Annotated in this window: 48 protein-coding genes, 1 tRNA gene and 1 pseudogene (1 of these 50 running past the window's edge); 30 read left to right on the forward strand and 20 right to left on the reverse strand. The window is 70.3% G+C overall.

Annotated features, from left to right (window positions below; genetic code table 11):
• From AC3ETA_RS36455 to AC3ETA_RS36465, 3 genes are all read left to right on the forward strand, one after another.
• On the forward strand, positions 1-770 hold a 770-nt coding region (locus tag AC3ETA_RS36455; protein WP_432197174.1), incomplete at its 5' end, for an SGNH/GDSL hydrolase family protein.
• Positions 771-1,877: 1,107 nt separating this feature from the next.
• Entirely contained in the window at positions 1,878-2,789 is a 912-nt protein-coding gene (locus AC3ETA_RS36460) for a nucleotidyltransferase-like protein (RefSeq protein WP_432197175.1), read from the forward strand.
• A gap of 6 nt (positions 2,790-2,795) precedes the next feature.
• Complete coding sequence (locus AC3ETA_RS36465; protein ID WP_432197176.1) at positions 2,796-3,434, forward strand: Cap15 family cyclic dinucleotide receptor domain-containing protein; 639 nt, start codon at positions 2,796-2,798, stop codon at positions 3,432-3,434.
• A gap of 412 nt (positions 3,435-3,846) precedes the next feature.
• On the opposite strand, the gene AC3ETA_RS36470 is transcribed toward AC3ETA_RS36465, so the two are convergent.
• Together AC3ETA_RS36470 and AC3ETA_RS36475 are read right to left on the reverse strand one after the other, a co-directional pair.
• Entirely contained in the window at positions 3,847-5,523 is a 1,677-nt protein-coding gene (locus AC3ETA_RS36470) for a serine/threonine-protein kinase (RefSeq protein ID WP_432197177.1), read from the reverse strand.
• Positions 5,524-5,929: 406 nt separating this feature from the next.
• A complete protein-coding gene (locus tag AC3ETA_RS36475) occupies positions 5,930-7,492 on the reverse strand; it encodes a S1C family serine protease (RefSeq protein WP_432197178.1) in 1,563 nt (520 codons plus the stop codon).
• Between the two features lie 269 nt (positions 7,493-7,761).
• Between AC3ETA_RS36475 and AC3ETA_RS36480 the strand changes: the two genes are divergently transcribed.
• The 3 genes from AC3ETA_RS36480 (at position 7,762) to AC3ETA_RS36490 (ending at position 10,543) form a co-directional block, all read left to right on the forward strand.
• Positions 7,762-8,589 carry a glycerophosphodiester phosphodiesterase gene (locus AC3ETA_RS36480; RefSeq protein ID WP_432197179.1) on the forward strand — a complete coding sequence of 276 codons (828 nt, stop codon included), beginning with the start codon at positions 7,762-7,764 and terminating at the stop codon, positions 8,587-8,589.
• 188 nt (positions 8,590-8,777) lie between these two features.
• Positions 8,778-9,416 (forward strand): ATP-binding protein, encoded by a 639-nt coding sequence (locus AC3ETA_RS36485; protein ID WP_432197180.1) that lies wholly within the window; start codon positions 8,778-8,780, stop codon positions 9,414-9,416.
• Positions 9,417-9,577: 161 nt separating this feature from the next.
• Positions 9,578-10,543: a DUF5926 family protein gene (locus tag AC3ETA_RS36490; protein WP_432197181.1), complete on the forward strand. Its 966-nt coding sequence runs from the start codon at positions 9,578-9,580 to the stop codon at positions 10,541-10,543.
• Positions 10,544-10,786: 243 nt separating this feature from the next.
• On the opposite strand, the gene AC3ETA_RS36495 is transcribed toward AC3ETA_RS36490, so the two are convergent.
• Positions 10,787-11,455, reverse strand: coding sequence for a hypothetical protein (locus AC3ETA_RS36495; RefSeq protein ID WP_432197182.1), 669 nt, complete (start codon positions 11,453-11,455; stop codon positions 10,787-10,789).
• Positions 11,456-11,510: 55 nt separating this feature from the next.
• On the reverse strand, positions 11,511-12,170 hold the full coding sequence (locus tag AC3ETA_RS36500) for a bifunctional DNA primase/polymerase (RefSeq protein ID WP_432197183.1): 660 nt from the start codon (positions 12,168-12,170) through the stop codon (positions 11,511-11,513).
• 503 nt (positions 12,171-12,673) lie between these two features.
• On the opposite strand from AC3ETA_RS36500, the gene AC3ETA_RS36505 reads away from it, so the two are divergent.
• Together AC3ETA_RS36505 and AC3ETA_RS36510 are read left to right on the forward strand one after the other, a co-directional pair.
• Complete coding sequence (locus AC3ETA_RS36505) at positions 12,674-14,185, forward strand: PP2C family protein-serine/threonine phosphatase (protein ID WP_432197184.1); 1,512 nt, start codon at positions 12,674-12,676, stop codon at positions 14,183-14,185.
• Between the two features lie 168 nt (positions 14,186-14,353).
• On the forward strand, positions 14,354-15,838 hold the full coding sequence (locus AC3ETA_RS36510) for an aminopeptidase P family protein (protein ID WP_432197185.1): 1,485 nt from the start codon (positions 14,354-14,356) through the stop codon (positions 15,836-15,838).
• Positions 15,839-15,968: 130 nt separating this feature from the next.
• Here the strand turns inward: AC3ETA_RS36510 and AC3ETA_RS36515 are convergent, their stop codons facing one another.
• The 3 genes from AC3ETA_RS36515 to AC3ETA_RS36525 form a co-directional block, all read right to left on the reverse strand.
• The gene (locus tag AC3ETA_RS36515) at positions 15,969-16,796 is read right to left on the reverse strand and encodes a triphosphoribosyl-dephospho-CoA synthase (RefSeq protein ID WP_432197186.1); all 828 of its coding nucleotides are present in this window, start codon (positions 16,794-16,796) and stop codon (positions 15,969-15,971) included.
• Positions 16,797-16,807: 11 nt separating this feature from the next.
• Positions 16,808-17,737, reverse strand: coding sequence for an intradiol ring-cleavage dioxygenase (locus AC3ETA_RS36520; protein WP_432197187.1), 930 nt, complete (start codon positions 17,735-17,737; stop codon positions 16,808-16,810).
• Positions 17,738-17,840: 103 nt separating this feature from the next.
• Positions 17,841-18,290, reverse strand: a complete 450-nt coding sequence (locus AC3ETA_RS36525; RefSeq protein WP_432197188.1) for an ATP-binding protein — start codon at positions 18,288-18,290, stop codon at positions 17,841-17,843.
• 269 nt (positions 18,291-18,559) lie between these two features.
• On the opposite strand from AC3ETA_RS36525, the gene AC3ETA_RS36530 reads away from it, so the two are divergent.
• The 9 genes from AC3ETA_RS36530 (at position 18,560) to AC3ETA_RS36570 (ending at position 28,631) form a co-directional block, all read left to right on the forward strand.
• Positions 18,560-19,399, forward strand: coding sequence for a hypothetical protein (locus AC3ETA_RS36530; RefSeq protein ID WP_432197189.1), 840 nt, complete (start codon positions 18,560-18,562; stop codon positions 19,397-19,399).
• A 214-nt stretch (positions 19,400-19,613) separates the two neighbouring features.
• Positions 19,614-20,351 carry a YcnI family copper-binding membrane protein gene (locus tag AC3ETA_RS36535; protein ID WP_432197190.1) on the forward strand — a complete coding sequence of 246 codons (738 nt, stop codon included), beginning with the start codon at positions 19,614-19,616 and terminating at the stop codon, positions 20,349-20,351.
• A 113-nt stretch (positions 20,352-20,464) separates the two neighbouring features.
• Positions 20,465-21,118 (forward strand): SCO family protein, encoded by a 654-nt coding sequence (locus tag AC3ETA_RS36540; RefSeq protein WP_432197191.1) that lies wholly within the window; start codon positions 20,465-20,467, stop codon positions 21,116-21,118.
• Positions 21,115-21,561 (forward strand): copper chaperone PCu(A)C, encoded by a 447-nt coding sequence (locus AC3ETA_RS36545; protein ID WP_432197192.1) that lies wholly within the window; start codon positions 21,115-21,117, stop codon positions 21,559-21,561. Before AC3ETA_RS36540 ends, AC3ETA_RS36545 begins: the two co-directional genes overlap by 4 nt.
• A gap of 13 nt (positions 21,562-21,574) precedes the next feature.
• Complete coding sequence (locus tag AC3ETA_RS36550) at positions 21,575-23,551, forward strand: copper resistance CopC/CopD family protein (protein WP_432197193.1); 1,977 nt, start codon at positions 21,575-21,577, stop codon at positions 23,549-23,551.
• Positions 23,552-23,559: 8 nt separating this feature from the next.
• On the forward strand, positions 23,560-24,921 hold the full coding sequence (gene efeB, locus AC3ETA_RS36555) for an iron uptake transporter deferrochelatase/peroxidase subunit (protein WP_432197194.1): 1,362 nt from the start codon (positions 23,560-23,562) through the stop codon (positions 24,919-24,921).
• 117 nt (positions 24,922-25,038) lie between these two features.
• Positions 25,039-25,971, forward strand: a complete 933-nt coding sequence (gene pheA / locus AC3ETA_RS36560; protein ID WP_432197195.1) for a prephenate dehydratase — start codon at positions 25,039-25,041, stop codon at positions 25,969-25,971.
• A gap of 564 nt (positions 25,972-26,535) precedes the next feature.
• The gene (gene serS, locus AC3ETA_RS36565; protein WP_432197196.1) at positions 26,536-27,813 is read left to right on the forward strand and encodes a serine--tRNA ligase; all 1,278 of its coding nucleotides are present in this window, start codon (positions 26,536-26,538) and stop codon (positions 27,811-27,813) included.
• Entirely contained in the window at positions 27,810-28,631 is an 822-nt protein-coding gene (locus AC3ETA_RS36570; protein ID WP_432197197.1) for an HAD family hydrolase, read from the forward strand. The genes serS and AC3ETA_RS36570 overlap by 4 nt, the downstream gene beginning before the upstream one ends.
• A 111-nt stretch (positions 28,632-28,742) precedes the next feature.
• Here AC3ETA_RS36570 and AC3ETA_RS36575 read toward each other — a convergent pair.
• From AC3ETA_RS36575 to AC3ETA_RS36600, 6 genes are all read right to left on the reverse strand, one after another.
• Positions 28,743-28,829, reverse strand: a tRNA-Ser gene (locus AC3ETA_RS36575).
• A gap of 283 nt (positions 28,830-29,112) precedes the next feature.
• Positions 29,113-29,355, reverse strand: coding sequence for an SGM_3592 family protein (locus AC3ETA_RS36580; RefSeq protein WP_432197198.1), 243 nt, complete (start codon positions 29,353-29,355; stop codon positions 29,113-29,115).
• Between the two features lie 143 nt (positions 29,356-29,498).
• Positions 29,499-30,218 (reverse strand): ABC transporter permease, encoded by a 720-nt coding sequence (locus AC3ETA_RS36585; RefSeq protein WP_432197199.1) that lies wholly within the window; start codon positions 30,216-30,218, stop codon positions 29,499-29,501.
• Between the two features lie 10 nt (positions 30,219-30,228).
• Positions 30,229-31,140, reverse strand: coding sequence for an ABC transporter ATP-binding protein (locus AC3ETA_RS36590; protein WP_432197200.1), 912 nt, complete (start codon positions 31,138-31,140; stop codon positions 30,229-30,231).
• Positions 31,141-31,360: 220 nt separating this feature from the next.
• Positions 31,361-32,284 carry an ABC transporter permease gene (locus tag AC3ETA_RS36595; RefSeq protein ID WP_432197201.1) on the reverse strand — a complete coding sequence of 308 codons (924 nt, stop codon included), beginning with the start codon at positions 32,282-32,284 and terminating at the stop codon, positions 31,361-31,363.
• Positions 32,274-33,257, reverse strand: a complete 984-nt coding sequence (locus AC3ETA_RS36600) for an ABC transporter ATP-binding protein (RefSeq protein WP_432197231.1) — start codon at positions 33,255-33,257, stop codon at positions 32,274-32,276. Before AC3ETA_RS36600 ends, AC3ETA_RS36595 begins: the two co-directional genes overlap by 11 nt.
• A gap of 253 nt (positions 33,258-33,510) precedes the next feature.
• On the opposite strand from AC3ETA_RS36600, the gene AC3ETA_RS36605 reads away from it, so the two are divergent.
• From AC3ETA_RS36605 to AC3ETA_RS36635, 7 genes are all read left to right on the forward strand, one after another.
• Positions 33,511-34,362, forward strand: a complete 852-nt coding sequence (locus AC3ETA_RS36605) for a M24 family metallopeptidase (RefSeq protein WP_432197202.1) — start codon at positions 33,511-33,513, stop codon at positions 34,360-34,362.
• 8 nt (positions 34,363-34,370) lie between these two features.
• Positions 34,371-36,128: an SDR family oxidoreductase gene (locus AC3ETA_RS36610; protein ID WP_432197232.1), complete on the forward strand. Its 1,758-nt coding sequence runs from the start codon at positions 34,371-34,373 to the stop codon at positions 36,126-36,128.
• A gap of 485 nt (positions 36,129-36,613) precedes the next feature.
• Positions 36,614-37,546: a MerR family transcriptional regulator gene (locus tag AC3ETA_RS36615; protein ID WP_432197203.1), complete on the forward strand. Its 933-nt coding sequence runs from the start codon at positions 36,614-36,616 to the stop codon at positions 37,544-37,546.
• A gap of 122 nt (positions 37,547-37,668) precedes the next feature.
• A complete protein-coding gene (locus tag AC3ETA_RS36620; protein WP_432197204.1) occupies positions 37,669-38,217 on the forward strand; it encodes an RNA 2'-phosphotransferase in 549 nt (182 codons plus the stop codon).
• Between the two features lie 36 nt (positions 38,218-38,253).
• Positions 38,254-38,700, forward strand: a complete 447-nt coding sequence (locus tag AC3ETA_RS36625; protein WP_432197205.1) for a hypothetical protein — start codon at positions 38,254-38,256, stop codon at positions 38,698-38,700.
• Positions 38,701-38,741: 41 nt separating this feature from the next.
• On the forward strand, positions 38,742-39,644 hold the full coding sequence (locus AC3ETA_RS36630; RefSeq protein ID WP_432197206.1) for an LLM class flavin-dependent oxidoreductase: 903 nt from the start codon (positions 38,742-38,744) through the stop codon (positions 39,642-39,644).
• 130 nt (positions 39,645-39,774) lie between these two features.
• Positions 39,775-40,662, forward strand: coding sequence for an HAD hydrolase family protein (locus tag AC3ETA_RS36635; protein WP_432197207.1), 888 nt, complete (start codon positions 39,775-39,777; stop codon positions 40,660-40,662).
• Positions 40,663-40,773: 111 nt separating this feature from the next.
• On the opposite strand, the gene AC3ETA_RS36640 is transcribed toward AC3ETA_RS36635, so the two are convergent.
• The 4 genes from AC3ETA_RS36640 to AC3ETA_RS36655 all read right to left on the reverse strand — a co-directional run bounded on the left by AC3ETA_RS36640 (position 40,774) and on the right by AC3ETA_RS36655 (position 48,005).
• Entirely contained in the window at positions 40,774-41,838 is a 1,065-nt protein-coding gene (locus tag AC3ETA_RS36640) for a M23 family metallopeptidase (protein WP_432197208.1), read from the reverse strand.
• Positions 41,839-41,952: 114 nt separating this feature from the next.
• Positions 41,953-45,459 (reverse strand): thiol reductant ABC exporter subunit CydD, encoded by a 3,507-nt coding sequence (cydD, locus tag AC3ETA_RS36645; protein ID WP_432197209.1) that lies wholly within the window; start codon positions 45,457-45,459, stop codon positions 41,953-41,955.
• Between the two features lie 12 nt (positions 45,460-45,471).
• The gene (gene cydB / locus AC3ETA_RS36650) at positions 45,472-46,476 is read right to left on the reverse strand and encodes a cytochrome d ubiquinol oxidase subunit II (RefSeq protein ID WP_432197210.1); all 1,005 of its coding nucleotides are present in this window, start codon (positions 46,474-46,476) and stop codon (positions 45,472-45,474) included.
• Between the two features lie 20 nt (positions 46,477-46,496).
• Positions 46,497-48,005 (reverse strand): cytochrome ubiquinol oxidase subunit I, encoded by a 1,509-nt coding sequence (locus tag AC3ETA_RS36655; protein ID WP_432197211.1) that lies wholly within the window; start codon positions 48,003-48,005, stop codon positions 46,497-46,499.
• Positions 48,006-48,147: 142 nt separating this feature from the next.
• Between AC3ETA_RS36655 and AC3ETA_RS36660 the strand changes: the two genes are divergently transcribed.
• Positions 48,148-48,540 (forward strand): cyclophilin-like fold protein, encoded by a 393-nt coding sequence (locus tag AC3ETA_RS36660; RefSeq protein ID WP_432197212.1) that lies wholly within the window; start codon positions 48,148-48,150, stop codon positions 48,538-48,540.
• A 233-nt stretch (positions 48,541-48,773) separates the two neighbouring features.
• Here AC3ETA_RS36660 and hisC read toward each other — a convergent pair whose 3' ends face one another.
• Positions 48,774-49,853, reverse strand: a complete 1,080-nt coding sequence (hisC, locus tag AC3ETA_RS36665) for a histidinol-phosphate transaminase (RefSeq protein ID WP_432197213.1) — start codon at positions 49,851-49,853, stop codon at positions 48,774-48,776.
• Between the two features lie 452 nt (positions 49,854-50,305).
• On the opposite strand from hisC, the gene AC3ETA_RS36670 reads away from it, so the two are divergent.
• From AC3ETA_RS36670 to AC3ETA_RS36680, 3 genes are all read left to right on the forward strand, one after another.
• A complete protein-coding gene (locus AC3ETA_RS36670; protein ID WP_432197214.1) occupies positions 50,306-51,418 on the forward strand; it encodes a LacI family DNA-binding transcriptional regulator in 1,113 nt (370 codons plus the stop codon).
• Positions 51,419-51,681: 263 nt separating this feature from the next.
• A complete protein-coding gene (locus tag AC3ETA_RS36675; protein WP_432197215.1) occupies positions 51,682-52,755 on the forward strand; it encodes a metallophosphoesterase in 1,074 nt (357 codons plus the stop codon).
• A gap of 193 nt (positions 52,756-52,948) precedes the next feature.
• Positions 52,949-53,818, forward strand: coding sequence for a hypothetical protein (locus tag AC3ETA_RS36680; protein ID WP_432197216.1), 870 nt, complete (start codon positions 52,949-52,951; stop codon positions 53,816-53,818).
• A 113-nt stretch (positions 53,819-53,931) separates the two neighbouring features.
• On the opposite strand, the pseudogene AC3ETA_RS36685 reads toward AC3ETA_RS36680, so the two are convergent.
• A pseudogene (locus AC3ETA_RS36685) lies at positions 53,932-54,060 on the reverse strand (thiamine biosynthesis protein ThiC); the annotation flags it as partial.
• Between the two features lie 293 nt (positions 54,061-54,353).
• On the opposite strand from AC3ETA_RS36685, the gene AC3ETA_RS36690 reads away from it, so the two are divergent.
• Both AC3ETA_RS36690 and AC3ETA_RS36695 read left to right on the forward strand, forming a co-directional pair.
• Positions 54,354-55,565: an NAD(P)/FAD-dependent oxidoreductase gene (locus tag AC3ETA_RS36690; protein ID WP_432197217.1), complete on the forward strand. Its 1,212-nt coding sequence runs from the start codon at positions 54,354-54,356 to the stop codon at positions 55,563-55,565.
• A gap of 92 nt (positions 55,566-55,657) precedes the next feature.
• Complete coding sequence (locus tag AC3ETA_RS36695; RefSeq protein ID WP_432197218.1) at positions 55,658-56,554, forward strand: RNA polymerase sigma-70 factor; 897 nt, start codon at positions 55,658-55,660, stop codon at positions 56,552-56,554.
• 404 nt (positions 56,555-56,958) lie between these two features.
• On the opposite strand, the gene thiC is transcribed toward AC3ETA_RS36695, so the two are convergent.
• Positions 56,959-57,671, reverse strand: partial view of a phosphomethylpyrimidine synthase ThiC gene (thiC, locus tag AC3ETA_RS36700; RefSeq protein ID WP_432197219.1) — the final stretch only. 1,108 nt of this gene lie beyond the right edge of the window; only the last 713 of its 1,821 coding nucleotides appear in the window; the start codon falls outside the window, past its right edge; it ends in the stop codon at positions 56,959-56,961.

Genomic DNA, 57,671 nt, shown 5'->3' on the forward strand with positions numbered 1-57,671 from the left:
GGCCCCAGCCGGCTGACCTGCTCTTCGGCCCACCTATCGACGGCAAAGACCATGGCGGCTGGGTCACCAAGCCGCCGCAGATCGACGCGGTCGACGCCAATACCGACATCGTCACTGTCGGCATCGGCGGCAACGACTTCGGCTTCGGGGAAATCCTGAACAACTGCCTCGCTGTCGGTGCCGAGCAGACGCTGCCTGTCAAGTACTGCAAGACCTACTACGAGTCCGAGGAAGGGCAGCACTGGCTCAACGAGCGCTGGCAGATCCTCGAGGATGGCCTGCAGGCCACTGTGGCGGACATCCATTCCCGGGCTCCTGAGGCGAAGGTGTTCCTGCTCGGGTACCCCGCCATCGCGCCTTCCGTGTACGGCTGCTCGTACGGCAACTTCCACCAGCTCGGCACGGTCCGGCTGACCAACGACGCACCGTACCTCAACTCCCTGCAGCAGCAGCTGAACCAACGGATCTCAGATACGGCCGGCGACAACCAGGCCACGTACGTCGACACCTACACATCGAGTGAAGGGCACGGCGTCTGCGCCACCGGCTCCAACCGCTGGATGTACGGCGTCTTCTCGAATCTGGTCATGCCGCCCGGCGTGGACAAGCCCGCCGACCCGGCGCAGTACCAGTGCCCGGCCCGCGAACTGGTACCCGCGGGGCTCCCCAAGGGCGAGGCATGCACCTTCGTCCACCCCAACTACTACGGCGCGCTCAACCAGCGCAACCAGGCAGAAGCTGCGTTCCAGGCCGCCAACCTGACCCCGTAAACGACCGGCCTGCCGCCGTGCCAACCACTCGGCGCCGCTCCGCCAGGTCCTGCCATGTCAAGACTGGCCGTCGGGGATCGCGCGCAGCCAGTCCGGGGTCTCGACCACGTCGGGTGTGGCCTGGAAGTGGCTGCCCAGCTTGTCGAAGCGGGTCGCCAATCCTCGCCCATGCCTGCGCCTGCTGAAAACACGCTCGACCTGATTGCGGTCGCGGAATGCGGCGCGGTCGTAGTTCGGTGGCTTTCCACCGAAACGGCCGCGCCGCTACCGGTTGGCGATCTGGTCGTTGGGCTCCGCGATGACCGCGGTGCTGCCCCGCGGGAGAACGACCGCCTCCCAGGACATTTGAGAATTGCCCACCGCTTCACTGCCCGCCTCGTCCCTGAAGCCAGGCCGGCACCGGCAGCATTGGCCGGATGGCCGCCCACTCCGCGTCCGTCATGCCCGACGGATACCGGCGCACCCGATCGGGATGATCGGCCGCGTTGCCGTACACGCGCGCGAGGCAATCACACGACCGTGCAGGCGAGTTGAAGGGGGCGGGGCATGGACGCATACAAAAACGACAACAGGGCCTCCGGGAACCGCTCGGAATGGGATCGCACCCCCGAGCTACAGGAGGCCCCGCCTTCATGCGCCTACCGTCGGAAGATCACCCGACCAGGAACTCCGTTCGATCTGCATGGTCCAAGATCGGTTGAGAGACGGCTTCTTAAGCCACCAGAAGGACGCTACGGAAAAGTCAGGGCGCACGCCGCCACGACAGCAGCCGCAGGAAGAGACCCATTGCTCTGCTGCTGCGCCGCAGCAACTAGCAGGCCCGTCACGTTCGAGAGTGTGTCTCTTGCAGGAGGAATTCTCCGCCGATCTGCAAGAACTAGGCGGTCGCAACATGCCTGAGTGCCGCACCTACATCGAGCAACAACGACGCTTGACGTCGTGCTGCCCGCGAGGGATCTGGGCCGAGACAGGATCAGGGAGGGCCCACGCCCCACGGGGCGCTTGTTGCCCATCTCGGCCCGATTGTCAGTCCTTGGGCGTAGCCTGCGCGCGGGCCAGGAAGCTTATGTGCGCCAGGTCCAACTCCCAGTACTGGAGGAGGGGGACATGCAACTCTCGCCTGAGGAACGAATCGCCAAGCTAGCGCGTTGGAAGAACCCGCCGAGCGTGACGGAGGAGCAGCGCCTCGAGCGCGCACTTCGCATGGTCACCCGCGCGGTGCGTCAACATCCCCAGTTCGCTGGCCTCGGGCTTAACGTCGAGGCGAAGGGCTCCTGGGCGAACAACACGAACGTGAGTAGCGACAGCGACGTCGACATCAAAGTGGAGTTCACCCAGCGCGCCTACCAGGGCTCCTCAGCGAGCGGGATGGGCTTTTGGGAGCTGGCGCTGCCCCCCAACAGTTACAAGGGTCCCTGGACTCCTGAAGCATTCCGGCAGGAGCTTGCGGTAGCGCTGAAGGGGGTCTCCAGCGCTGTGGACGCAACACACAACGTCGCCTTCTATGTGCCGGATGTTCCCGGCAGCCGTCCCAGCACAGACGTGGTCCCGTGCTTCACGTACGTTCGCCAGGCCGGCTGGGGCCATCCCGCAGCCCAGGGCACAGTCGTCTTCACGAGAGACGGCAACCACATCGTCAACTGGTCCCACCAGCAGCTGATCAACGGTAGAGAGAAGAACAAGCGCACTGGTCACCGTTACAAGTTCGCTGTCCGCGCACTGAAGGCGATCGAGAACGATCTGGTGCGGCTCGGCAAGATCGAGGACCTCCCGTCCTACTTCATAGAGTGTTTGATCTACAACGTCCCGGACTCGGTACTCACACGTGGTTCCCTCGACACAGCCTTCGAGGGAGCCCTGGCCCACCTGCGCCAACAATTCAGCTTCTGGTGGGGAAACCCGGACGCGCTGGTCGAACCGAACGAGATCAAGAAGCTCTTCCAGAGCGGCCAGAAATGGAAGACGGACGACGGCCGTCGACTCCTCACTGCGGCATGGCACTACCTCAACTACGGTTGACCGTCGATGACTTCACCAGCCGGGTTCATACGCGGGGGCGCAACAGCTGCCTCCACCGTCTACTGCGTCCTGCTCTATCTACTGGGCCTACGCCCTGACCAAGACCTGAAGTACGCCTTCGCTTACGTACCTGCGGTCCTGGGCTACCTGGTTCTGGTCTTCGACAAGTGGGCCTGGCGTTGGCCCGGTATCCACAGGGCCACCGGGCATCCGCGCCTCGATGGCACTTGGCGCACGACGCTCACCCCAAGCGCCGAAAGCCACATCCCCGACGGCGGCAACCGGGGCCCCATCCGGGCCTATGTCACTGTTGAGCAGTCCTACTGGAGCCTGCACGCCACCCTGCGCACTGCAGAGAGCGGTTCCCGCTCCAGCAACGCGACCATCGACAAGACCGACGGATCAGGTGTCTCTGAACTGCACTTTCTCTACGAGAACATCCCCCAGGTTGCCCACCAGCAGCGCAGTCCTCGACACACCGGTGCCTGTCGGTTGAGTCTGGCAGGCAGGACCCCTCGGGCGCTTGCCGGCCGCTACTACACTGATCGTTTCACCGCTGGCGACATGGAACTAGTCCTGATCAGCAGGACTACCGACTACAGCACCTTCGCTGAGGCCGCAGTAGCAGACACCGTCACGCCCTGATCCCCATGGCACGCCATGGTGGATCGTGGTCCACGCCTGGTCCACACGCACTGATCTACACCGCGACAGTGCGGGATCGAGGTGAGACAGTCCCACGCGGAAGGGGGCCGCTCAGTGAAAGCCGCCTCTTCTGACCAGCGTGTTTTTGACCTGCGGATCGGGCGGGATCCTGGCCCACGAGAACGCTTTGGCGGCCTCACGTTTTTCAAGACCGTTCCCTTAGGCCGCTCGGGCAACCCACCTGTGCTCCGGCCCGCCGGGGGCGGAGCGGGTACAGAGTACCGGCCTTGTGCGGTGCGCGGGGTGCGTGGTCCGTGAGGGTGCGGTGGGCGGGGTCGTGGAGCGGTCGGGGCAGGGGTGCAGAGAGGCGCACTGAAGCCGGCCGGGACCGGGCCGGCCGCTCGACGCCGTGTCAGGGCTTTTCCGGGCTCACGCGGGCGCCGTTCGTCGCGTTCTCGAAGACCGGCCGGTACTCGTGCCACTGTGCGTTCGGCGCGGACAGGTAGATCACGTACTGCGTGCCGTCGTCGCTCGCGAAGGCCAGTTCCGCCGCCCGGAACTTGCGCGCCGTGCCGTCGAAGGTGAACTCCCAGTACCCGGCCGGCCGCCCGCGGAAGGTCGTCGACGCCATCCGCACCCGCTCGTAGCCGGGGTTGTCGCGACGGGTCTGCTCCTCCTCCGTCTCCCGCCAGTGCTGGACGGGATCGGTGCCCGCGAACTCGACGACGTTGACCCGGAGCCCCACCAGGCCGGTCGGGTCGAGGTACGCGAGCTCGCCGCCGGGCAGCGTCTTGGGCACCCAGCCGTCCGGCACGGGCACGGACAGGCCGCTGCCCACGTCCTCCAGGTGGTAGCCGGTGGGCACCGGCGGGGGTGTGGTGGGGCCCGAACTCGGTGCGCTCGCCGACGAAGTGGGCCTGTCGGCGCCGGAGCCGTGGTCGGAGGAACCTTCGGCGCCTTTGCCCTTCAGCCACCACAGCGTCCCGCCCGCCAGACACACGACGAGCGTCACCGCCAGGACCGACCACAGCACGATGCGACGACGCTTGCCCCTGTCCGACTCGCCGGTTCGCTCCGTTCGAACCGGCCGATCGGTGGATGCAGCGTCTGCGCCGCCTGTCATGTGCTGCGTCGGCTCGGTGCGAGTGCGCTCACGGAACGTCGGCTCATCGGCCCCCTCGCGCCGACCCGCCCCCTCGCTCCGACCCACCCCGTCCTGCCGACCGGCCGGCTCCCCCCGCCCCGCCGACTCGACGCCGCCCACCCGCCCGTCGGTCACGTCCGCCAGGCGCCGCTCGACCTCATGCACATCCATCCGCCGCCCCGGCTCCTTGACCAGCAGCCCCTCGATCACCGGGGCCAGCTCACCGGCGCCGCGCGGAGGATCGTAGGGGTCGGTGGCGATGGCGTACGCGGTCTCGATCGCGGTGGCCCGGCGGAAGGGGTCCCGTCCCTCGACCGCCTGGTAGAGGGTTGCGCCGAGGGCCCAGAGGTCGCTGGCGGGGCCCGTCTCGGGGTGCGCGCCCCTGAGCCGTTCGGGCGCCAGGTAGCGGATGGAGCCGATCAGTTCGCCCGGCTTGGTCAGCGAGGACGTCCCGGACTCCATGGCGATGCCGAAGTCGGTGAGGACGATGCGTCCGCCGTCGCCGAGGAGGACGTTGCCGGGTTTGACGTCCCGGTGCAGGACACCGGCCTCATGGGCGGCACGCAGGGCGGAGGCCATGGCGCGGCCGATCCGGGCCGCCTCGGCGGGCGGCAGGGGGCCGCGCTGCTTCAGGACGTCGCTGAGGGTGAGCGAGGGTATGTACTCCATGACGATGCACGGCAGACCCTCGTCGTCGAGCACGTCGTGCACCACGATCACGTTGGGGTGGGCGATCCGGGCGGCGCTGCGGGCCTCGCGGCGGGTGCGCTCGTAGAGGGTCCGCACCTCGTCGTCCTGAAGGTGCGGTGGGATGTGCAGCTTCTTCACGGCGACATGACGGCCCAGCAGCCGGTCCTCGGCCCGCCACACGGTGCCCATACCGCCGCTGCCCACCCGCTCCACCAGCAGATACCGGTCGGCGACGAGCCGCCCAAGATCGGACACCGCGAGACCGCCCCCTCATCCGTCTCCCGTTCGCGCACTGCTTCCCACTAGCGAACGGTCCAGGTCGAGAACGCACGATAGTCCATAAGGGTGCATGGACATGGTCAGCACATGCGCGGGCACGGCACGCGCCCAGGGCACGCGGCACCCGCCCCTGGCACCCGCCACGCGGCACGCGCCACCCGCCACGCGGCACGCGCCACCCGCCACGCGGCATGCGGCACCCGCCACCCGCCACGCGGCACCCGACGCCAGCACCTAGCACCTAGCACCTAGCACCCGCGTATCCGGGACCCGCTCGCGGGCGCGGCTCTCGTCGAAAGCCCGCCCACGCGCGCGTGCCCGTCGCGTCAGCCCACGCGCGCGTCGTCGTCGCGTCAGCTCAGGCGCGCCCGGCCGCAGACCGTCAGCTGTCGCCGGTGCGCGAGCCCAGGGTCAGGTCGACGGTGTGGGTCTTGCCGTCACGCTCGTAGGTGATCGTGACCTTGTCGCCGGGCTGGTGGGTCCAGATCTCGCCGATCAGGGTGGGGCCGGAGTCGATCACCGAGTCGTCGAGCTTGGTGATGACGTCGCCCGGCTTGAGACCCGCCTTGGCGGCGGGGCCGCCCGCCTCGACCGCGTCCGAGCCGCTGGCGCCCTGCTCGGTGATCTTGGCGCCGTCGCCGGTGTCCTCCAGGGAGACGGAGGCACCGATCTTGGCGTACACCGGCTTGCCCGTCTTGATCAGCTGCTGGGCGACGTACTTGGCCTGGTTGATCGGGATCGCGAAGCCGAGGCCGATCGAGCCGGACTGGCTGGTGCCGCCCATGCCGTTGGCGGCGGACTGGATCGCGGAGTTGATGCCGATGACGTTGCCCTGCGCGTCCAGCAGCGGGCCGCCGGAGTTGCCGGGGTTGATCGAGGCGTCCGTCTGCAGGGCGCTCATGTAGGAAGCGTTGCTGCCGGTGCCGTCGCTGGAGGCCACCGGGCGGTTCTTGGCGCTGATGATGCCCGTGGTGACCGTGTTGGACAGGCCGAAGGGGGCGCCGATGGCGATCGTCGAGTCGCCGACGGCGACCTTGTCGGAGTTGCCGAGCGTGAGCGGCTTGAGGTCCGACGGGGCGCTCTTGAGCTTGATGACGGCCACGTCGTAGCCCTGGGCGTGGCCGACGACCTCGGCGTCGTACCTCTTGCCGTTCGGGAACGTCGCCGTGAGCTTGCCGCCGTCGACCGCGTCGGCCACCACGTGGTTGTTGGTGACGATGTGGCCCTCGGTGTCGAAGACGAAGCCGGTGCCGGTGCCGCCCTCGCCGGCGCTGCTCTCGGCCTGGATGGTGACGGTGCTGGGCAGCGCCTTGGCGGCCACGCCCGCGACGGTGCCCGGGTCACGCTTGACCGAGCCGCCGCTGTCGGAGGCCGAGACGGTGGTCGAGGAGGTGTTGTCGTCGTTCTTGGCCAGGGTGTAGCCGAGGCCGCCGCCCAGACCGCCCGCGACCAGCGCGGCGATGAGGACCGCGGTGAGCAGACCACCACGTCCGCGCTTCGGCGCCGGTTGCTGGTAGGTGGCACCCCAGGCGGAGCCCCCACCGGCACCACCGGCACCGCTCGCACCACCCTCACCACCGGCACCACCGGCACCACCGGCACCGTACGGCGACGTGCCGGGCGGCGGCGGGGGCGGCCAGGAGGCGTCGGGCGCCGATCCCTGGGAGGCACCCCCGTAAGGGGTGGCCGGCGACTGGGATCCGTCGGCCGGCGGCTGCGCCCCGTTGGCGGCGGCCTGCGCGGCGTACGGATCCGAGCCGTACGGCTGTGTGCCGTTCGAGCTCGCAGGGGTGGTGTTCGGCACGGGCGGGAGCGGAGCCGTGGGCTCGGCGTCGGCGCGCGGAGCCGGGTGCTCCTGGGATGCCGGAGCAGCAGGAGCATCCGCCGGCACGGGGGGTGCGGACGGGGCCGGGGGGACCGCGGCGCCCTCGTTCTCGGTGCTCACAGCTTCTCTCCTATAGATCCACGGCTGGTGTTGTCGGTCGCACTCGGTCACGCCCGTTCACGCTTGTTCATGGCCGGTGCGCTTCAGCTGTGCATGTCTTTTTGTATGCGGTCAGCTTTTCCCACGGGCCGTCAGAGCACCATAAGCGGTGCCTGTGCGTCCGCGGCCACTCTTTATATAGGTCATCAGCGACTAAACGGGCGCAATCCCAGCGCTCCGGAAACTGCTCCGGTCGCACGACTACCCCGGTGCGGTGGCACCATGACGCGGTGACCCACGCACGGCAGCACCAGATCCAAGTCGTCGCCCATCGCGGAGCCTCCGAGGACGCTCCCGAGCACACCCTGGCCGCGTACAAGAAGGCGATCGAGGACGGTGCGGACGCCCTCGAGTGCGACGTACGCCTCACCGCGGACGGCCATCTCGTCTGTGTGCACGACCGCCGCGTCAACCGTACGTCCAACGGCCGCGGCGCGGTCTCGGCGCTGGAGCTCGCCGAGCTCGCCGCCCTCGACTTCGGGTCGCGCAAGAACCGGGACTCCTGGAAGAACCGAGCCGAGGAGCCCGACTGGGAGTTCCGGCCCGAGGACCCCGAGGACACCTCCGTACTGACCCTGGAGCGACTGCTGGAGCTCGTCGCCGACGCGGGCCGGCGCGTGGAGATGGCGATCGAGACCAAGCATCCGACGCGGTGGGCAGGGCAGGTCGAGGAGCGGCTGCTGCTTCTGCTGAAGCGTTTCGGCCTCGATGCTCCGCTCTCGGCGGCCGAGTCCCCGGTGCGGATCATGAGCTTCTCGGCGCGCTCGCTGCATCGCGTGCGTGCCGCCTCCCCGCACCTGCCGACGGTCTCCCTGATGCAGTTCGTCTCGCCGAGGCTGCGCGACGGGCGGCTGCCCGCGGGGGTCGACATCGCCGGACCCTCGATCCGGATCGTGCGCAGCCACCCGGCCTACGTGGAGCGCCTGAAGCAGGCCGGCCACCAGGTGCACGTCTGGACCGTGAACGAGCCCGAGGACGTCGACCTCTGTGTCGAGCTCGGGGTCGACGCCATCATCACCAACCGCCCCCGCGCGGTGCTGCGCCAGCTCGGCCGCTGACCCGCGCGGGCACGCGGAACGGTGTCACGGCACCGGGAAACCCCTATATCCCCTTCAATCCCTGTACAACCTCTTGACCCCGCCACCCCTCCAACCCCATCCTCCACTCCAAGCCACACCGAAGAATTCCAGCCATCCCGATTACAGGGAGTGCTCCGGCGCGTTCGGTCCGTATTCGATCGTTCTGAATGCGTCGCCGGACGTCGATTGGCCGGTTTCCGGTACAGGCCAATGGGGCATCCACACCGTGGCGTGGGGCAAAGGAGGTCTCGGGGGTGGCGTTGGTGGTGGCACAGGAGGTGCCCACGTCGTCGAGCATGGCCGTACCCCATGGTCCGGCGGGCGTGGGGGAAGCGAGACACCGGATGCGCAATCAGTTGCGTACGGGCGGGGTCGCGGAATCGGTCATCGACGATGCCGTACTCATTCTTTCCGAACTCTTGAGCAACGCGTGCAAGCACGGCCGACCGCTCGGTGACGCACTGTCCGGGGATGGCGATGTCCGGGCCGCATGGCGTGTGGACTCCGGCGGCAGGCTCACAGTGGAGGTGACGGACGGCGGCGGACCCACTCGCCCCGCTCCGGCCACGCCCTCGGTCACCGCACACGGCGGCCGCGGGCTGAACATCATCACCGCCCTCGCCGACGACTGGGGTGTCCGCGACGACGCCCGGGGCGAGGTCACGGTCTGGGTCGTGGTCCACGACGGCGTGCACGATCCCGATACCGGGCACCGCCGGGACGACTTCGCTACGCGCGTCGCGGCCCCGCCGGTACGTGCGATACCCGGCCTCGGCTTCGCGGAGGCCTTCGACGAGCTCGGCTGACGACGGGGCGTTCCGGCCACGCTCCCGGCGCGCGGCGACGGCGCTTTGTCCACAGACTCCCGGCACGACCCGCTGCGTTGTCCACAGCCTCCCGTCGGCCATGGCGTGAACGGCTAGGCTCGCGCCCGTACCAGACGAGCCGTAACCGGGAGACACCCACGATGGCCAAGAAGCGAGTCCAGACCAAGGCCAAGCGCCCGCAGCTCAGCGACGCAGAGATCCCGGTGGTCGGCGCGCGCGAGCCCTGCCCCTGCGGCAGCGGCCGGCGTTACAAGGCCTGTCACGGCCGGGCCGCCGCGCACGCGGTGACCGAGCTGGTGCAGCGCCCCTTCGAGGGACTCCCCGGCGAGTGCGACTGGGTGGCCCTGCGCGAGCTGGTGCCGGCCGCCACCGTCGAACTGCCCCTGAAGGGCGGCCTGCCGGAAGGCGTCCCGTCCGTCACCCTGGCCACGGTGCTGCCGATGGCCTGGCCGGCCCTGCGCCGCGACGACGGCTCGGTGCTGCTCGGCCTTCAGAACGACACGGCGTCGGGCGACATCAGCCGCGACCTCGCCGACACCCTCCAGCAGGCTCTCGCCGCCCAGCCCGGCACCCCGGTCCAGGGCCGCCGCGCCCCGGCGGACGGTCCCCGGCTCCAGGATCTGCTCGACCCCGAAGGCGCGTTCGAGCCAGTTGTGCACTCGGGCTTCGAGTTCTGGGTCCCGGACGCGGAGAACGCCACTCCGGAGGTGGCCGCCTCCCTGGAGCGGGCGAACGCCGCGGCCATCCCGACCGTGAAGCTCACCGGTGTGGACGCCGCCTACTGGTGCGAGACGCCGGACAAGAACCACCTGCGCTGGGTCATGCCGCACCCCGAGGAGCAGCTTCTGGACGCCCTCGCGCGGCTGCACGCGGCGGGCCGGTCGAACCTCGGCGAGGGCACCCGGCTGGTGGGTTCCTTCCGTGCTCACGGCCTGACCGTGCCGGTCTGGGACCTGCCGAGCGGCGTCGGCGCCGAGGACGTGGAGAAGCCGGCGGCCGAGTTCACCGAGCGCCTCGCCGCGGCCCTGGCCACGGACGCGCCGCTCACGCCGGACGAGCGTCGCGCGCGGGGCGGTCTGACCAACCGGCAGGTCACGCTCAGCTGACACACGTGGCGAAGATCGGGTCCGGCTGAACGGCCGTTCAGCCGGACCGGGCCGCACGGGAGGGGTGAATCGGATCACAACTCCCCTGCGGAGCAAGGGAATCCGTGACTTGAAAGCCCGGATCGAATTTGCGAACCGCCGATCTCTTGTTACCGTTCCATTAGCCCGGTTGCTGGTGCATCCCCCGTCGCCAGCAACCGGGTCTTTCCATGTCCGCGGCCCTTTACGGAATGACGCCGACCGTCAACCGTCCGTGGGCGCCCCGGATTTGCCGGGTGCGGAGTTGCTGGCGGAACGAAGCAGCAGCGCACCTCCACCGGCCCGCTCGGCGAATTCCGTGACCGCCGTGTAGGCGTCCAGTCCCGCGCGCGTGCGCTGCCGTGGCGTCTCGCACGTCCTCGGTTCGTCCTCGGCGCTCACCTCGCAGCGCATCTGCATCGTGCGCCCCCCGGGCCCCATGAGGCTCAGTACGGAGTCCAGCGCGCCGCCGGTGGCGTTGCGGAAGTAGGTGCGCGCCCAGGTGTCCTCGCCCTGGGTGAGGACACAGGTCTGCGCCTCGACGCCCTCGGGCGAGGTGAGTTCGGGACCGCAGCGCACGGCCGTCGAGAGGCCGAGGTCCAGCAGTACCGGGGAGTCGGTGGGCGTGGCCGAGGGCGCTTTGGCGTCGCCGTTCGGATGCGCACGTCCGGCGCCGTCCTTCGGGGCGGGCGGGGAGGACCGTACGGTGTCGCGCTCGGGCGCGCCCACGGCGGCGCGGCCCGCCTCGGCGACCTGACCGGCGGCGGCCCAGGCGAGCGGCAGCGCGATCGCGGCCGCCGCGACGGACGCGAGGGCGATCAGTCGGACTCTTCGCTGGTTCGGCCCGCGGCGATGTGACGACGGTGCCCTGTTTCCCCTGGAATGACGCGGCATATCCGGAAGATAACGACCGCACGGGCGTGCGCCGTTCCGCGCGCGCCGGACACCCCTACAACTCGGGGGCGCTCACACCCGTACGAGTGAGGGCCTCGACCACGGCGTCGACGACGGCCTCCACATCGGGCACCCACGGGGAGGCCGAGCCGGGCAGCGGGGCGCGCTGCCAGCTGATCGGGCCCTGACCCGTCTCGGAGGGGGGCAGTGCGAGATAGCCGCCCTCGCCGTGGAAGCGCAGTGAGCCGGGGACGAAGTCCTTGGCGTAGAGCAGTTCGCCCAGCTGCTCCATGGAGTACGGCTTGACCAGGATCGCCCAGCGTGCGGGTGAGGCGACGACCGGGCCGAGGCGCATGCCCATGCGGTCGAGTGCGGTCAGCGCGTGCGCGGCCGGCAGGGCGGGGAGGCTGACCGCGCAGGGTGCCTTGCCTCCGGTGGCGAGGATGATCGGCGCCGCGGGCCGGTTGCCCCACCACCAGCGCACCATGCGCGCGTCGGTGGTCGCCGCGAGGAGACCGGGGTCGAAGGGGTGGGCACCGGGGACCGTGCAGTCGGGGTCGGGGCAGCCGCAGCGGGAATGTCCCTGCGGGTGCGTCGTCACTCCCGGGAGTACGGGCCACTGCCATTCCGTCGCGAAGGTCAGGGCCGCGCTGATCAGCTCAGACTTCCCGTCACCGCGCAGGAGCCTGCGTCGCCTTCCGAGGATCTCGCGCATGAGCGCTCGTTCCTTTCCGTTGCACCGCTGGCAACACCGTGGACCACATCACACCATGTGTCGATCACTTCACTGTGCGTACCTGTTGGCGCATCACACCCTTGCCGCGAGCAAGGGAAACCCCTATGGGCCGAGCGTTGGCTGCTTCCGCGGCAGCCTCGTCCATACTGCGTCTACCAAAAGCATGGGCGTGGCGTGGGGTGGCGAAGTCTGGCGTTTTGCCGTCGCGCGTATTTCTCTTCGCCTCCGCCACGGGAGGATGGGGCACGATCGTCAGTGGCTAAGACGCCCGGGTCCGTCACCAGGTTCCGGGTGGTCGTCAACCACCCCTGGCCTTCACCGAGTACGTACCCATCACGACCGCTGTGACGCTCCGTGGAGCGAAACCAGTCGACCCCAATAGCCCGTTCCCTGAGGCAGTTTTAAGCCAACTTTGTCTTTGCGCAAGAGGTCTACGAGGAGTGCTCTGGTTGCCCCCGGACACCAGGAATCCCAGCAGGACAATGCTGGACATCCCCTTACGAGTGCGTGTACATGTGGAGACACTGCTAGCGGCGCAGAATGACATGGGGGTTTGCGATGCTTTTGAGCAATACGCACCGGTCGGAAAGCCGGACGCCATGAACGCTCCTCACCCTCCGAAAGTGGCCGGAATCGATTCGACGGTTCCATCGCCCGCACACACTGTCGCGCCCGCGCCCGCGACCTCGGGGGCCTCAGCGGTCACCCCGCCGAGCGCACCCGGCGCCCTGCTCCAGGACCGCCTGGCCGGCTGGGTCTCGGACCTCACGACCCTCCACGAACTGACCGAACGCCTGGCCCGCACGGCCACCCTCGCCGACGCCCTGGAGGAACTGCTGCGCGCCGGCTCCGCCCTCGTCGGCGCCCGGCGCGGGCTCGTCGTCCTGGAGCCCGCGGACGGACTGGGCCCCGACACGACCATCGGCCTCGGCCTCGCCCGCGCCGACCTCGGGCACATCGAGACGGTGCCGCGCAGCGCGATGTCGTACGGCAGGATCCTCGACGGGCTGCCCGGCGGGGACGGTGAGATCGCCCAGCCCGACCTGCTCTCCGAGGACGGCCTCGATCCCCGGCACCGCGAGGTGGCGGCCCGCCTCGGCTTCGCCGCCAGTTACGCCCTGCCGCTGTCCACGGACGGCGCCGGAGGTCTCGGCGCCGCCGTCTGGCTGTACGACGAGCCCGCCGAGCCGTCCGAGCGCCAGCGCCACCTCATCGGCCTGTACACCCGCTGCGCCACCGAGCATCTGGCCCGGCTTCTCGAAGTCGAGCGCACGCGCGCGTGCATGCGGACCATGGCCGAGGAACTGCTGCCCTCCCGGCTGCCGCGCATGTCCGGCGTCCAGCTCGCCGCCCGGCACCGCACCGGCCCTCGCGGGGGCGGCGACTGGTACGACGCGCTGCCGCTGCCGGACGCCGCGCTCGGCCTCGCGGTCGGCTCGGTGACGGGGTCCGGCCCCAGCGCGGTCGCCGCGATGGGCCGGCTCAGGGCCAGCCTGCGGGCGTACGCCGTGATGGAGGGCGAGGACCCGGTCGCGGTCCTGTCCGACCTGGAGCTGCTGCTGCGGCTCACCGAGCCGGCCCGCTCCGCCACCGCGCTGTTCGCCTACTGCGAGCCCGCCCTGCGCAAGATCACGCTCGCCGGCGCCGGGCACACCCCGCCGCTGCTGATCGGCGACCGGCGCACGGAGTTCGTGGAGACCTCCGTCTCCGCCCCGCTGGGCATGCTGGCCTGCTGGGAGGCGCCGAGCGTCGAGATCACCGCTGAAGCCGGAGAGACGGTTCTGCTGTACACCGACGGGCTGCTGCACCGCACCGGCGACGCCACCGACCGCGCCTTCGCGCGGCTGCACGCGGCGGCGGCCGGCGTACCGCGGGCGATCCGGCACGATCCGGACGCCGTGGTCGACCACGTCCTGCGGACCGTGCTGCCGGACGGGGCGGACCTGGCGGACAGCGACGAGGACGTCGTCCTGCTCGCCGCACGCTTCGAGTAGCGGCTCCTGTACGCCGCGGCCGTCCGGCCGTGACAGGGGCGTGGTCAGCCATAACAGGCACGTGGTCCGCGCCATAACACCGGCGGGCATGCCGTCCCGCGACCCTGGGCTCCGTCCCGTACGACCGTACGATGGATGGGGTCCAGTGCCGTATCGAGGAGGATGACCGTGGCCGACGAGCTCACCCCGGATGAGTCCATTGCCGCTACCGCGGCGGGCCCGGAGACTGAGTCTGAGGAGCCGATCAAGCAGCGCAAGAACGGCCTGTACCCGGGCGTGTCCGACGAGCTCGCCGAGAACATGAAGTCCGGCTGGGCCGACACGGAGCTCCATGACCTGGAGCCGATCGCCCAGGCCGCCGAGACCGCCGCCCGCCGCGCCGCGCTGTCGGCACGGTTCCCGGGCGAGCGCCTGGTGATTCCCGCGGGCAACCTGAAGACGCGCTCGAACGACACCGAGTACGCCTTCCGGGCGTCGGTCGAGTACGCGTACCTCACCGGCAACCAGACCGAGGACGGGGTGCTCGTCCTGGAGCCCGTCGCGGACCGCCACGAGGCGACGATCTACCTCCTGCCCCGCTCCGACCGGGAGAACGGCGAGTTCTGGCTCTCCGGCCAGGGCGAGCTGTGGGTCGGCCGCCGGCACTCGCTGACCGAGGCCGAGAAGCTGTACGGCATCCCGGCCTCCGACGTGCGCGAGCTCGCCGGCAGCCTGCGCGAGGCCACCGGCCCGGTCCGGGTCGTACGCGGCTACGACGCCGAAATCGAGGCCGCGCTGACCGACAAGGTCACCGCCGAGCGGGACGCCGAGCTGCGCGTCTTCCTCTCCGAGGCGCGGCTGGTCAAGGACGAGTTCGAGATCGGCGAGCTCCAGAAGGCCGTCGACTCCACGGTCCGCGGCTTCGAGGACGTGGTGAAGGTCCTCGACAAGGCCGAGGCCACCTCCGAGCGCTACATCGAGGGCACCTTCTTCCTCCGCGCGCGCGTCGAGGGCAACGACGTCGGCTACGGCTCCATCTGCGCCGCCGGCCCGCACGCCTGCACGCTGCACTGGGTGCGCAACGACGGGCCCGTGCGCTCCGGTGACCTGCTGCTGCTCGACGCGGGCGTCGAGACGCACACGTACTACACCGCCGACGTCACGCGCACGCTGCCGATCAACGGCCGCTACAGCGAGATCCAGAAGAAGATCTACGACGCCGTGTACGAGGCCCAGGAGGCCGGGATCGCGGCCGTGCAGCCGGGCGCGAAGTACCGGGACTTCCACGACGCCTCGCAGCGCGTGCTCGCCGAGAAGCTGGTCGAGTGGGGGCTCGTCGAGGGGCCGGTGCAGCGGGTGCTGGAGCTCGGTCTCCAGCGGCGCTGGACGCTGCACGGCACCGGGCACATGCTCGGCATGGACGTCCACGACTGCGCCGCCGCGCGCGTGGAGTCCTACGTCGACGGCACGCTGGAGGCCGGCATGGTGCTGACCGTCGAGCCGGGGCTGTACTTCCAGGCCGACGACCTGACGGTGCCGGAGGAATACCGGGGCATCGGGGTGCGGATCGAGGACGACATCCTGGTGACCGAGGACGGCAACCGGAACCTGAGCGCTGCGCTGCCTCGGCGGTCGGGTGAGGTGGAGAGCTGGATGGCCTCCTTGAAGGGCTGACGTCGGATTGACGGCCGGACACCGGCAGGGTGTCCGGCCATCGTTGCGGTCTGCGGGTCGTGGGGGCCTGTCGCGCCCACGCGGCAGAGCCGCAGATGGAGACCGCCCCGCGCCCCTTGAGGCGTTGCCGCTAGGCGGCGGGGACCAGTACCGGTATCGAGTCCAGGAACAGCGCCCCCGCCAATAGCCCCGCGCTGCCCCGTGGGCTCCACGCGCGTGCGTGCAGGTCGGCGTCGAGTGACGCCAGGGCCTGCGCGCCCGCCTCGGTCGCCGTGCCGCCCGACTCCAGGACCGTGCGGGCGCCCGCCTGGACGTGGCGCAGCCCCATGGGGCCCGCCGTGTAGAGGAGTTCGGTGTCCTGGAGGGTGGACATCACCGTGAGCAGGGCGTCCAGGCGTGCCTGTTCCTCGGTGGCGCCGGCGGCGCGGGCCCCGGTGAGGGTGTCCAACGCCCGCCGCACGTGCGGGAATCCGGCCCGTGCCTCGCCCCGGGCCCCGGCGGCACCGTACTTCGCGGACACCGAGGAGCCCCGGGAGGGCCTGCGCGGGGCGCGCCTGTCGGTGTGCGCGGCGAGGCGCTTGGCGGTCGCGGCGACGTCCCGCGCCCCGGCCCGGGGATCCAGGGCGGCCGCGGCGACCAGCAGGCCGAGCGCCCACAGCGCGCCCCGGTGACCGCCGCCCGCGAGGCGCACCGAGTGCTCGGTGCACCTGCCGATGGCGCCGAGTTCGGTGCGGAGCGCGGGGGTCGGCCCGCCGGTGCGCCGGGCGGCCGCGGCCATCGCGGCGAGGCCCGGCGCGAGCGCCCTGGCCGACCAGCGCAGCATGCCGTGGTCCGTGCGGCTGACGCGGGCGCCGAGGTCGCGCGGGTCGGGCAGGCCCGGCTTGGGGGCCAGGGCCAGCTGTCCGGTCAGCGCGGTCACGGCCGCCCGCGCCAGCGCCTCGTCCTCGCGGCTGCTCATGGCCGTACCCCCTAGGAGGACGCCGAGGCCGACGGGGCGTCGCCCGGAGCGCCGCTCGGTGCGTCGCCGGGCGGCGTGCCGCCACCGCCGCCGCTGCCCGCGCCGGTGTTCTCGGCGTCGGGGTCGACGGCGACGGTCAGGAAGCCCTTGTAGCCCTTGGACGGGTCCTTCTTGTGCACGGCCTCAAGGGTCAGCAGGCCGCTGGAGGCGCCGCCGCCGTCGTAGACCATGTCGTCGTCGAGGGTGGTGTAGCTGCCGGAGTGCTTCGCGTACGGCTCCAGGGTGAAGATCTCCTCGGCGATCCTGTCGTCGAAGAACAGCTGGCCGGTGTGGTTGACCTTGCCGCCCTCGTAGGTGCCGTCCTCCTTCTGGCCGCCGGTGTGCACCTTGAGGTGGATGTGGCAGGTGCGCGGGGTGTACCAACCGGGGAAGATGGTCTCGAACTTGACGACCCCGTTGGCGCCCGCGATCTGATAGCCGCGCAGGTACGTGTCGTCGTCGGCGGCCGAGCCGTCCTCGCTCTCGGCGGGCGCGGAGCCGCCGGGGTTGGCCGTGGTGTAGCCGGAGTAGTAGCCCCAGGCGTCGCAGTGCCAGATCTCGACGGCGGCGCCCTTGACCGGGGTGCAGCCGTCGGTGGCGTCCACGACGGTGAGCCGCAGCGTCAGCGGGACGCCGCTCTTGCCCTCGGTGATGTCCTTCCGCACCAGGGCGCCGTCGAGGTAGTACGGGCCCTCGGTGACGCTCGACATCAGCGTCATGCAGCCGGAGCTCTCCGAGGCGCTCGCCGAAGCCGTCGTCGTCTCTTCGGCCGTGGTCGTGGCGGAGTCGGCGAAGGCAGCCTGGTAGCCGGCGACCGCGAGACCGCCCGCCGCGACCGTGCCCCCGGTCACCGCGAGGGCGCGGCGCCGGGTGATCGACCTGTCCTTGTGGTTTCCCGTCATGGCACGGAAATTAGGGACGCCACCCGTCAAGGGCGTGGGGCGGCGCTGTGCGACGGCTGTGAGTGCCGAGGATGCGGGGCGCGCCGGACCTCTCGCGCCGGCGCTACACCGCCATCAGCGGAGCGTCCTTGCGCCACTTGAGGATCTTGTCGAAGCTCACCACCGCGCCGCCCCGGTCCGGCTTGTTGCCGATCTGGACGTGGTCGGCGAGCTCGTTGATGAGACACAGGCCCCTGCCGTCCTCGGCGTCGAAGGACGCCAGGCGCGGGGCGCGAGGGGGCGCGGTGAATCCGGGGCCCGAGTCGGTGACCTCGATGTGGCACTTCTCGCCGTCCAGATAGGCCGTGACGCGGTACGCCTGCGGGGAGCCGTCGGTCGTGACGCCGCCTCCGTGCTCGACGGCGTTGGCGCAGGCCTCGCTGAGGGCGACGGAGAGGTCGTACGAGATGTCGGGGTCCACGCCCGCCGTCTCCATGGTGCCGAGCAGCAGCCGCCGGGCGAGGGGAACGCTCGCGGCTTCACGGCGCAGATGGAGTGACCACCAGATGCTCATGCTCCAGCCTCCTGGCCGCGGCTCGACATACCGTTACGTATTGCCGCGAGTTCCCGGCTGTAAGCACATCCTTGACGTGATGCCGCCCATATGGTCGATGCGCCCACGCCGGAATCGGTGTATGTGGTGGCGGCCCACACCAGAAGGTGATCTTCCGGTTTCTACGGTGCCGTATACCCCGTACTTCTCGTTCATCCCCAACCACCCGTACCTCATCTTGCGGACCTGCCGTATGGCGGTCTTGGGGCCAGTGCGATGATGAGCCCGCCATGACTGCCCCCCACCCGCGCACGGCGCGGTCCGGAAGTGATCTCCGGGTCCTGCGGGCCGCGGTGTTCGCCGCGGTCTGCGTCGTGCTGGCCGGGGTCGGGCACGTACTCGGCTCCTGCGCCACCGTTCCGATGTGGACGCTGGGCGCCGGGTTCCTCGGAGTCCTGGTCGTGGCCCTGCCGTTCGCGGGGCGCGAGCGCTCGCTGCCCGGCATCGCGGCGCTGCTCGCGATCGGCCAGACCGTGCTGCACACCCTGTTCGGACTGGGTCAGCATGTGACGGCGACCGCGTCGTCGGCGGCCCCCGGGTCCGGCTCCGTGTCGGACGCCGCCCTCGTCGCGCGGGCCGCGCGGCTCGTGTGCGGCACCGCCGCGGCGGCCATCAGCCCCGCCCAGGCCGAGCGCATCCTCACCGACGCGCGGATCGGCCCGGCCACGGGGGCGCATGCCTCGCACCCGTCGGCGGACGCCATGTCCACGGCCGGCGGCACCGGCTTCGGCACTTCCCTGCTGCCGTCCCTTCCGATGGTGCTCGCCCACGTGCTCGCGGCGTTCGCCGCCGGATGGCTGCTGCGGCGCGGGGACCTGGCCCTGCTGCGGATAGTCGAGATGTCCGCGCTGTCGGCGCACTCGGTCGCCGAGGGGGCTTTCATACGTTCCCTGCGCGGAGCGCTCGCTCTGGTGCGCGCCCTGCGTGCCGGGCTCCCGGGCGCCCCCGAGGCGGGCCCGCGCTTCCTGCGCACCGAGTCCCCCGCGCACCACGCACCACGCACCGCCGCTCTCCAGCACACGGTGATCAGGCGCGGCCCGCCGGCCGACGTGCTCGCCCTCGCCGCCTGACACGACGCGACCTTCGCTCCACCTCCGTGGATCCGCTCCACCTCCGTGGGCTGAGAGGCCGCCGTCGTGCGGCACGCGTGCATGCGCGAGTTCCCCGGTCCAGGGATCTCCTCCCGCCGGACTTCCCGGCTTTCCCGCTGACCGGGCACCTCCACGCGCGCGTACTCCTCTTCACCACCGGAACCCGAATCTCACTCACAGTGGAGTGCTTCGCATGAAGGCCTCTCGTATCGCCGCCGTCGGCGCCCTCGCCGGCACGGCCGTACTCGCCCTGTCCGGGCCCGCTTTCGCCCACGTCAGCGTGCAGCCCGAGGGCACCGCCGCCAAGGGCGGTTACGCGGTCGTCGACTTCAAGGTGCCCAACGAGCGCGACAACGCCTCGACCACCAAGCTCGAGGTCAGCTTCCCGACCGACCACCCGCTGGCCTCCGCGATGCCGGAAGCCATGGACGGCTGGAAGATCGAGGTCACCAAGTCAAAGCTCGACAAGCCGATCGAGCTGCACGGCGAGAAGATCTCCGAGGCGGTCTCCAAGATCACCTGGACCGCCGAGGGCAAGGGCGTCGAGCCGGGCTACTTCCAGAAGTTCCCGGTCTCCATCGGCCAGCTCCCCGAGGACACCGACGAACTCGCCTTCAAGGCGATCCAGACGTACTCCAACAAGGAGGTCGTGCGCTGGATCGAGGTCCCGCAGGAGGGCCAGGACGAGCCCGAGAACCCGGCTCCGGTGCTCACGCTGTCCGCCGCCGAGGAAGGCCACCACGGCTCCTCCGCCGCCGACAAGGCCTCCGACTCCGACGACGCCGAGGCCGCCGCCGCGAAGACCGAGGCCGCCGGGCCCGCCGACAGCAGTGACACCACCGCCCGCGTCCTGGGTGTCGTCGGCATCGTCGTCGGCGCGCTGGGCGTGGCGTACGGCGTGCTCGCCGGCCGTCGGCGCACCGACGCCTGACGGCCCCGCGGGCTCACGGCGCGCACCGGGCACCCCGGGTGCGCGCCGGAGCCCCCGCCCACGGGCCGACCTGAACGACTAGGACATTTTTTCTATGCGTAAGAAGATCTGGCATGCGTAAGAAGACCTTCGCCGCGGCCGCCCTGCTCGCCGCCGCGACTCTGACCCTGACCGCCTGCGGCAACGGTGACGACAACGCCTCGCCCGTGACCGTGGTCTCCGAGGAACCCGGCTCGGACAAGGCGGCCATCGTGCTCGACAAGCCGTTCGAGAAGCCGGACCTGGTCCTCACCGACACGAACGGCAAGAAGTACGACCTCCGCAAGGAGACCCAGGGCAAGCCGACGCTGATCTACTTCGGCTACACCAACTGCCCCGACGTCTGCCCGCTGACGATGAACAACATCGCCGTGGCCAAGAAGCAGCTGCCCAAGGCCGAGCAGGACGAGCTGACCGTCGTGTTCGTCACCACCGACCCGCAGCGCGACACCGCTCCCGCGCTCGGCAAGTGGCTCAAGGGCATCGACTCGCAGGTCGTGGGCCTGACCGGCTCCTTCGCCACCATCCAGGCCGGCGCCCGCACCCTCGGCATCACCATCGAGCCGCCGCACAAGGACAAGAACGGCAAGACGGTCTCCACCCACGGCACCCAGGTCGTGGCGTTCTCGCCGAAGACCGACGCCGGATACGTCCTCTACACCGAGGACGCGAGCGTCGACGACTACACCAAGGACCTCCCCAAACTGATCAAGGGGGAGAAGCCGTGAGGCGGTTCGCCCCGGTGGCCGTCGTACTGACCGGAGCCCTGACCCTTGCGGGCTGCGGCTCGGAGAACTCCAAGGCCGACGTGTCCGTCAGCGGCGCCTACATGCCGCAGCCCGTCTCCGAGTCCATGGCGGCCGGCTATCTGACGGTCACCAACAAGGGCGGTACGAAGGACGAGTTGACGTCCGTGACCAGCGACGTCGGCGACGTCACCGCCCACAAGACCGTCGACTCCGCGATGCAGGAGGCCAAGGACCTGCCCGTCCCCGCGCACGGTCAACTCGTGTTCAAGAGCGGCGGCAACCATCTGATGTTCGAGAAGCTGAAGCGAAAGCCGATGCAGGGCGAGACGGTGACCGTGAAGCTGCACTTCGCCGAGTCCGGCACCGTCACGGTGAAGATGCCGGTGAAGCCGGCGACGTACGACCCGAAGACCGGACACTGAGGGAGAGATCGCCTTGACCCAGACCATCGCACCCCGCGTCCGGACCCTGGTGCTGCTGCTCCTGGCCGCCACCGGCCTGCTCCTCGCCGGTGCCGGGCCGGTCTCCGCACACGCCGCGGTGACCGGCAGCGCCCCGCAGCAGGGCGCGGTGGTCGACAAGGCCCCGACGCAGGTGTCACTGACCTTCTCCGAGAAGGTCGCCCTGTCCGACGACTCCCTGCGGGTGCTCGACCCCAAGGGCAAGCGCGTCGACCGCGGCGACCCGGCCAACGTCACCGGCACGACGTACGCCGTGCAGCTCCACGGCGGCCTGCCCGACGGCACGTACACCGTCACCTACCAGGTGGTGTCCGAGGACAGCCATCCCGTCGCCGGCGCCTACACCTTCTCCGTCGGCGCGCCCTCCCAGACCACCGTCTCCGTCTCCGGGCAGACCGCGGGCGGCGGGGTCGTCGGCACGCTCTACGGCTTCGGACGGTATGTGTCGTACGCCGGCTTCATCGTGATGGTCGGCGGCGCCGCCTTCGTGCTCGCCTGCTGGCAGCGCGGGGCGGGCGTGCGGGCGCTTCAGCGGCTCACCGTCGCCGGCTGGCTGGCGCTGACCGCCGCCACGCTCGGGCTGCTGCTCCTGCGCGGCTCCTACACCGGCACCGGCAAGGTCGGTGACGTCTTCGACCTGGACCTGCTCGGGCAGGTGCTCCAGACCAAGACCGGTGCGGCACTGGTGTCCCGGCTGCTGCTGCTCGCCGCGGCGGCGCTGTTCATCGCGGTGCTGTTCGGGGCGTACGAGAAGCGCGAGGACGAGGAGAAGCAGGACCTGACCTTCGGGCTCGCCATCGGCGGGGTCGTGGTGTCGGCGGGGCTCGCGGCGAGCTGGGCGATGTCCGAGCACGCCTCGGCCGGGCTCCAGGCCGGCGTCGCGATGCCGGTCGACATCATCCATCTGCTGGCCGTCGCGGGCTGGCTCGGCGGGCTGGCCGCGCTGCTCGTCGCCCTCTACCGGGCGCCTGCGGACACTCCGCTCGACGCGTCGGCCGTACGCCGGTTCTCGCGTCTGGCGTTCGGCAGCGTGCTCGCCCTGGTCGCTACCGGGATCTACCAGTCGTGGCGGCAGCTCGGTTCATGGACGGCGTTCACCGACACGCGGTACGGGCAGCTGCTGCTGGTCAAGATCGGGCTCGTGGCCGTGCTGGTGGGGATCGCGTGGGTCTCGCGGCGTTGGACCGGGCGGCTGGCCGAGGGCGTCGTGATGACGCCGCGGGAGGAGTCGGACCCGGTCGCGGACGCCGACGAGAAGGAGCCCGCGCGTGCGGGCGCGTCGGGTTCGGGCTCCGGCTCCACCTCTGCCGGGAAGGACGCGGCGGTCTCCGGCAAGAAGGGCGCCGCCGGGTCCGGCAAGGCGGACGGCGACTCCGAGCGGGCCGCCCAGCTCGCCCGGCAGCAGGCCGCGATCGATACGGCACGGCGCAAGGAGCGGCGCGACGCCGACCCGAACCGGTTCGGACTGCGCCGATCGGTGCTCGCCGAGGCGGGGGTCGCCGTCGTCCTGCTCGCCGTCACCACCATGCTGACGTCGACCGAGCCGGGGCGTACGGAGGAGGAGGCCAGGGCCGCCGCCTCGGCCTCGGCGGCGGACGCGTCGTCGGCGGGGGCGCTGACCCTTGACATGTCCTTCGACACCGGCGGCGAGGACGGCAAGGGCGTCGTACGGGTCGACCTCGACCCCGCGCGCGTGGGCGGCAACGAGATGCATGTGTACGTGCAGCGCCCCAATGGCCGTGTCTTCGACATCCCCGAGGTGAAGGTCGCCTTCACGCTGGAGTCCCAGGACATCGGGCCGCTGCCGGTCGTCCCGGACCACATCACTACCGGACACTGGTCGGCGAGCGGGGTGCAGATCCCCATGGCCGGTCAGTGGAAGGTCTCCGTGACCGTGCGGACCTCCGACATCGACCAGACCACTGTCTCCAAGAACGCGCAGATCGGCTGACCCTCACCATGGCTGACCAGTCCATTCCGGAGGCCCGCACACCGCGGGCGGGCAAGGCGGCGTCCGAGGCGCCGTCCAAGGCATCGCCCGCGGCGGCGCCCAAGGGCGAGACCCCACTCAATGGCGGCGCCGGCGACGACGCCTCCCGCGCGGGAGTTCTTTCGCGTCGGCGGCTGCTCGGGACCGCCGGTGCCACCGGGCTGGTGCTCGGCGCGGCGGGCGGGGCCGTGGGGTACGCCGCCCGGCCCGCCGAGGCGACACCGCTCGCCTCGCTGGGGGCCGGTCAGGTGATGTTTCACGGGAAACATCAGCCCGGCATCCTTCAGGGGCTCCAGGCACGCGGTCACCTCGTCGCCTTCGACCTGGCGGCGGGCGCGGGCCGCAAGGAGGCGGCGGCGTTGCTGCGCCGCTGGTCGGAGACGGCACGGCGGCTGATGGCGGGCGAGGCGGCCCAGCAGGACGACACGGATGTCGCCCGGGACGCCGGGCCCTCCTCGCTGACGATCACCTTCGGCTTCGGGTTCGGCTTCTTCGCGCGGACCGGCCTGGAGAAGCAGCGGCCCGTCGCCCTGGACCCGCTGCCCGACTTCTCCTCCGACCAGCTCGACAAGGCGCGCAGCAACGGCGATCTGTGGGTGCAGATCGGTGCCGATGACGCGTTGGTCGCCTTTCACGCCCTGCGCGCGATCCAGAAGGACGCGGGCAACGCCGCCAAGGTGCGCTGGCAGATGAACGGCTTCAACCGCTCGCCGGGTGCCACCTCGCATCCGATGACGGCCCGCAATCTGATGGGCCAGATGGACGGCACGCGCAATCCCAAGCCGGCCGAGGCAGACTTCGACCGGCGGATCTTCGTGCCGCAGTCCGGCTCGAAGGACCCTGCCTGGATGGCGAACGGCTCCTACGCCGTCGTACGCCGTATCCGCATGCTCCTCGACGACTGGGAGCAGCTCTCGGTCAAGGCGCAGGAGGAGGTCATCGGGCGCCGCAAGTCCGACGGGGCGCCGCTGTCGGGCGGCACGGAGACGACCGAGATGGACCTGGAGAAGACGGACAGGGCGGGGGATCTGGTCGTCCCCATCAACGCCCATGCCCGTATCACCCGGCCCGACCAGAACGGCGGGGCGGCGATGCTGCGGCGCCCGTTCTCGTACCACGACGGCATCGGCGCGGACGGTGTGCCCGACGCGGGCCTGCTCTTCGTGTGCTGGCAGGCCGACCCGCTGCGCGGCTTCGTCACCGTCCAGCGCAAGCTCGACCGGGGCGACGCCCTGTCGCAGTACATCCGTCACGAGTCCAGCGGCCTGTTCGCGGTGCCGGGCGGCGCGGCGGAGGGGGAGTACGTGGGGCAGCGGTTGCTGGAGGGATGACGGGTCGGGAGGACCGTGCGGGTCCGGCACAGCCGTACGACAGCGAGGTCGCCCTGAGGAGTGGCGCGGGGGCAAGAGGCGTGCGCCGGGTTCGGTAGGGGCCATTAGGGTGAGGTCATGCCAGCGAGCTATGCCTATCTCGGCCCGGAGGGCACCTTCACCGAGGCCGCCCTGCGGACGCTTCCCGAGGCCGCGACCCGGGAACTGATCCCCTACGTGTCCGTGCAGTCCGCCTTGGACGCGGTGCGCGTCGGCGAGGCCGAGGCCGCGTTCGTACCGATCGAGAACTCCGTCGAGGGCGGCATCACGACCACGCTCGACGAGCTGGTCGCGGGCGCGCCGTTGATGATCTACCGCGAGGTGCTGCTGTCGATCACCTTCGCGCTGCTGGTCAGGCCGGGCACGAAGCTCTCCGACATCAAGACGGTCTCCGCGCACCCGGCCGCCCAGCCCCAGGTGCGCAACTGGCTCAAGAACAACCTCCCCGACGCCCACTGGGAGTCGGCCGCGTCGAACGCGGACGCCGCCCGGCTGGTCCAGGAGGGCCAGTACGACGCGGCCTTCGCCGGCGAGTTCGCCGCCGCGCTGTACGGCCTGGAGGCCCTGGAGACCGGGATCCACGACGCGGAGAACGCCCAGACCCGGTTCGTGCTGGTGGGCCGGCCCGCACGGCCCGCCGCTCCGTCCGGTGCGGACAAGACGTCCGTCGTGCTGTGGCAGCGCGACGACCACCCCGGTGGACTGCGCGATCTCCTGGGTGAGTTCGCCACGCGTGGCATCAACCTGATGCTGCTCCAGTCCCGGCCGACCGGCGCGGGCATCGGCAACTACTGCTTCTGCATCGACGCCGAGGGCCACATCTCGGACCGCCGGGTGGCCGAGGCGCTGATGGGGCTCAAGCGGATCTGCCTGGAGGTGCGCTTCCTGGGTTCGTATCCGCGTGCGGACATCAAGCCGGGGGATGCGGAGCGGCCGCGCCTCGGGACGTCGGACGAGGCGTTCGTGTCGGCGGCGGACTGGGTGGCGCGCTGCCAGGACGGGCGGTTCTGAGCGGTTCCCCCGCTGCTCCGGGGCCGCTTCCGTGCGGGTTTCCAGCCCGTACTACCTTTCGATCATCGTTATCCACAGAGGTTATCCACAGGTGCGCATCTCGACCTGGGGACAAGTCGATAAGCGGGGGTGACTCTGTCGACAAATCGCTCCCCAGACCGCCCCGGAGTCCACCGACGCGCAAGTCACCCTTCGTCCACTCTTTTCCTTTGGGCAATCCTTTGGGACGACCGTTTTCCACTCGAAAGTGCGGGTGGGGAGGGTTTGTCCTGGGAATCCTCGACTTGATCACCGAGTTACGGAGTGATCAATTCCGGCATCCACAGTTCATCCACACAGCCTGTGGATAACTCTTCGAGGGCTGGGGATCCCTGTGGACAACCGAGGCCCAAGTCCCGTTCTCCACAAGGGAATCGAGTCAACCGGGAGCCGCGCGCCTTACCCGTTCCAGGGAGTGAGACGCCTTTTATTGACACACCTCGCAATTCCCCCATAACGGAACGTAAGCCGCGGTTCGGAATAGCGGGTCGTGGGCTGTCACCCCGCCCCGGTAGCCTTGAGCGCGTGATTGACCTTCGCCTGCTTCGTGAGGACCCCGACCGAGTGCGCGCCTCGCAGCGCGCCCGTGGAGAGGACGTCGCGCTCGTCGACGCCCTCCTGTCTGCCGACGAGCGGCGCAGGTCGTCCGGCGTCCGCTTCGACGAGCTGCGTTCCGAGCAGAAGTCGCTCGGCAAGCTCATCCCCAAGGCCTCTCCCGAGGAGCGCGTCGAGCTCCTGAAGAAGGCGGAGCAGCTCAAGGCCGACGTCAAGGCCGCCGAGGCCGCGCAGAACGACGCCGACGAGGAGACCAAGCGCCTCGTGGCGCAGCTCGGCAACCTCGTCCACCCCGACGTCCCCGTGGGCGGCGAGGAGGACTTCGTCGTCCTGGAGACGCACGGCACCATCCGCGACTTCGGCGCCGAGGGCTTCGAGCCCAGGGACCACCTGGAGCTCGGCGAGGCGCTGGGCGCCATCGACGTCGAGCGCGGCGCCAAGGTGTCCGGCTCCCGCTTCTACTACCTCACCGGCATCGGCGCCCTGCTGGAACTGGCGCTGGTCAACGCGGCGATCGCGCAGGCCACCGAGGCCGGCTTCATCCCGATGCTGACCCCCGCGCTGGTCCGCCCGCGCGCCATGGAGGGCACCGGCTTCCTCGGCCAGGCCGCGGAGAACGTCTACCACCTGGAGAAGGACGACTACTACCTGGTCGGCACCTCCGAGGTCCCGCTCGCCGCGTACCACATGGACGAGATCCTCGACGCGGACAAGCTGCCGCTGCGCTACGCGGGCTTCTCGCCCTGCTTCCGCCGCGAGGCCGGCACCTACGGCAAGGACACCCGCGGCATCTTCCGCGTGCACCAGTTCGACAAGGTCGAGATGTTCTCCTACGTCGCCCCCGAGGACGCGGAGGACGAGCACAAGCGGCTCCTGGAGTGGGAGAAGCAGTGGCTCACCGGCCTCGAGCTGCCCTTCCAGGTCATCGACGTGGCCTCGGGCGACCTGGGCGCGTCGGCCTCCCGCAAGTACGACTGCGAGGCGTGGATCCCGACCCAGGGCAAGTACCGCGAGCTGACCTCGGCGTCCAACTGCGACGGCTTCCAGGCGCGCCGGCTGTCCGTGCGCATGCGCGACGGCAAGAAGGTGCAGCCGCTGGCGACGCTGAACGGCACGCTGTGTGCCGTCCCGCGCACCATCGTGGCGATCCTGGAGAACCACCAGCAGGCCGACGGCTCCGTCCGGGTGCCCGAGGTGCTGCGCCCGTACCTGGGCGGCCGTGAGGTCCTGGAACCGGTCACGAAGTGAGCACTGCGTCTCCCTCCGGGGCCTTCCCCCACCGGCTGATCGCGACCGACCTCGACGGAACGCTCCTGCGCTCCGACGAGTCGGTCTCCCGGCGCACCCGTGACGCTCTCGCCGCGGCCACTCGGGCCGGTGCCGCGCACATCGTCGTCACCGGCCGTGCCGTCCCCTGGACGCGGCACATCCTCGACGACCTCGGCTACAACGGCCTCGCCGTGTGCGGCCAGGGAGCACAGGTGTACGACGCCGGGGAGCACCGCCTGCTGACGTCGGTGACCCTGGACCGCCAGCTGGCGGGCGTGGCACTGGCCAAGATCGAGGCGGAGGTCGGCCCGCTGTTCCTCGCGGCGAGCCGTGACGGCCTGGACGGCGAGGTCCTGGTGGGCCCCGGCTACGCGGTCACGGGGTCGCTTCCGTCGACCCCCTTCACGGACGCGTCGGATCTGTGGACCGCCCCGCTGAACAAGATCTACATACAGCATCCGGAGCTGACGGACGACGAGCTGGCACAGGCCGCTCGCCGGGCCGCGGGCGGTTTCGTCACGGTGGCGATGGCGGGCGAGGGCATCGTGGAACTCCTCCCCCCAGGCCTGTCCAAGGCGACCGGCCTGTCCCTGGCGGCCCGGCGCCTGGGCCTGAAGGCGGCGGACACGATCGCCTTCGGCGACATGCCCAACGACATCCCGATGTTCGCCTGGTCGGCGAGGAGCGTGGCCATGGCCAACGCCCACGAGGAACTCAAGGCGGTGGCCGACGAGGTGACCTCCTCCAACGAGGAGGACGGGATCGCGGTGGTGCTGGAGCGGTTGCTGGGCGCCTAGGGCTGCCCTAGGGTGCGTTTCAGAAGTGGATCTAGGACTGCGCCGTCGCCGGGTCGCTGCTCGGCGGGCTCGGCCGCTGCACAACGGCTCAGCACCGGTGGCAGCGTATTGCGGAGGATGCACGGATCGAACGTGCGCGGGCTTTCCAGCCCGACCATGGCTTAGCAAGCCAGTGCCTTACCACTCGGCCAATCCTCCGGGTGGGCGGCCCACGCGAGAGCGACATCGCGTGCTCGAAGCGGCCGCCCCGGGCAGTTCCCCGTGCGGTTCGGACTCTACGGAGGAGTAGGGATTACCCCGAAGTCCGCCGCCGACTGCCCTGACGGGAGCTGGACGTACTGCCGTGCATGGACATCGTCCGGCTCCTCTCCCAGAACGTGGCGCCGGACTCACCGTCCGGCGATGTGGACATCACCACTGTGCCTGTACGCCGAGTTGGGCGCCACCGAATAAAGGGTCCGGGAACGGCGTCTCACGCCTCCTACCTGCGACGCCACTTGCGTCGTCGCGCCTTGCTGAAGAACCACCCCGCGGGCGGTTCGTCGGAGCGCCACGGCTGGGGTTCGGGCTCCTCCCGGCGCCAGCGCTCGGCCAGCATCCGGGCCCGGGCGGAGGGTTCCGCAGTCTCGGCGGCGCGAATGAAGTCGTCGTCCAGGACCAGGTCGTCCCAGGTGTCGTCGCCGGACTGTTCGCGATCATCGTGCTGTGACCTGCCGCCTGCCATCCCCGTCCTCCAGTTCGTGCAGTGCACCCCGTTCGCCCAGTGTGCCCGGACCCGGGTGAAGCCTCCGTCAAGAGCGGGCCCGCTCAGGGGCCCGCTCCTTTACGCCCCGCTTCCTCTCCCCCCGCTTCCCTCTCCCCGGTCGCTCACTCCTCGCCGGCGAGCGTCAGGGACCGCAGCTTCTGGCCCGCGTACCAGGTCGCGAGCACGGTGACCACCGCGAGCAGGACCGTGGCCGTCGTCAGACCGACGTCGGACGTGACCATGTCTCCGCCGGCCACCTTCTGCGCCACCGCCAGCGACCACTGCTGGACGCTCAGCGTGCGCGCGCCCTCGACCAGGGAGCCGAACAGGGCCTCCCAGACGAGCGCGTACACCAGACCGAAGACCACCGCATGCCGGGACACGGTGCCCAGCAGCAGGAAGATCGCGGCGTAGGCGATGGAGGCGACCAGCGCGGCGACCGTGTAGGCGACGGCGATCTGCTGGCCGTTGCCGTTGAGGATGTAGCCGGCGATGAAGGTGGGCAGCGCCGAGAACACCATCGTCACGGCGATCGCCACGATCAGCTTGGTGAAGATGATCGTCGGCCGCTTCAGCGGCTTGGACAGCAGGTACACCACCGAGCCGTCGTCGATCTCCGGCCCGATCGCGCCGGTACCGGCGATGACGCCGATGATCGGCACCATGGTGGCCAGCGCCAGCCCGCCGAGCAGGTCGGACGCGGTCTGGTCGTCGGCTCCGGCGAGCGCGCGCACCACGACCGAGATCGCGATGAGCAGCACGGGCAGCGCGCCCAGGATGAAGGCCCGGCGGCGGCCGAGCAGGGCTCGGTAGGTGAGCCTGGCGACTGTGGGGTCGTACATCTTCGGCCTCCTACGCCGCGACCAGATACGAGAAGACGGACTCGAGGGACTCGTCGGACGGCGAGACCGTGAGCAGGCGGATGCCGTGGTCGCGCGCCACCCTCGGCAGCAGCGTGGTGAAGCGGCCGAAGTCTACGGCCTGGACGTGCATCGCGCCCTCGGCGAGGTCGACCTCGATGCCGGACGTCGACGGGTCGGCGATCAGCGCGGCCGCCAGGGTGCGGTCGTCGCTGGAGCGCACCAGGTAGCGGTGCGGGCGGTCGGTCATCAGGCGGCGGATCTTGCGGAAGTCACCGCTGGCCGCGTGCCGTCCGGCGACCACCACCTCGATGTGCCGGGCGAGTTGCTCGACCTCTTCGAGGATGTGGGAGGAGAACAGCACCGTGCGGCCCTCGTCGCCCATCCTCCGCAGCAGGTCCATCAACTGCATGCGCTGACGCGGGTCCATGCCGTTGAAGGGCTCGTCGAGCAGCAGCAGCGAGGGGTCGTGCACCAGGGCGCTCGCCATCTTCACACGCTGGCGCATGCCCTTGGAGTACGTCTGGATCTTGCGGTCCTGCGCGTACTCCATCTCGACCGTGGCCAGCGCCTTCTGGGCGGCCTTGTCGCCCAGGCCGTGCAACTCGGCGTTGGCGACCACGAATTCGCGGCCGGTGAGGAAGTCGTACATCGCCTCGCGCTCGGGGACGATGCCGATGTGCCGGTAGATCGACTCGTTGCGCCACACCTGCTGCCCGTCGAGGGTGACGGTGCCGGTGGAGGGGGCCAGGAAGCCGCCCATCATGTTGATGAGGGTGGACTTTCCGGCACCGTTGGGGCCGAGGAGGCCGGTGACGCCGGGGCCGATCGTCATGGTGATGTCGTTGACGGCGACCACGTTGCCGAACCAGCGGGAGACGTGGTCGATCTGGAGCGTGGTCACCCGAACCTCCGAACATTCCGGTTTTGGGCGCGGCAGGGCCCGGAACTGCAGTACGCACGCGGCGTGCTGAGCGAGAACCAAGCCAGCACAGCACCCTCCATTCCATTGGGGAACCGGGCTGGTTCCAACCCGGCTGGTGTCGATCGTGTGAGACTCGATCGCTCGCTGAGCGGCCGAGCGGCGTGAGCCAGGAATCCTCCTCGTTCGTGAGGGGGAGGGTTCAAAGTCCCACCTTCTTGTAGCGGCGCATCAAGAGGCCGTAGCTGGAAGCAATGAGGCCGACGACGGCGAGGACGTACACCACGCCCTCGCCGTTCGACGGGCCCACGCCGCCGGGGAAGGCGGAGGTCGCGCCGAGGAAGGCGGACTGCACACCGTCGATGAGCGTGACCGGCGAGAAGAGGCCGATCCAGGCGATGGCGCCCGAGCTGCCCCCGCCGTCGATGGACTGCGCGTCGGCGATGGCCTGGAGCGTGGAGACGGCTCCGTAGGAGATGGTCATCACGGCGATCACGGCGGCGATACCGAAGCCGCGGCGCGGTGTGACGGACGCGATGACCAGGCCGATGCCGGCGAACAGCAGTGAGAGCAGTGTCACGGAGACGAGTCCCTGCGCGAATCCCTTGGTCTGGTCGGCGAAGTCCAGCTTGGCCAGCAACGCGCCCACGTAGAGCACCAGCAGGGGAGCCGCGGTGAGGATGAACAGCGCGGAGGCCAGCGCCGCGAACTTCGCCCGGACGTAGTCGGCGGTCTCGATCGGCCGCGAGAAGTACAGCGGCACGGTCTTGAAGCGCAGGTCCCGGGAGACGGACTGGGGTGCCTGCGAGGCGACGTACAGGCTGATCACGGCCTGCATGATGATCGCGTAGCGCGTGTAGTCGACGGGCAGGTCCTTGGCCTTGGTGGCGACCGCGACGGCGACCATGATGGCCGCGGGCACGCACATCACCACGAACAGCAGCATCGGCAGCACCTTGGACTTCACCGAGCGGCCGAGGCCGTAGGCGCCGCGCAGGGACTGCGAGTACAGCGAGCGGGTCGCGTAGGAGCGGCCGAGGCGGGGGCCGTCGTAGTTGCGGTAGCCGATGTTGTGGATCCGGGTCTGGTCACCCGTCTTCGCGGCTACGGGCTGCTCAATTGCCATGGCCGACGGCCTCCTTCCGCTGTTCGCCGGTGTCGGTGCCCTGCTCCCCGTCGGTGAAGACCTCCGAGATGTGGTGCCGGCGCTGTTCCATGCGCACCAGGCCGAGCCCGAGGTCGGCGACCACGTCACGCACCAGGTCGTAGGTCTCCTCGCCCTGCGCGGTGAGCAGCAGGATGTGGCCGGCGCCGGGCAGGCCGCCGCTGCCGTCGTGGACGTCCACCCCGCGCGCGTGGAGCGCGTCGCGCACCGCGCGGGTGCCGTCGGGGTGGTCGTCGCTGTCGGTGACCTCGATGGCGAGGGTCGTCGTGGTCTGGGTGAAGTCGGTGGTGGAGCTGGAGCGCAGGAGCTTGCCGCCGTCGATGACGACGACGTGGTCGCAGGTGCGCTCCAGCTCGCCCAGCAGGTGCGAGGTGACCAGGACCGAGATGCCGAAGTCGGTGTGGATGCGCCGGATCAGGCCGAGCATCTCGTCCCGGCCGACCGGGTCGAGGCCGTTGGTCGGCTCGTCGAGGAACACCAGCTGCGGGTCGTGCACCAGGGCCTGCGCCAGCTTCACGCGCTGCTTCATGCCGGTCGAGTAGCCGCCGATGGGGCGGTAGCGCTCCTCGTACAGGCCGACGTGGCGCAGCGTGTCCGCGGTGCGCTCGCGCGCGGCGGTGGGCGGCAGTCCGGACATCCGGGCCATGTGCACGACGAACTCGGTGGCCGAGACGTCGGGCGGCAGGCAGTCGTGCTCCGGCATGTACCCGACCCGCTCGCGGATGGCGCCGCCCTTGGTGGCGACGTCGAGTCCGAGCACTTCGGCACGGCCCTCGGTGGCGGGGGACAGACCCAGCAGGATCTTGATCATGGTGGACTTGCCGGCTCCATTGGCTCCGACGAGTCCGGTCACCCCGGGCCCGATGTCCATGGTCAGCCGGTCAAGCGCGGTCACCCGGGGGAACCGCTTGCTCAGGCTTTCGGTCGCGATCACAGTCACACCACGAAGGTAGTGACACGGACCACGCCGGACGTCACCCCGCAGAGCTGTCTTGAAGTCAACCTCCAGGACTACGGGGCCCTAGGGGTCACCCTGAGGTCGAACAACGCCGTCCCGGTTTTCCACATCATGGGGGTTTTCCACAGCCTTCGGCAGCCCTATTGACGCAGCCTCTAACAACTGTCACATTCACCGGTGTCAAGTTACGGACACGTACCGCAGTCGGTGTGGACAGGTGGGCGGTGGCATGGCTACGGCGGTTTCAGGCGAGCGACCGGTGGCATCCGCGGAGCTGCAGGGGTTCAGAAGGGTCCAGCGGCTGGCGTACGAGTGCGCGGAGGCCGTCGCGGCGCGGCTGGAGCCGGGCATCACCGAGCGCGAGGCGGCGCGCATGCAGCGGGAGTGGCTGCGTGAGCGCGGCGTCCGCGACTGGTTCCATCTGCCCTTCGCCTGGTTCGGGGACCGCACGGCGTTCGTGGACTTCCGGATCCCGTTGCAGTTCTTCCCCACCAACCGCCGTCTGGAGCCCGGGATGCCGTTCATCCTGGACATGGCCCCCGTGTACGAGGGCTGCACCGCCGACATCGGCTACTCCGGCTCGCTCGGCATCAACCCGGTCCAGGACAAGCTGATGGCCGACCTGGAGGCGCACCGGGAGCTGATCCTGCACGAGGTGCGCGAACGGCGGCCGCTGCGGGAGATCTACGAGGACGTGGACCGGCTCATGGTCTGCCAGGGCTACGCCAACCGGCACCGCGCCTATCCCTTCGGCGTGATCGCACACAAGGTCGACCGGGTCGCGGAACGCCGCTGGTCGGCGCATGTGTTCGGGTTCGGCACCCAGTCCCTGAAGGGCCTGGCCAGCGACGCGCTGCACGGTCACCGCGAGGGCTGGTCCCCGCTGTGGTCGCCGTACCGCTTCTCCGACCACCCGCCGCAGCCGGGCCTGTGGGCGGTCGAACCCCACCTCGGTTTCCGGGGCACCGGCGCGAAGTTCGAGGAGATCCTGGTCGTCACCGACTCCGCGGACCCCGAGCAGAGCGCCTTCTGGCTGGACGACGATCTGCCGCACGTGCGGCGCTGGGCGGAGGAGAAGTGACGGTGCCGTTGACTCTTCAGGGCGCGCGCGAGCGCGTCGTACGGACCGGCGGCGTCGAGCTGTGCGTCGCCGAACTGGGCGACCCCGGGCAGCCGACGGTGATCCTGGTGCACGGCTACCCGGACAGCAAGGAGGTGTGGTCCGAGGTCGCCCCGCGCCTGGCCGACCGCTTCCACGTCGTGCTGTACGACGTCCGCGGCCACGGCCGGTCCACGCCGCCGCAGCCGCTGCGGGGTGGGTTCACGCTGGAGAAGCTGACGGACGACTTCCTCGCCGTCGCGGACGCGGTCAGCCCGGACCGGCCCGTGCACCTGGTCGGGCACGACTGGGGCTCGGTGCAGTCCTGGGAGTTCGCCACGGTCAAGCGCACCGAGGGCCGGATCGCCTCCTTCACCTCGATGTCGGGGCCGTCCCTGGACCACTTCGGGCACTGGATCAACCAGCGCGTCAAGCGCCCCACCCCGCGCCGCGTGGGCCAGCTGCTCGGCCAGGGCGCCAAGTCCTGGTACGTGTATCTGCTGCACACACCCGTGCTGCCCGAGCTGGCCTGGCGGGGTCCCCTCGGCAAGCGCTGGCCGCGCATCCTGGAGCGCGTGGAGCAGGTGCCCGGCGGCGACTACCCGACCCCGTCCCTGCCGACGGACGCGGCACGCGGGGCTTGGCTGTACCGCGACAACGTACGGTCGCGGCTGACCCGACCGCGCCAGGACGCGTACGCGCACGCACCCGTGCAGCTCATCACGCCCCTCGGGGACGCGTTCCTGTCGGAGAGGCTCTACGACGACCTGGAGCTGTGGGTTCCGCAGCTGACCCGGCGCACGCTGTCGGCGAAGCACTGGATACCGCGCACCCGGCCCGACCAACTGGTGTCCTGGATCTCGGAGTTCGTGACGTCCGTCGAGGGCGGGCGGCCGGCGGGAGTGACGGCGACCGGGAAGTACGCCGACCGCTTCGGCGGGCAGCTCGTGCTGGTCACCGGCGCGGGCAGCGGCATCGGGCGGGCGACGGTGTACGCGTTCGCCGAGGCCGGCGCGCGCGTGGTGGCCGTCGACCGGGACGCGGAGTCCGCGAGCCGTACCGCCGAGATGTCCCGGCTGATCGGGGCGCCCGAGGCGTGGGCGGAGACGGTCGATGTCTCCGACGAGCAGGCCATGGAGAAGCTCGCCGCGCGCGTGGCCGCCGAGTACGGCGTGGTGGACGTGCTCGTGAACAACGCCGGGATCGGTCTGGCGGGGTCCTTCTTCGACACCACGCCCGAGGACTGGAAGAAGGTCCTCGACGTCAATCTGTGGGGTGTCATCCACGGCTGCCGGCTCTTCGGCAAGCAGATGGCCGAGCGCGGGCAGGGCGGCCACATCGTCAACACCGCGTCGGCCGCGGCCTACCAGCCCTCCAAGGCACTGCCCGCCTACAGCACCTCCAAGGCGGCCGTGCTGATGCTGAGCGAGTGTCTGCGCGCGGAGCTCGCGGGGCAGGGCATCGGCGTCACGGCGATATGCCCGGGCCTGGTCAACACCAACATCACCTCGACCGCGCACTTCGCCGGCGTCGACGCCGAGGAGGAGAAGCGGCGCCGGCAGAGGTCCGCGCGGCTGTACGGGCTGCGGAACTATCCGCCGGAGAAGGTGGCCGACGCGATCCTGCGGGCGGTGGTGCGCGGCGAGGCCGTCGTGCCGGTGACGCCGGAGGCGCGCGGGGCGTATCTGATGTCGCGGTTCACACCGAGGGCGTTGCGCAGGATCGCGCGGCTGGAGCCGCCGTTGTAACGGGCGGGTGCGGAACTGCGCGTGCGGAACTGCGCGTGCGGAACTGCGGGCAGGGGGCGCGGGGTTCGTGGGGGAGCGGGCCGTCGGGTCGACCCGTGAAAGGTCGTTGAGCATGACGGACGAGCGGGCCGGTGCGGGGCGGTGCGGTGCGGAGACCGGCTCGCGGGCCTGCCGACGGTCGGTCGGCGGTGGGTGACTGTCGGTGGGCGGCGGTCAGTCGGCGTCGGTCAGCGTGGGCGGTGGTCGGTCGGGGGCGGTCGGCGTCGGCGGCCGGCGGTGTGTGGCTGTCGGTCGGCGGCGGTGTGTGGCCGTCGGCGGCGGTCGGCGTCGGCGGTGGGCGGTGTGTGGCTGTCGGTAGGCGGCGGGCGGTCGGCGGCGGTGTGTGGCTGTCGGTAGGCAGTCGGCGGTCGGCGGTCGGCGGTCGGCGGTCGGCGGTCGGCGGTCGGCGACGGAACGAGTACGACTGCGGGCGGAGGTGGCCTGACGTGGACAAGACCTACCGGATCGAGGACCTGGCGCACCGCAGCGGTGCCACCGTCCGCACCATCCGCGCCTACCAGGACCGGGGCCTGCTCCCCCGCCCCGAGCGCCGGGGCCGCGCCAACCTCTACTCCGACGCCCATCTCGTCCGGCTGCGCCAGATCGCCGACCTCCTCGACCGCGGCTACACCCTGGCCTCCATCAAGGAGCTCCTGGAGGCCTGGGACGCCGGCCGCGGCCTGGGCGGAGTGCTCGGGCTGGCGGCCGAGGTGGACGGGCCGTGGAGCGACGAGGAGGCCGTGCGGATCTCCCGCGCCGAGTTGAACGAGCGCTTCGGCGGAGCTCCGGACGACGCGGCCGTGGCCGATGCCGTGGAGCTCGGCGTCCTGGAGCCGGTACCTGGTGACGAGGACTCGTTCGTCGTGCCGAGCCCCCAAGAGCTGGCCGTGGCCGTCGAGTTGCACGCCGCGGGCGTGCCCCTCTCCGCGATCTCGGGCCACCTGCGGGAGTTGAGGGGACAGGTCGAGCACATCGCCGCCCGTTTCCTGGAGTTCACCACCGAACACGTCTTCGCCCGCTACCTCGACGGACCGCACCGTCCGACGGAGGCCGAAGCGGCCGAGGCGGCCTCGCTCGTCCGACGGCTGCGCCCGCTCGCGCAGCACACGATGGACGCGGAACTCGCCCGTGCGATGCGTCTGTTGGCGGGGCGGCACCTGCGGCAGCACCTGGGTGCCGGCGAGAAGCCGGACATCCTGAAAATTGATCGAAATGTGGCGATTCCGGCCGAGACAATGCGGGCCGTGGAAGCCCTGGTTGGTCCGGAGCAGGCCGCAGACTTCATCACACTGGCCGCCGAACGGGAGGTGCGGGCACGGTCCTTGGATCGACTCGCCGCAAATCACAGTCCATCAGATGATCTTGACGAAACCCCTTGAAGCGACCGCTCGTTGTCCACAGAATCGCCAATTCCCCTGTGGATAACCGCACTTGGTTGTGGATCAAACCTTGAGGACGAAATCATTCGCGTGATTCCGCTCGCGCCCGGCAGGCTGTCGCCATGGACGAAAGACGCACCGTGAAGGTGTCGAAGTACCTCTCGAAGCACCTGCGCCACCAGCCCCAGCGCATCGGACTGGTCCTCGACGAGGGCGGCTGGGTCGAGATCGACACGCTGATCGCCGCCGCGAGCGCGCACGGATTCCGGTTCACCCGGGAAGAGCTGGACCACGTGGTCGCCGCCAACGACAAGAAACGCTTCGCGATCGAGGGCACCCGGATCCGGGCCAGCCAGGGGCACAGTGTCGAAGTGGACCTCGGACTGCCCCCGGCGACTCCGCCGCCGTACCTCTACCACGGCTCCGTGGACCGCAGCCTGGACGCCATCCGCCGCGAGGGACTCAGGCCGATGAACCGGCACGACGTGCACCTCTCGGCCGACCGCGAGACCGCGACCCGGGTCGGCGCCCGCCGCGGTCGCCCCGTGGTGCTCTCCGTGGACACCGGCGCCATGCACCGCGACGGCCATGTCTTCCACGTCAGCGCGAACGGGGTGTGGCTGACGAAGGCCGTGCCGCCGCAGTACCTGCGCTTTCCGGAGCCGCACTGACCCTCCTGGGACCGCCTGTGGGGCATGATCAGTGGTATGGACCAATTTCCCACCACCGAGTCCGCCGTCACCGCGCTCCGCGCCCTCGCCTCCGAATACGGCCGCGAGATCGAGGTGAGCCATGACATCGGAGCCGACCGGACCTCCCGGCGCAGCGCCGCCGGCGTCGGCACCACCATGGACCCGGACGGCTCCCTGCCCCACGAGGCGTACATCGATCTGGGCGGCTCGCCCCGGGTGAGCGTGCGGCTCTTCCCGGAGGACGATGCGCTGATCACCGTCGAGGGCGTCGAGTGCCCCGATGTTCCGCGCGACGACGTGCCCGCCTTCCTGCGCTCCCTCTACGACGGCCTCGCCCACGTCAAGGCGCGCCGCTTCCCGCCGGGCCACTTCCTGATCGTGCCACTGCCGGGCGACCGGGCCCATCGCGAGTTCATGCCGATGATCACCCTCACTCCGTGGCTGAGCAGCCGCGTGCGGTGACCGTTTCACGTGAAACCCATTCGGCCGCATACGCTCGACTCATGAGTCTGCGCCTGAGCACCGTGATCCTCCCGTACCGCCGCTGGTCCGAAGGGGGTCGCACAGCATGGCAGCGCGCGGAGCAGCTCGGTTTCCACGCCGCGTACACCTACGACCACCTGTCCTGGCGCAGCTTCCGGGACGGCCCGTGGTTCGGTGCCGTGCCGACACTGACCGCCGCCGCGGCCGTGACCGACCAACTGCGGCTGGGCACCCTTGTGACCTCGCCGAACTTCCGGCACCCGGTGACCCTTGCCAAGGAACTGATCTCCCTGGACGACGTCTCGGGCGGCCGGATCACGCTCGGCATCGGCGCCGGCGGCACCGGCTTCGACGCCACCACGCTGGCCCAGGAGCCCTGGACGCCGCGTGAGCGTGCCGACCGCTTCGCCGAGTTCGTCACGCTGCTGGACCGCCTGCTCTCCGAGGACTCGGTCTCCTACCAGGGCGACTTCTACTCGGCCCACGAGGCCCGCAACATCCCGGGCTGTGTGCAGCGGCCCCGGCTGCCCTTCGCGGTGGCCGCGACCGGACCGCGCGGGCTGCGGCTGGCGGCGCAGTACGGGCAGGCCTGGGTGACCACGGGCGACCCGAAGGTGAGCGAGGGCGGCAGCCCCGAGCAGTCGTTTCAAGCCATTCGCGGGCAGGTCGAGAAGCTGTCCGACGCCTGCGCCGTCATCGGCCGGGACGTGGCCGGCCTCGACAAGGTGCTGCTCACCGGATTCACCCCGGAACGCTGCCGTGTGCTGGAGTCTCTCGATGCGTTCGTGGACTTCGCGGGGCGCCACCAGGAGCTGGGATTCACCGAGATCGTGGTCCACTGGCCGATCCCCGACTCGGACTTCGCGGCCGACGAGAAGGTCTTCGAGCAGATCGCCATGGAAGCGGCGGCACAGCTGCGGTGAGCATGACGGCCGCGGTGCCTGACTCGGGCGCGACAGTGCTGGTGAGGGCGCTGCCGGCGGTCTCCTCAGGGGCGGGATCTCCTCAGGGACCACCTCAGATGTGCGGACTGCCGCACGACCGTGCAGGCATATGCGGGAGAATGACGCGGTGACCTCAGCGACTCGACAGCCCCAGAACCCGGACGCCGCCGTGCGCCCGCGGCTCATCGCCACCGACCTGGACGGCACCCTGCTGCGGGACGACAAGTCCGTCTCCCCGCGTACGGTCGCCGCGCTGGCCGCCGCGGAGGAGGCGGGCATCGAGGTGTTCTTCGTCACCGGCCGCCCCGCCCGCTGGATGGACGTCGTCAGCGACCATGTGCACGGCCATGGCCTGGCGATCTGCGGCAACGGCGCCGCCGTGGTCGACCTGCACGGCGGCCCCGGTACCCACCGGTTCGTGAAGGTGCGGGAACTGGCGCGGGAGAACGCGCTGGACGCCGTAGGACTGCTGCGGGACTCGGCGCCGGGCACGGTGTACGCGGTGGAGCAGACGTACGGCTTCTACCAGGAGCCGTACTATCCCAAGCTGCACATGGAGATACCGGACGAACTCGCGCCGGCCGAGGACCTTCTGGCGCCGGACGCCCCCGGTGCCGGTGAGCCCGTGCTCAAGATCCTCGCCTACCACCCCACGCTCAACCCCGACGCCTTCCTCACCCTGGCCCGCCTCGCCATCGGCGACCGCGCCAATGTCACCCGCTCCAGCCCCAGCGCCCTGCTGGAGATCAGCGGCCCCGGCGTCTCCAAGGCGAGCACACTGGCCCTGTGCTGTGCCGAGCGCGGCATCTCGCACGAGGAGGTCGTGGCCTTCGGGGACATGCCCAACGACGTCGAGATGCTGACGTGGGCGGGCCGGTCGTACGCGATGGGCAACGCCCACCCGGACGTCGTCGCCGCCGCTTCGGGACGGACCGTCGCCAACAACGAGGACGGGGTCGCGGTCGTCATCGAGCGGATGCTGGCCGAGCGCGGCTAGCCCGACCGGCATGATCCACGCGGGCCCCTGGCGCCGGCCGGGCGGCGCGATCCACCGGGCGGGCCCGTGGCACCAACCGGGCGGCACGATCCACCGGACAGGCTGCCGGCCCTAGCCCAGCGGCGCTCCCCGGTCCGCCAGCCACGGCGCGGGATCCACCGCCGAGCCCATCTCCGGGGTGATCCGCACCTCGAAGTGCAGGTGCGGGCCGGTGGAGTTGCCGCTGGTGCCGGACTGGCCGATCCACTGCGCGGTGTCGACGCGGTCGCCCTGGTCGACGGCGACGGAGGCGAGATGGGCGTACTGCGTGTAGTAACCGTCCGTGTGCTGGACGACGACCTGCATGCCGAACGCCCCGCCGCACGACACCTTGGCCACGCGCCCGTCCCCGGCCGCACGCACCGGCGTGCCGATCGGCACCGCGAAGTCCTGCCCGGTGTGCCGGTTGGCCCACCGCGAGCCGCCGCTGCCGAACGAGGCGGACAGCTCGTACGTCTCCACCGGCGTCGCCCACGCGCCGTCGAACTCCGTCTCCCCTTGGTCGAGTCGCACGGCACCTGGGCAGGAACCGGCGGCCACGAAGGAATCGGCCTGCCCCTGCAACTCCCACCGCGCCTCCTCCAGCTTCTGCTCGATGCCGCTCTTCAGCTCGGCGAGTGCGGCGTTGCGCTTCTCCAGGCCGTGCCAGGCCGCCGCGGCCTTGGCCTCGTCCTTGGCGAGCTGGTTCTCGGCGCGACGGCTCTTCTCGATGGCGTTGTTGACGGCCATGTTCGTCTGCGAGAACACATGCTGACCGCGCATCAGCTGCTCCGGGCTCGACGCGAGGATGAGCTGCGCGGTGAGCGGCATCCCGCCGCTGGTGCGGTACTGGGCGCGAGCGATCCGGCCCAGGTCCTCGCGCAGGGCGCCGATCTCCCGCCGCTCGCGGTCCAGCAGCCCCTCGATCCGCTGCGCCTGCGCCCGATGCCCCGCGGCCTCCTGCCGCCCGGCCTCGTACCGCTTCGTCGCCCGCGCCACGTCCTCGTACAGCTTCACCACTTGGGCGCTGAGGCCGAGGCCGCTGCCGCCATGGGTGTCCGAGTCGTCGGCGACGGCGTCCGCGGGCCTGGCCACGAGGAGCGCGAGCGCGCACAGCAGCGCCGGAACGACCTCAAGGCGACAGCGATGTGAGCGCATGTCAGCGATCCTGACCCGCAAGTCGCGCCGGGGCCTCGTTCAGGTCGTACACCCGGGGGGACAATTGACGCGGACGGTCCAGTGCGCACCTCACGCGCCGGGAGGATCCGCGGGCTAGAGCGCCCCTACCAACAGGTCGGCCGCTTCCTCCCGCTCCACCATCGCCCGCAACGGCCCGTCCGCGGCGGCCAGCTCCGCGAACGCGCCCCGCTGCACCACGCGCCCCTCGTCCAGCACGACCACCTCGTCCACGGCCTCCAGGCCGGCCAGTCGGTGGGTGATGAGCAGCGTCGTACGGCCCTCGGTGGCCGCGAGCAGGTCGGCGGTGAGGGCGTCGGCGGTCGGGAGGTCCAGGTGCTCGGCGGGCTCGTCGAGCACGAGGACGGGGAAGTCGGCGAGCAGCGCGCGGGCCAGAGCGAGCCGCTGCCGCTGACCGCCCGACAGCCGCGCCCCGTGCTCGCCCACGAGCGTGTCCAGCCCGTCGGGCAGACCGTCGGCCCAGTCCAGCAGCCGCGCACGGCAAAGGGCGTCACGCAGGTCGGCCTCGGTGGCGTCCTTCCTGGCGAGGAGCAGGTTCTCGCGCACGGAGCTGTCGAAGAGGTGCGCGTCCTGCGCGCACAGCCCGACCAGCCGCCGTACGTCGTCGCCGTCCAGCGCGTGGGCGTCGACGCCGCCGAGCGTGTACGAGCCCGCGTCCGTGTCCAGGAAGCGCAGCAGTGCCTGCGCCAGCGTCGTCTTGCCGGACCCGGACGGTCCTACGACGGCGATCCGGCGGCCCTCCTCCAGGGTCAGGTCGAGACCGGCGAGCGCGTCCCGGTCCTGCCCCGCGTGACGGGCGGTCAGGCCCTTGACGGCGACCGGGAAGGGCGATGCGGGCGCCTGCCGGGGGTGCTCCGGTTCCCGTACCGCCTCGGGTGCGTCCAGGACCTCGTGGACCCGCTCGGCGCTCCTGCGCACCCGCTGGCGGTACTGCACGGCGAGCGGCAGCCCCAGGACCGCCTCGAAGGCGGCGAGCGGGGTGAGGACGACGACAGCCATCGTCACACCGCTCAGCCGCCCGTCCACGACCGCCTGGGCGCCCACGAGAGCGGTCGCGGCGACGGTGAGGCCGGAGATCAGCGCGGTGAGCCCGTCGCCGAGCGCGGTCGCGGTGGCGGCCCGCGAGGCGATCCGGGTGAGCGTCCCGTCGGCCCGGCGAGCCTCGGCCGTGCGGCTGGGCAGCGCTCCTGCGACGGTCAGTTCCGCGGTGCCGGTGAGGAGATCCGTGACGCGTGTCGCGAGGACTCCGCGGGCGGGGGCCAGCCTGCGCTCGGCGCGGCGGGCGACGGCACCCGTGACGAGCGGGACGCCGAGCCCGGCCGCCAGCAGCCCCGCCGCGAGCACCGCACCGGCCTCCGGCAGCAGCCAGGCCGTGAAGCCGACGGCGCCGGCGGACACGACCGTCGCGGCGGCCGCGGGCAACAGCCAGCGCAGCCAGTAGTCCTGAAGCGCGTCCACATCGGCGACGAGCCTCGACAGCAGGTCGCCCCGTCGGGCGCGGCGCAGCCCTGCGGGCGCCAGCCGTTCCAGCCGCCGGTACACGGCGACCCGCGTGTCGGCCAGCATGCGCAGCACCGCGTCGTGCGACACCAGGCGCTCGGCGTACCGGAACACGGCCCGCCCGATGCCGAAGGCCCGCGTCGCCGTCACGGCCACCATCAGATACAGCACGGGCGGCTGCTGCGAGGCCCGCGAGATCAGCCACCCTGAGGTGGCCATGAGCCCGACGGCGCTGCCGAGCGCGAGGCTCCCGAGCAGCAGCGCCAGGGCGAGCCGGCCGCGTCGGGGGCCGGACATGGCACGGACGCGGGCGAGGGCACCACGCGTGCCCGTCGTGAGCGGCACGTCTTCGGTCTCGGCGGCAGCAGGCTCTCCGTGCGCTTCGCCGCCCTCGTACCGACGGGAGAGGGGCGTCTCGCCCTTGGGCAGGGCTTCCGCCCGGTCGGCCGTCGCGGCCTCGGCGAGCCGCACCACGCGGTCCGCCACCCCCAGCAGCGCCGGCCGGTGCACGACCAGCAGCACCGTCCGCCCGACGGCGAGCCGGCGCACGGCCTCGACGACCTCGGCCTCGGTGGCCCCGTCGAGCGCGGCCGTCGGCTCGTCCAGCAGCAGGACGGGCCGGTCCGCGAGGAACGCCCGGGCCAGCGCGAGCCGCTGCCGCTGCCCCGCGGACAACCCGGTCCCGTCCTCGCCCAGCACGGTGTCGACGCCCTCGGGCAGCGCGTCCACGAACTCCAGCGCTCCGGCGTCCGCCAGCGCCCGCCGCACGGAAGCGTCGTCGGCGTCGGGACGCGCCAGCCGTACGTTCTCGGCGATGGTCCCGGCGTACAGATGCGGCCGCTGCGGCACCCAGGCGATGCGCGAGCGCCACTCCGCCAGGTCGAGTCCGGTGAGATCGGCTCCCCCGACCAGCACCCGCCCACTGGTCGGCCGCACGAACCCCAGCAGCACGTTGAGCAGCGTCGACTTGCCCGCGCCGCTCGGCCCGACGAGCGCGATCGTCTCCCCGGGCTCGACGGCGAAGGACACGTCCGCCACCGCGTCGGCCGTGCGGCCGGGGTAGCGGACGGAGACCCCCTCGAACGACACCCCACCGGTCGGCACCGCCACGGTCCCGGACGCCGGCACCGGTGTCTGCAGCACCTCGAAGATCTCCTCCGCCACGGAGAGCCCCTCGGCCGCCGCGTGGTACTGGGCGCCCACCTGCCGCAGCGGCAGATAGGCCTCGGGTGCCAGCACGAGGACGACGAGGCCGTCGTACAGATGCATCTCGCCGTGGACGAGCCGCATGCCGATCGTGACGGCCACCAGGGCCACCGAGAGCGTCGAGAGCAGCTCCAGCGCGAAGGAGGAGATGAAGGCGATCCGCAGGGTGCGCATGGTCGCCCTGCGGTACTCGCCGGTGATCCGCCGGATCGAGTCGGCCTGCGCCTTGGCCCGGCCGAACACCTTCAGCGTCGGCAGGCCGGCGACGACGTCCAGGAAGTGCCCGGACAGCCGCGACAGCAGCCGCCACTGACGGTCCATCCGTGACTGGGTCGCCCAGCCGATCAGCATCATGAAGACCGGGATGAGCGGCAGCGTGCCGACGATGATGGCCGCCGACACCCAGTCCTCGGTCACGATCCGCGCCAGCACCGCGATCGGCACGACGACCGCGAGGCCCAACTGCGGCAGATAGCGCGAGAAGTAGTCGTCGAGGGCGTCGACACCGCGGGTGGCGAGGGCGACCAGCGACCCGGTCCGCTGTCCGCCGAGCCACCCGGGGCCCAGCTCTGCGGAACGCTCCAGCAGCCGCCCCCGCAGCTCCGACTTCACCGCCGCGCTCGCGCGATGGGCGGCCAGCTCGGTGAGCCAGGCGACCACCGCACGGCCGACCGCGACCGCCACCAACAGCAGCAGGGGAGTGCGCAGTTCAGCGGCGGACATGCCCTGCTGGAACGCCCCCACCACCGCCTCGGCGATGAGCATCGCCTGCGCGATGACCAGTACCGCCCCGACGACACCCAGGCCGACGACCGCGATCAGGAAGAGGCGGGTGGCGCGGGCGTACCGGAGGAGACGCGGGTCGATTGGTTTCACGTGAAACACACCTCAGTGCACGGTCTCAGCGATGTGATGCGTACCGATCCGCTTGCGGAAGACCCAGTAGGTCCAGCCCTGGTAGAGCATCACGATCGGCGTGGCGATCACCGCGCACCAGGTCATGATCTTCAGGGTGTAGGGGCTCGACGAGGCATTGCTGACCGTGAGGCTCCAGTCCTCATTGAGCGAGGACGGCATGACGTTGGGGAACAGCGTCAGGAAGAGCATCGCCACGGCCGCCACGATGGTGACGCCCGAGAAGGCGAACGACCATCCCTCACGCCCGGCCTGGTTCGCCGCCACAGCCGCGACCAGCGCCACGACCGCCACGATCAGCGCGGCCAGGCTCTGCCCGTCACCGTTGTCGACCTGCGTCCAGAGCAGGAAGACCGCGGCCACCACGGCGGTCGCGAGACCGAGCCACAGCGCCAGCTTCCGTGCCCGCTCCCGGATCTCCCCCACGGTCTTGAGCGCGGTGAACACCGCGCCGTGGAAGGTGAACAGCGACAGCGTCACCAGACCGCCCAGGAGCGCGTACGGGTTGAGCAGGTCGAGGACGTTGCCGACGTACTCATTGCTCTGGTCGATCTTCACGCCCCGCACGATGTTGGCGAAGGCCACGCCCCACAGGAACGCCGGGAGCAGCGAGCACCAGAAGATGGCCTGTTCCCAGTTGCGCTGCCACTTCTCCTCGGGCCGCTTCGCCCGGTACTCGAAGGCGACACCCCGGACGATCAGGCAGACCAGGATGAGCAGCAGCGGCAGATAGAAGCCGGAGAAGAGCGTGGCGTACCACTCGGGGAAGGCGGCGAAGGTGGCGCCGCCCGCCGTGAGCAGCCACACCTCGTTGCCGTCCCAGACGGGGCCGATGGTGTTGATCAGCACCCGCCGCTCGGGCCGGTCGCGGGCCAGCAGCCTGGTGAGGACGCCGACCCCGAAGTCGAAGCCCTCCAGGAAGAAATAGCCGATCCACAGGACGGCGATCAGGACGAACCAGACGTCGTGAAGTTCCATGACTGTGCAGCTCCCTCGGCCTAGTACGAGAAGGCCATCGGCTTGTCGGCGTCAACCGAGTCGCCGCCGATCTTCGTGGGCGGGTTCAGGTCGGCCTCCGTCAGCTCGGGCGGGCCGGCCTTGACGTACTTCGCGAGGAGCTTGACCTCGACGACGGCGAGGATGGCGTACAGCGCGGTGAAGACGATCATCGAGGTGAGGACCTCGCCCTGCGAGACGCCGGGGGAGACCGCGTCGCGGGTCCGCAGGACGCCGTAGACGACCCACGGCTGGCGGCCCATCTCGGTGAAGATCCAGCCCCAGGAGTTGGCGATCAGAGGGAAGGCCAGGGTCCAGATCGCGATGCGCCAGTACCACTTGGTCAGCTTCGGGCCGAGCGCCTTCTTCGGGAGCAGCACCAGATGGGGCACCTCGTCCTCACCGACCCGCAGGTGCTGCGGCAGCATGAACTTCTTGCGGGTCAGCCAGAGTCCGGCCACTCCGACGGCGAGCGAGGCCATGCCGAAGCCGATCATCCAGCGGAAGCCCCAGTAGGCGACGGGGATGTTGGGCCGGTAGTCACCGGGACCGTACTTCTCCTGCTCGGCCTTGTTGACGTCGTTGATGCCGGGGACGTACGAGGTGAAGTCGTCCTTGGCCAGGAAGGACAGCAGGCCGGGGATCTCTATGGCGACCTTGTTGTGGCCCTTGTCGACGTCACCGACGGCGAAGATCGAGAAGGGCGCCGGCTCCTCGCCGTCCCACAGGGCCTCGGCCGCGGCCATCTTCATCGGCTGCTGCTCGTACATGATCTTGCCGAGCGTGTCACCGCTGACGGCGGTGAGCAGGCCGCCGACGGCGACGGTGACCAGGCCGAGCCGCAGCGAGGTCTTCATCTCACGGATGTGCTTCTTGCGCATCAGGTGGAAGGCGGAGATGCCGACCATGAACGCGCCGCCGGTGAGGAAGGCCGCCGACAGCGTGTGGAAGGCCTGCGCGAGCGCGGTGTTCTGGGTCAGTACCAGCCAGAAATCGGTGAGTTCGGCCCGTCCCCGCGCCTCGTTGATCCGGTAGCCGACGGGGTGCTGCATCCAGGAGTTGGCCGCCAGGATGAAGTAGGCCGACAGGATCGTGCCGATGGAGACCATCCACATGCAGGCCAGGTGGATCTTCTTCGGCAGCTTGTCCCAGCCGAAGATCCACAGACCGATGAAGGTGGACTCGAAGAAGAAGGCGATCAGCGCCTCGAAGGCCAGCGGAGCGCCGAAGACGTCGCCGACGAAGCGGGAGTAGTCGGACCAGTTCATGCCGAACTGGAACTCCTGGACGATGCCGGTGACGACACCCATCGCGATGTTGATCAGGAAGAGCTTCCCCCAGAACTTCGTTGCCCTGAGGTACTTCTCCTTCTCCGTGCGTACCCAGGCGGTCTGCAACCCGGCCGTGAGGGCGGCCAGCGAGATCGTCAGAGGGACGAACAGGAAGTGGTAGACGGTGGTGATGCCGAACTGCCATCGCGCCAGGGTCTCCGGCGCCAAAGCCAGGTCCACGTCGCTGCTCCTTACATACGCTTGTGAAAGCGTTCACATTCACAAGCAATTATGCAGCACGGACATTCCAGGCCCTCACGGGGGGTCCCTCGTTCGGACCAACCCCTTGGCGGGAAATTCAACATATTGTTGAATCGCCTGCATGCAGCCACAGCCACCGCTTCGGATACGGATCTCCTGGCCCTCGGGCAACCTCACCGCGATCCTCGACGACACCCCGACCACGCAAGCCCTCGGCAAGGCCCTCCCTCTCAGCTCCACCGCTCGCACTTGGGGCGAGGAGGTGTACTTCGACACAGGAGTGTCCGTTTCACGTGAAACGGGCGCACGACAGGTGGTCGAGCCTGGCACAGTCGCCTTCTGGACCGACGGCGACGCGCTGGCCCTTCCCTACGGCCCCACCCCGATCTCGCGAGGCGAAGAGTGCCGCCTCGCGAGCCCGTGCAACGTCCTGGGCCGCCTCGACGGCGACCCCCGCCTGCTGGCGACGGTCCGCGACGGGGACCCCGTCCGCGTGGAACTGGTCGACGCCTGACCGCGCCGACGTGGAACCCGCGGCCGCCCGATCGTGCCCGCGTAGGACCCGCGGCCGCCCGGCGAGCCCGCGGCCAGCCGGCGAACCCTCGGAGAACCCGCAGCCAGCCGATCATGCCCGCATGGAACCCGCGGCCGGCCGGCGAACCCGAGCGGAACCCGCGGCCAGCCAGCGAACCCGCGGAGAACCCGCGCAGGACCCGCGGCCGGCCGATCGTGCCCGGGACAGAACACCTAGAGCTCCTTGCGAAACCCTTCCGCCACCTTCAGGAAGATGTCGTTCGCCTCGGCCTCTCCGATCGTCACCCGCACACCCTCGCCCGGGAACGGCCGGATCACCACGCCCGCCTGCTCACACGCCTGGGCGAAGGCGACCGTGCGCTCCCCCAGCCGCAGCCACACGAAGTTGGCCTGGGTCTCGGGCACCGTCCACCCCTGGGCCCGCAGCCCCTCGCCCACACGGTTGCGCTCACAGACCAGCGACCCGACCCGGCCGAGCAGTTCGTCCTCGGCCTGCAGCGAGGCGATGGCCGCGTCCTGCGCGAGCTGGCTCACTCCGAAGGGCACGGCCGTCTTGCGCAGGGCCGCCGCGACCGGCTCATGGGCGATCGCGAAACCGACGCGCAGACCGGCGAGGCCGTACGCCTTGGAGAAGGTCCGCAGGACGCAGACGTTCGGCCGCTCGCGGTAGATCTCCACGCCGTCCGGCACCTCGGGGTCACGGATGAACTCGCGGTACGCCTCGTCCAGCACCACCAGGACATCGCTCGGCACCCGGTCGAGGAACCGCTCCAGCTCGGCCCGCTTCACGACCGTGCCCGTCGGGTTGTTCGGGTTGCAGACGAAGATCAGCCTGGTGCGGTCGGTGATGGCGGCGGCCATAGCGTCCAGGTCGTGCACCTCGTCCGACGTCAGCGGCACCTGCACGGAGGCGGCACCGCTGACCTGCGTGATGATCGGGTACGCCTCGAAGGACCGCCAGGCGTAGATGACCTCGTCGCCGGGGCCGGCGGTGGCCTGGATCAGCTGCTGGGCGACACCGACCGAGCCGGTGCCGGTGGCCAGGTGGGAGAGCGGGACACCGAAGCGCTCGGACAGCTCGTTCATCAGCCCCGTGCACATCATGTCCGGGTAGCGGTTGAACGACGAGGCGGCCGCCGTGACGGACTCCATCACGCCCGGCAGCGGCGGATAGGGGTTCTCGTTGGAGGACAGCTTGTAGGCCACCGGACCACCGGCCGCGGCGGGCTTGCCCGGCTTGTAGGTGGGGATACCCTCCAGCTCGGCGCGCAGCTTGGGGCTCGTCTCGCTCACCGCAGTCCTCCTCGCGACCACCGGCGGCCCATCACCACCGCCGGCTCCAATACTTCTCACCTTATGAGGATTCCGCGCCGATGCGTACAGGTGAGGAAGAGGCGATGCCCACGGGCGGGCAGGCCCGGGCCGCTGATCACACCTGTCACACCAGCATCAAGGGCATCGGCGTACGAAGGCGTACGAACCGGGGGGCGCGCCACACATATATCTACGCGCCGGTGGCTCACGCCCTGGCGCGCATCCCCCGTGAAGGTGAGTTGAGACCTCTTCGAAACATCGGACACTTGGCAGGCCCATGCGCGCCGACAAGTCACGTCTTGCCATTGGATCGTTCAACTCCCTTGCATTCAAAGGGATCTGACGGACTATGACCTTGCAGAAACGTGCCTGTCAACGATTGCATATGCGTCCGCACTACCCCACCGCGTGAGCCCTACTATCGGCTCGCCATGACAGCAGCAGGGAAGCACCAGGTGAGCCGCGCGGAAACCTCACGGCGAGGCAGTCGGCCCGGTCGGGCGGGCATCAGAGACGTGGCGGCCGCCGCCGGAGTCTCCATCACGACCGTCTCCGACGCCCTCAACGGCAAGGGCCGGCTCCCCGACGCCACCCGACGCCATGTCCGCGAGGTCGCCGACCGGCTGGGCTACCGGCCCTCGGCCGCGGCCCGGACACTCCGCACCGGCAAGTCGGGACTCATCGGCCTGACCGTGACGACGTACGGGGATGAACCTTTCACCTTCACGGAGTTCGCGTACTTCGCCGAGATGGCCCGGGCGGCCACCTCGGCCGCGCTCGCCCGCGGCTACGCCCTCGTGATCCTCCCCGCGACCTCGCGCCACGACGTGTGGTCGAACGTAGCCCTCGACGGAACGGTGGTCATCGACCCGTCCGACCAGGATCCGGTCGTCAGCGAACTCGTCAGGCAGGGCCTCCCGGTCGTCTCCGACGGCCGCCCCGCGGGTTCGCTGCCGGTCACGGCCTGGGTCGACAACGACCACGAGGCCGCCGTGATGGGCATCCTCGACCACCTGGCCGACGCGGGCGCCCGCCGGATCGGTCTGCTCACCGGCACCACGACGGACACGTACACGCATCTGTCGACCACGGCGTATCTGCGCTGGTGCGAACGGGTCGGACAGGACCCCGTGTACGAGGCGTACCCGGCGCACGACCCCTGCGCGGGCGCCGTCGCCGCCGACCGGCTGCTCGCCAGGCCCGACCGGCCCGACGCGGTCTACGGACTGTTCGACCCGAACGGCACGGACCTGCTCGCCGCCGCCCGCCGCTACGGCCTGCGCGTACCGGACGACCTGCTTCTGGTGTGCTGCAGCGAGTCCATGGTGTACGCCAACACCGAGCCGCCCATCACCACGCTCTCGCTCAAGCCGCGCCGCATCGGCACGGCAGTGGTCCAGCTCCTCATCGACGCCATCGAGGGGGTCGAGTCGGACCAGCCGGTCGAGCAGGTGATACCGACGGAGTTGATCGTGCGTACCTCGTCCCAGCGACGCCCACCGCGCACGACGGTCAGTCCGCCGCGGTCTCCCGAGGATCGTTAGCCGTCCGCCGAAACACGGCAGAGGCAGTCCGCCGAAACACGGCAGAGGCAGGTCGGGGGCGGGCAGGGCGCGGTCGGCGAGTGGTAGAAGCCCTGCCCAATCGGGGCGAAAGCCGCGGTGAACAGGAGTCCTGCTCCGATTCACCACCCCTGGGTCATCACATGGCGCGATCGGCATTCCTATGATGGGCCCACGACACCGCGGGCCGCTGCGACCAGGCAGTCCGATGCGGTGCAGATGCGGCGTGATGGTGGAGGGGTCTGATGACTCAGGGGGCCGGTCAGGGACCCGAGGTGGAGCGCACGGCGACGTTGCGCGACTTCCGGGTACCCGCGTACGTCCACGAGACCGGTCCGTATGCCAGCACGCACCCGGGCGACGTCGCCCCGCCCGCCGAGGAGACGTATCCCGAGGGGTACACGCCCACGCAGCGCGACCTGCCGGTCATCAATCGCGGCGACACTGTCCAGGTGCAGGTCGACCCCGCCTCCCTGCCGGCCCAGCAGCCGAACAGCGGCTCCGGTGCGCTGTTCGTCGTCGGTGACGTGCACGGCTATCTCGACGAGCTGGTGGCCGCTCTCCAGGAGAAGGGCCTGATCGACTCGGCGGGGAACTGGTGCGCGGGCACCGCACGCCTGTGGTTCCTCGGCGACTTCACCGACCGTGGGCCGGACGGCATCGGCGTCATCGACCTCGTGATGCGGCTGTCCGCCGAGGCCGCGGCGGCCGGCGGCTACTGCAAGGCCCTCATGGGCAACCACGAGCTGCTGCTGATCGGCGCCAAGCGCTTCGGAGACACCCCCGTCAACTCCGGCGCGGGCACCGCCACCTTCCAGGCGGCCTGGTTGCTCAACGGCGGCCAGAAGACCGACATGGACCGCCTCCAGGACCACCACCTCCAGTGGATGTCCCGGCTGGACGCCATCGAAGAGGTCGACGGGCATCTGCTCGTGCACTCGGACACCACGGCCTATCTCGACTACGGCGACTCGATCGAAGCGGTCAACGACACCGTCCGCGAGACACTCACTCGCAACGACGCCGACGAGGTCTGGGACCTCTTCCGCAAGTTCACCAAGCGCTTCTCCTTCCGCGACGAGGGCGGCGCGGACCATGTCCGCTCGCTGCTCGATACGTACGGCGGCACCCGCATCGTTCACGGTCACAGCCCCATTCCGTACCTGCTGGGCGAGGTCGGCTCAGAAGACGGCGAGGACAGCAGCGGGCCGCTGGTCGAGGGACCGCACCTCTACGCCGACGGGCTCGCCATCGCGATGGACGGCGGCGTGACCATGGCCGGAAAGCTGCTGGTCCAGCAACTTCCCCTGGATATCTGAACGTTCACCGGGCAGACGACCCCCCATCACGCAGGGACGGAGGACGGCGCAGGCCAGGGCCCAATTTTGGCAAACCCCCTGTCACCGTGTGCCGTCACCGCTCTACCATCGGCTTATCCGTAGCAGGCTCCCCTCCGTTTCTGCCCGACGGCTCGTTGGCATGCGAGCCCCAAGCCCTACGGAGCATCGGGGGATGCACATGAACAGCGTTCCGCAGTACCTGCACAGCGAGGACCGCCAGGAGTACGAGCGGATCCTCGACGAGGCGCTGCGCTCCGCACCACACCGCCCGGAACTGGCCGCTGTGGGACAGCGGCTCAACCCCGAACAGCTGCGCACCATGGCGCTGAACGCCACCGCACTCATCACGGCGGCCGCGGCGACCGAGTACCAGCACTACGTGAAGGTCCGCGAGGAACTGCGCCAGCCGGCGCCGTCCACCCCGTCGTCCAGCCGCGAGTCCGGCTCCTCCGAGTCGGGCACGGGCGCGATGGGGCTCGCCACCACCATGGGAGAAGTCGCCGAGACGGCCGGCCCCGGCATCGTCGCCGTGGTCGCCGTCCTGGCACCCGTCCTCGCGGGCACCGCCGCGGCGATCTTCTTGCTCGTCGGCTACATCCTGAAGATGTTCAACCCCGAGCCGGCATTCGCCCAGACGATGCTCACCACCGGATGGGTGTTCGGTGCCATCGCGGCGGCCGCCATCCTGGTCGCCGCCGTCGGACTCCTGCTCACCGCCCTGCGCAACCGGCCGGCCTTCGACTCGGGGCCGTACGGCGAGCTGAGCGAAGAGGTGGCCCGGGCCAGGGAAGCCTGGCGCGAAGCCCTGCTGGAGCGCGGCGTCCTGCCCTTCCTGCGGGAGGCACTCGCCGACCCCGGTACGGCGGCGGCCCTGCACCGCACGCCACCGACGGCACCGGCCGGCCGTATCCCGAACCTCGGCTACGACCGTCCGGGTTTCAGCAGCCCGGACAACGGCGCCGTCCCGGGCCCGCGTCCGAGCTATACGAGCCCGGACTACACGAGCCCGGACTTCGGAGGGCCCGAACACCAGCCGGAGTAGCCCCTCGGCTTGCGCCCCCGCCGTGAGAAGGCCCCGTCAGGGGACCTCCTCGTGGGAACCCCGAGGACCCCTCCTCGGGGAGGCGCAAGCCGAACAGCCGGCGGTACGCGACGTCAGTGCGCGATCGACCGGTACACCCGGTTGCCGGCCGCCACGAACTCCTGCGGCTTCTGGGCCATGCCCTCCCCGATCTCCTCCTGGGATTCGCCATGGGTACGGCGGATGTCCTGGGAGACCTTCATCTGTCAAAAGATTCAGCCCCCAAAGGACGAAGGCCGCCTGCCCGCGGTGGCATGCACCAGCGCCCGCCACCGCCACGTTCCCGACGCCGAACGCAAGGAACGAGCCGGCCTGCGAAGCGAGAACGGCATCCGCCGGGACGGACCCCCTTCGCTGCCGCGGTCCGGCCCGCCCGGCGGGACAACGCGATCACAGCGCCCCCAGCCGAGCCCGTGAAGTGATCTGAGTCACAGCCTGTCACAGCAGCCGACGACGTGGTGACTTAAGGCCGAACACCTGGAACGAAGGAGGCAGCATGACTGGGAAGACGCATGTGGTCGTGATCGGTGGCGGATACGCGGGCGTGATGGCCGCCAACCGACTGACGCTGCGCGACGACGTGACCGTGACGCTGGTCAACCCGCGCCCGGACCTCGTCCACCGGGTCCGTCTGCACCAGTTGGTGGGCGGGTCCGACGATGCGGTCGTCGCCTACCGGGACGTCCTGGCGGAGCGCGTCCGGCTGGTGGTCGACACCGTGGCCCGGATCGACGCGGCCGAGCGCAGCGTGACGCTGGCAGCCGCTCAGGACACGCTGGACTACGACTACCTGATCTATGCCGTGGGCAGTGGCAGCACCGAACCGAGCGTGCCCGGGGCAGCTGATTCCGCCTACCCGCTCGCCACCCTGGAGGAGGCGCAGCGGCTGCGTACGGTCCTGGACGCCACGCCCGCGACGGCCCCGGTGACGGTGGTCGGCGCCGGTCCCACCGGCATCGAGACCTCCGCCGAGCTGGCGCAGGCCGGTCGCACGGTAACTCTGGTCTGCGGCGGCGTGCTCGGCCCGTACCTGCACACGAGGGGCCGGCGCTCGGTTGCGAAGCGGCTGGCCAAGCTCGGTGTGACAGTCATCGACGGCTCCGACGCGAAGGTGACGGCGGTGACCCGTGACGCCGTGCGGCTCGCCGACGGACGAGAGCTGCCGAGCAAGGTCACCGTCTGGACCGTCGGCTTCGGCGTTCCCGACCTGGCCGCGCGCAGCGGGCTGAGCACCGACGCTGTGGGCCGCCTGCTCACGGACGAGACGCTGACAAGCCTGGACGACGAGCACATCCTCGCGGCCGGGGACTCGGCGGCACCGTCCGGCCTGCCCCTGCGGATGAGCTGCCTGAACGCCACACCGCTGGGCGCGCGGGCCGCCGACACGGTGCTCAGCCGGCTCGCCGACGAGCAGCCGGACCATCTCCACCAGGGCTTCTACGCCCAGTGCATCAGCCTGGGCCGGAGCGCGGGTATCTACCAGTTCGCCAACCGGTCCGACGTCGCGGTGTGGTTGCACATCGACGAAGGCATGGGCGCCAGGATCAAGGAAATGGTCTGCAAGAGCATCCCCGGGCACCTTTCCGGAGAGGCGCACAAGCCCGGCTCGTTCCGTCTGCACCGCATGCCGGGAGGGGTCGCCAAACGTCGGCAGATGCTGAGCGCCCACCGCGCCGACGCACCGGCCGCCGCCGACCGGGCAGTCTGACCGGTGCGGGCTGTGAGGATCCTGCCGCGGGCGCACCCGAACGCGGTCGGCCGCAGCGGCCGACCGCGAAGGACCAGGAGAAGGGACGAGAGTTGAGCAACGACGCCGGCGACCCCGTGACCGAGGTGTTCCTCGCCCACCGCAACCTGCTCTTCACCGTCGCCTACGAGGTACTCGGATCGGCGACCGACGCCGAAGACGTCCTCCAGGAGTCCTGGCTGCAGTGGGTCAAGGCCGACCGGGGGCAGGTGCGCGACCCGCGCGCCTTCCTGGTCCGGATCACCACCCGCCAGGCACTCAACCGACTGCGCACCATCAAACGCAGCAGGGAGGCATACGTCGGCCCCTGGCTGCCCGAGCCGCTGCTCACCGTGCCGGACGTGGCCGAAGACGTCGAGCTCGCCGAGAGCGTGTCGATGGCGCTGATGCTCGTCCTCGAGACGCTGTCACCGACCGAGCGGGCCGTCTTCGTGCTGCGCGAGGTCTTCGACACCGGCTACGACGAGATCGCGGCCGTCGTCGACAAGAGCCCCGCGGCCGTCCGCCAGATCGCCCACCGTGCCCGTCGGCACGTCGATGCCCGGCGCCCCCGCCAGGCGGTCTCCTCGAACGAGGGCCGAGCGGTCCTGGAGTCGTTCCGGCTCGCCGTCGAATCCGGGGACCCTCAGGCCCTCCTTGAGGTGCTCGCCCCTGAGGTCGTCCTGATGAGCGATGGCGGCGGCATCAAACACGCCGCGCTGCGGCCGGTCATCGGCGCCGAGCGGGTGGCCCGTATGTTCGCCGGCGGCATGGGCAAGTTCGAAGGCACGTTCACCACCGAACCGACCGTGGTCAACGGCAACCCCGCACTCCTCGTCCGCCTGGACGGCGAGATCGACGGCGTCATGGTGATCAGTGTCGAGGACGCCCGCATCACCGGCCTCTACTACGTCCGCAACCCCGAGAAACTCTCCCACGTCACATCCGCGACTCCGCTGGCCCTGCGCTGAACACCAGCAGTCGCCGACGCGCGGGGGTCGATCGTTCCAAACTCCCGCAACGATGTGAGGACCGTACCGAAGCGCTGAGACGCCCCCGCGCTCACGCCGACGGACCCCCTGACCGGGGACAGCGATCCGCAGCAGCCGGATCATGCGAGGGGGCTTTCTGAGAACCCCGACTCGGCGACACCCACCGAAGAGCCCTTCGGCTGCTTGGGGAGGCGCACCGCACGGCGTCCCGGGCGTGCCGCGGCAAAACCAAGGGCCGGGCCCAGAACGATGTCACGTTCGAGTGGAGACGACTCCTCTCCGCCCTCGTGGCTGTCTAGGGCCCACCCCTCATCATCTGGGCACTGTCCCAGGTGAGAGCGTCAGGCGCTGCCCCGCGCCGATGGGCAGCGCCTGAACACGCATCAATCCGCGAGCGGCAGGTACACCCGGTTCCCGCTCGCCGCGAACTCCTTCGACTTCTGGAGCATCCCTTCCGCGATCTCCTCCTGTGACGCCCCCTCAGCAGCCGCACCGCCGAACCGCTCTGTGATGCTTTGACTGATCTTCATCGAGCAGAACTTCGGCCCGCACATGGAGCAGAAGTGGGCCGTCTTGGCGGGCTCGGCCGGCAGGGTCTCATCGTGGAACTCCCGTGCCGTGTCCGGGTCCAGGGCGAGGTTGAACTGGTCCTCCCACCGGAACTCGAAGCGGGCGTCGGACAACGCGTCGTCCCACTCCTGCGCACCGGGGTGTCCCTTGGCCAGATCGGCCGCGTGGGCGGCGATCTTGTAGGTGATGACGCCGGTCTTGACGTCGTCACGGTTGGGCAGGCCCAGGTGCTCCTTGGGCGTGACGTAGCAGAGCATGGCCGTGCCCCACCAGGCGATCATCGCGGCACCGATGCCGGACGTGATGTGGTCGTACGCCGGGGCGATGTCCGTGGTCAGCGGGCCGAGCGTATAGAACGGAGCTTCATCGCAGATCTCCTGCTGAAGGTCGATGTTCTCCTTGATCTTGTGCATCGGGACGTGCCCCGGGCCCTCGATCATGGTCTGTACGTTGAAACGCTTGGCGATCTGGTTGAGTTCCCCGAGCGTCCTCAACTCCGCGAACTGCGCCTCGTCGTTGGCGTCCG

Source organism: Streptomyces sp. bgisy027, from assembly GCF_057710365.1.

Bases quoted from the DNA above. Each gene is read 5' to 3' on its own strand.
- AC3ETA_RS36460 (WP_432197175.1), top strand. From the start codon at position 1,878: ATGCAACTCTCGCCTGAGGAACGAATCGCCAAGCTAGCGCGTTGGAAG.
- AC3ETA_RS36465 (WP_432197176.1), top strand. From the start codon at position 2,796: ATGACTTCACCAGCCGGGTTCATACGCGGGGGCGCAACAGCTGCCTCC.
- AC3ETA_RS36485 (WP_432197180.1), top strand. From the start codon at position 8,778: ATGCGTCGCCGGACGTCGATTGGCCGGTTTCCGGTACAGGCCAATGGG.
- AC3ETA_RS36490 (WP_432197181.1), top strand. From the start codon at position 9,578: ATGGCCAAGAAGCGAGTCCAGACCAAGGCCAAGCGCCCGCAGCTCAGC.
- AC3ETA_RS36495 (WP_432197182.1), bottom strand. From the start codon at position 11,455: ATGCCGCGTCATTCCAGGGGAAACAGGGCACCGTCGTCACATCGCCGC.
- AC3ETA_RS36500 (WP_432197183.1), bottom strand. From the start codon at position 12,170: ATGCGCGAGATCCTCGGAAGGCGACGCAGGCTCCTGCGCGGTGACGGG.
- AC3ETA_RS36505 (WP_432197184.1), top strand. From the start codon at position 12,674: ATGCTGGACATCCCCTTACGAGTGCGTGTACATGTGGAGACACTGCTA.
- AC3ETA_RS36515 (WP_432197186.1), bottom strand. From the start codon at position 16,796: ATGAGCAGCCGCGAGGACGAGGCGCTGGCGCGGGCGGCCGTGACCGCG.
- AC3ETA_RS36520 (WP_432197187.1), bottom strand. From the start codon at position 17,737: ATGACGGGAAACCACAAGGACAGGTCGATCACCCGGCGCCGCGCCCTC.
- AC3ETA_RS36525 (WP_432197188.1), bottom strand. From the start codon at position 18,290: ATGAGCATCTGGTGGTCACTCCATCTGCGCCGTGAAGCCGCGAGCGTT.
- AC3ETA_RS36530 (WP_432197189.1), top strand. From the start codon at position 18,560: ATGACTGCCCCCCACCCGCGCACGGCGCGGTCCGGAAGTGATCTCCGG.
- AC3ETA_RS36535 (WP_432197190.1), top strand. From the start codon at position 19,614: ATGAAGGCCTCTCGTATCGCCGCCGTCGGCGCCCTCGCCGGCACGGCC.
- AC3ETA_RS36540 (WP_432197191.1), top strand. From the start codon at position 20,465: ATGCGTAAGAAGACCTTCGCCGCGGCCGCCCTGCTCGCCGCCGCGACT.
- efeB (WP_432197194.1), top strand. From the start codon at position 23,560: ATGGCTGACCAGTCCATTCCGGAGGCCCGCACACCGCGGGCGGGCAAG.
- pheA (WP_432197195.1), top strand. From the start codon at position 25,039: ATGCCAGCGAGCTATGCCTATCTCGGCCCGGAGGGCACCTTCACCGAG.
- AC3ETA_RS36580 (WP_432197198.1), bottom strand. From the start codon at position 29,355: ATGGCAGGCGGCAGGTCACAGCACGATGATCGCGAACAGTCCGGCGAC.
- AC3ETA_RS36585 (WP_432197199.1), bottom strand. From the start codon at position 30,218: ATGTACGACCCCACAGTCGCCAGGCTCACCTACCGAGCCCTGCTCGGC.
- AC3ETA_RS36595 (WP_432197201.1), bottom strand. From the start codon at position 32,284: ATGGCAATTGAGCAGCCCGTAGCCGCGAAGACGGGTGACCAGACCCGG.
- AC3ETA_RS36605 (WP_432197202.1), top strand. From the start codon at position 33,511: ATGGCTACGGCGGTTTCAGGCGAGCGACCGGTGGCATCCGCGGAGCTG.
- AC3ETA_RS36620 (WP_432197204.1), top strand. From the start codon at position 37,669: ATGGACGAAAGACGCACCGTGAAGGTGTCGAAGTACCTCTCGAAGCAC.
- AC3ETA_RS36625 (WP_432197205.1), top strand. From the start codon at position 38,254: ATGGACCAATTTCCCACCACCGAGTCCGCCGTCACCGCGCTCCGCGCC.
- AC3ETA_RS36630 (WP_432197206.1), top strand. From the start codon at position 38,742: ATGAGTCTGCGCCTGAGCACCGTGATCCTCCCGTACCGCCGCTGGTCC.
- AC3ETA_RS36635 (WP_432197207.1), top strand. From the start codon at position 39,775: ATGCGGGAGAATGACGCGGTGACCTCAGCGACTCGACAGCCCCAGAAC.
- AC3ETA_RS36640 (WP_432197208.1), bottom strand. From the start codon at position 41,838: ATGCGCTCACATCGCTGTCGCCTTGAGGTCGTTCCGGCGCTGCTGTGC.
- cydB (WP_432197210.1), bottom strand. From the start codon at position 46,476: ATGGAACTTCACGACGTCTGGTTCGTCCTGATCGCCGTCCTGTGGATC.
- AC3ETA_RS36660 (WP_432197212.1), top strand. From the start codon at position 48,148: ATGCAGCCACAGCCACCGCTTCGGATACGGATCTCCTGGCCCTCGGGC.
- AC3ETA_RS36670 (WP_432197214.1), top strand. From the start codon at position 50,306: ATGACAGCAGCAGGGAAGCACCAGGTGAGCCGCGCGGAAACCTCACGG.
- AC3ETA_RS36675 (WP_432197215.1), top strand. From the start codon at position 51,682: ATGACTCAGGGGGCCGGTCAGGGACCCGAGGTGGAGCGCACGGCGACG.
- AC3ETA_RS36680 (WP_432197216.1), top strand. From the start codon at position 52,949: ATGCACATGAACAGCGTTCCGCAGTACCTGCACAGCGAGGACCGCCAG.
- AC3ETA_RS36690 (WP_432197217.1), top strand. From the start codon at position 54,354: ATGACTGGGAAGACGCATGTGGTCGTGATCGGTGGCGGATACGCGGGC.